We start from the raw sequence: 55,116 nt of genomic DNA, 5'->3' as shown, positions 1-55,116 counted from the left end.
CCGCTTTCATGAAAGCGCGAGGTTAACGTCAAGACCAGGGACGGGCAGCTCGCGAACCGGCCGGTCTACGTCGTGATGGCCGTGTCCACCGAAGGCACCCGGGACATCCTGGGGATCTGGGCCGGCGACGGCGGTGAGGGCGCGAAGTACTGGCTGCACGTGTTCACCGAGCTGAAGAACCGCGGCCTGGACGATGTGCTCATGCTCGTCTGCGATGGCCTCAAGGGCCTGCCCGAGGCGGTGGAGACCGTCTGGCCTCGCACGATTGTCCAGACCTGCGTGGTTCACCTCCTGCGCAACAGCTTCCGTTACGCGGCCCGCCAGGACTGGGACAAGGTTGCCAAAGCCCTCAAGCCCGTCTACACCGCACCCAGCGAAGATGCGGCGACTGAGCGGTTCGGGGAGTTCCAGGAAGCCTGGGGCCGGAAGTATCCGGCGATCATCAAACTGTGGGAGAACGCCTGGGCCGAGTTCGTGCCCTTCCTCTCCTTCGACGTCGAGATCCGGAAGGTCATCTGCTCGACGAACGCGATTGAGTCCGTGAACGCCCGCATACGCAACGCTGTCCGGGCCCGCGGACACTTCCCCAACGAGGCCGCCGCCCTCAAGTGCGTCTACATGGCACTGATAAGCCTCGACCCGACCGGCAAGGGTCGCAAGCGATGGACCATGCACTGGAAGGCACCCCTCAACGCATTCCAGATCGCCTTCGAGGGCCGGCTCACCCCGGCCAAGAACTGAACCTCAACAACCAAGATCAGCCGTTAAATTGACACTCCCCTGACGGCCGCCTTAGCCAGCGCTCGGAGAATCGGGATACGGTTTCTACGCCTCGAGGTCGAGCGAAGGAGAAGAACTGTTGTTCAGGACATGGATTTCTCGAGTTGGCACCGCATGTGCTGCAAGCGCCCTGGTACTCGGTGTCGCTGGCAGCGCTCACGCGGATGACTCCTACCTTAGGATCGGTAACGGATACTTTAAGCACAACGACGAAGAGCCGGACTCGTTCCAGGTCTGCGACACGAAAGCTGGCGGCCCCGGAGTCACGGGGAAGCTCTACGTAATGGTCAACACCCAACCTACGCAATGGGTCTTGTTGAAGACGTGGACAGACGGAGACGACGCGGGATGCGGTGGCGGCGGCTTTGACCTCGGGAACAGCCCGTACATGTGGACGATAAAGAGCGGTAGCCAGGAGAAAATGGGCAACCTCAGGGAGTAGTCCGCTCTGGCCTAACCTCGATCGTTCATGAGTCCCTGTCGCTTCCGCGGCGGGGACTCTGTTGTTGCCGGGTGCGGGATTTCCGGCTTTTGGGCAGGCTGGCGGCCCGGTTGTTGCGTCGGGTGGGCGCCGGGTTCCACTTTCCCGGGATGGTGGTGCGGGTTGTTGGGACGGTCGAGGTGGCTGGTCAGCCTGAGTTCGGCAGGGTGTGGAGCCGGTCGATTGCCCGGGTGATCACGCTGGTCCAGGGCCATCGGGCGGTGAAGCGGAGCCAGCGACGGCGGCCGGTGTTCACGAGTCGCGCGGCGGCGGAGAACAGTCGCAGGCGAAGCCGTTTGGGTTCCCAGCGGCGGGTTTCACCGGTCAGGGCGAGCATCGGCATCCAGGCGAGGAGGTCGAGCGCGATGGAGATGATCTCCAGCCAGATCTGGTTCTGCGCGGTGTCGTGCAGGGGCAGGTTGCGCAGGCCGGTGTCGCGGGCGTTTCGGATGCGGTCCTCGCAGCGGGCCCGCCTTCGGTGACGCAGTTCAAGGTCGGCGAGCTGGCCGCCTTGGGTGTTGGTGGCGAAGCAGGTCAGCCGCAGCCCGTTGAGGTCGGTGAAGCGCAACTGGGCGCCAGGGTGCGGGCGTTCCTTGCGGACGATCAACCGCATCCCCTTCGGCCAGGTGCTCAGATCGGGCATGTCGGTGATCTCCGCGACCCAGGCGCCGGGCCGCTCGTACCGGCCAACTCCCAGACCCGGGTGCGCACTTCGGCTCGCGCCGCGGATCGCCGTGAGGGCCTTCGGCCCGGCTACGGCAAGGGCATCGATGAGACGGGAGAGGGTCGGATCGGACGCCACCGGGCCGAACACCTCGGGCTCGGCCCGCAGCATGGCGACATCGGCCAGGCAGTCCCCGCCCAAAGCGGTCGCAAGCGCGACATCCAGCAAGACCTTGCCCGGATCATGCACAGCCCGCGGCTTGTGCCACGGCGCCAGCGCCGCCGATATCGCGGAGTCCAGACCGGCCTTGCGGACCGTCTCGACCAGGAGCACCAACCCGGCCTGCGAGACCGTTCCCCTGCCGCCGCCCTCGACGCGGACCCGCGGGTACAACCCCATACGCTTACTCACCTGGAGAGTGCTTCTTCCCATGCAGCCAACAGGACCCTAGACAAGTCCCATCGTTGCAGGTCAGAGGCACTCTCCGCTCATTTGCTCAAGGCATGGACGAGCGTGCTCATGAAAGCGCGAGGCTAGGTGGATGAACTAAGGCCGGGAAGTGACTGCCAACTCAGCTGGGAACGCTACTGAGTAACTCGTCACTCAAGAAGCGGAAGGGTGGTACGAGTCACCGGCTCGTACCACCCTTCCGTTACGTCTCCAGATTCGTAGGTTAAAGGACCTTGGAGAGGAACGCCTTCGTCCGGTCGTGCTGCGGGTTCGTCAGCACGTCCCGCGGGTGACCCGACTCGACCACCACACCGTCGTCCATGAACACCAGCGCGTCACCGACCTCGCGTGCGAAGCCCATCTCGTGCGTGACGACGATCATCGTCATGCCGTCCTCGGCGAGGCCGCGCATGACGTCCAGGACGTCACCCACCAGCTCGGGGTCGAGCGCGGAGGTCGGCTCGTCGAAGAGCATCAGCTTCGGCTCCATCGCCAGAGCACGGGCGATGGCGACACGCTGCTGCTGGCCGCCGGAGAGCTGCGAGGGGTAGTTCCCGGCCTTGTCGGCCAGGCCGACCCGGTCCAGAAGGCGTACGGCCCGCTCCCGGGCCATGGCCTTCGACTCGCCCTTGACCTGGATCGGCGCCTCCATGACGTTCGCGAGCGCCGTCATGTGCGGGAACAGGTTGAAGCGCTGGAAGACCATGCCGATGTCCCGGCGCTTGAGCGCGACCTCGCTGTCCCGGAGCTCGTAGAGCTTGTCGCCCTTCTGCCGGTAGCCGACCAGGTCCCCGTCGACGGACAGCCGACCGGCGTTGATCTGCTCCAGGTGATTGATGCACCGCAGGAACGTCGACTTGCCGGAACCGGATGGACCGACAAGGCAGAACACCTCGCGCGGCGCGACTTCGAGGTCGATGCCCTTGAGCACCTCGACGTGTCCGAACGACTTGTGGACTCCCTCGGCCTTCACCATGGGCTGTTCGGTCTTGGCACTCATACGGTCTGTCCTCCCACCTGGCTCGGAACCCGGAAAGAGGTGAGCTGGGCCTTGATGCGCTGCATGGGTGTCGGCGGCAGTGTGCGGTTGCTGCCGCGGGCGTAGTGACGCTCCAGGTAGTACTGGCCGATACTGAACACCGTGGTCAGCGCCAAATACCAGATGGAGATCACGATCAGGCTCTCCATGATCGCCAGTGTACGGGAGCCAAGCTGACGGCCTCGGAGGAAAAGCTCGCCGTAGCCGATGGCGAACGCCAGCGACGAGGTCTTCAGCATGTTGATGAACTCGTTGCCGGTCGGCGGGATGATTACTCGCATCGCCTGTGGCAGCACAATGCGCCGCATGGTCTGGGAGCCCTTCATGCCCAGGGCGTGGGCCGCCTCGGTCTGGCCGGTGTCGACCGACTGGATGCCGGCCCGGGTGATCTCCGCCATGTACGCAGCCTCGTTGAGGCCGAGCGCGAGCAGCGCGGCCACGAACGGGGTCATGACGTCGTTCATCTCGTCCTTGTAGATGAACCCGAGGTCCAGCGTCTTGAAGACGAGGGAGAGGTTGAACCACAGGAAGATCTGCACCAGTACGGGGGTGCCGCGGAAGAACCAAATGTAGCCCCAGGCAACTGCGGAGAGCACCGGGTTCGGTGACAGCCGCATCACGGCCAGGATCGCGCCGAGCACGACACCGATCGCCATGGCCAGCACAGTGATCTTGAGGGTCTCCCAGGCTCCCCGGGCGAAGGTGCCGTTGGTGATCTGCTCGCCGACCACGTTCCACTGGATCGCGGCGTCGGCGAAGGCCTTCACCAGCAGGGCCAGCAGTGCTACGACGATCACTGAGCCGATCCAGCGGCCATAGTGCCGGACGGGAATGGCTTTGATGGCCTCGGGAGGGATAGGCGCAGCCGTAGGTGCGGATCCGCCGTCCGGTGGGACAGTGCCGGGGGCCTTGTCGAGGGGGTCAGTCACAGGGTTGCTGCCTTACGTAATGGAGAAGTAGTGCGGTTGGCTCACTTGCCCGCGTTGACGGTGGCCGTCTCGATGGCGCCGGACTCGGCCTTCCACTTCTTCAGCACCTCACCGTACGTACCGCCGTCGATGATCTTCTGGACGGCGGCCTTGATCGCGTCGCGCAGCTCCGGGTTCTTCTTGCTGACCGCGATGCCGTATGGGGCCGCGTCGATCTGGTCGCCGACGACTTCGAAGAGTTTGCCGCCGCCACCCTCCAGCTCGTTGTAGAGGGCCACCGGGAAGTCGGTGATGACGGCGTCGGCGCGCTTGGTCTGCAGCTGCGTGATGGAGTCGCTGTCCTGGTCGGAGATGAACTCCTTGATCTTCTTGGCGCCGCACTTCTTCTGCTGGGTCTTCAGCAGGTCCTCATTGGCGGTGCCGCGCTGCGCCGCGACCGTCAGACCGCAGAGGTCGTCCAGGTTCTTGATGCCCTTGGGGTTGCCCTTCTGGGTCAGGATCGCGGACCCGGCTTTGAAGTAGTTCACGAAGTCGGCGCCGCCCGTGGCGTCCTTGCTCGCGCCCTGCTGGCGCTCCTTGGTGTCCGTCATCGACGACATGACGATGTCGTGGCGGCCACTGTTCATGCCGAGCACGAGCTGGTCGAAGGTGGCGTTCTCGAACTTGAACTCGACACCGAGGACCTTGCCGAGCTCCTTGCCGAGGTCGATGTCCACGCCGGCTGGCTGGTTGTTCGCGTCCATGAACTCCATCGGCGCGTACGCGATGTCCGAACCCACCTTGATGACGCCCTTGTCGCGGATCGCCTGCGGCAGCTTGTCGGCGAGCGGCGCGGCGGCGGCCTTCGTCTCCTTGGCTTCGCCGTCGTTCGTCTGGTCGCCGCAGCCGGTCAGCAGCATCGTGCCCGCGACCGCGATCGCGCCGACCGCGACAATCCGGGACTTCGTAGCGGCCGTACGACGGGTGGTGCTAGCGGTCATGGTTCGTTCCTCCAGCGGGATGGGGGAGTGGCCTGGGGGGTCGGGCACACTGCTTCGAGTATCGCGACCTCGTGTGATTACGGCATCTTGCCATTCGGACTAGCCCATTCAGGGCTCCAGTCATGTCAAAATCGGGTAACGGGTCACCCCCGAATCCCAGCAGGCCGGTACATCAGGGCCGGACCATCTGTTGGGCACTGCCTTTCCGGCCGGAAAATCTTCGGCCCGTCTCGTCATTTGAGCGCGTTTCATGCCGCCAAACGGACTTGTCCAGATATGCGCGCATGAGTCGTAGCACGTATGCGATATGGGCTCGTCGGCGGTGGCGTCGGTCAGGTAGAAAAGACGGTTACACCCCTCATCCGGGGCTCAGGGCGCGTGTGCGGCGCGCCCGCGCGTACGTACCTCCTCCCTGCCTGGGCGGGCCAACCGGCCGGCGCAGGGAACGGACGCGGTGCCCGCCCACCCCTCCTCAACCAGGAGTGGCCACCCTCAAACGATGAAGACTTAAGGGGTCAACAAATGGCAGCGGAGATCGTCAATCCTCGCAGCGACAGTGACAGCACCACAGAGGGCTCAGAGGAGCCCTTCGATCCGGCATTTGCCCTGCACCGCGGCGGCAAGATGGCCATCCAGGCAACCGTGCCGGTGCGCGACAAGGACGACCTGTCCCTCGCGTACACGCCGGGGGTCGCCAAGGTGTGCAGTGCGATCGCCGATGAGCCCGATCTGGTGAACGACTACACGTGGAAGTCGAACGTCGTGGCCGTCGTGACGGACGGTACGGCGGTTCTGGGACTCGGCGACATCGGTCCTGAGGCCTCGCTCCCCGTCATGGAGGGCAAGGCGATTCTGTTCAAGCAGTTCGGCGGCGTCGACGCGGTTCCGATCGCTCTCGCGACGACCGACGTCGAGGAGATCATCGAGACCGTCGTCCGCCTCGCGCCGTCCTTCGGCGGCGTGAACCTGGAAGACATCTCGGCGCCTCGCTGCTTCGAGATCGAGCGCCGGCTCCAGGAAGAGCTGGACATTCCGGTCTTCCACGACGACCAGCACGGCACAGCCGTGGTCACCCTGGCCGCGCTGCGCAATGCCGCCAGGCTCACCGGCCGTACGCTGGGCGACCTGCGCGCCGTCATCTCGGGCGCCGGCGCGGCCGGTGTCGCCATCGCCAAGTTCCTGCTTGCGGCGGGGATCGGCGATGTCGCCGTGGCCGACCGCAAGGGCATTGTCAGCCGGGACCGCGAGGACCTGACGGACGTCAAGCGCGAACTGGCCGACATCACCAACCGGGCCGGTCTGAGCGGTTCGCTGGAGACCGCGCTGGCCGGAGCCGACGTCTTCATCGGCGTCTCCGGCGGTACGGTGCCGGAGCCTGCGGTGGCTTCGATGGCGCCGAGGTCGTTCGTGTTCGCGATGGCCAACCCGAACCCCGAGGTGCACCCGGACGTGGCGCACAAGTACGCGGCGGTCGTCGCGACGGGGCGCAGCGACTACCCGAACCAGATCAACAACGTGCTGGCCTTCCCGGGGATCTTCGCGGGTGCGCTCCAGGTGCGGGCCTCCCGTATCACCGAGGGCATGAAGATCGCGGCGGCGAACGCGCTGGCGGACGTCGTGGGCGATGCGCTCGCCGCGGACTACGTCATCCCCTCGCCGTTCGACGAGCGGGTCGCCCCGGCGGTCACCGCGGCGGTTGCCGCGGCGGCTCGCGCGGAGGGTGTGGCGCGGCGGTAGGCATTCTGGGCTTTACCTGCACGGGCCGTGCCGCACCCCCTGGTGAGGGGGCGCGGCACGGCCCGTGCGCTGTGCGGTGGGGGTTACGGGTGCGTGAGGGACGTGTGTCACACCAATGCGCGGTTCCGTCGCGTACCGAGCCGTCCTATCGTCATGGTCATGTTCGCTGCCTACGCCGCCCGCATCGACCGTGACCAGCCGCTCAGCGGCCTTGAGCTGGGCGAGAGGCCGGCGCCCGACGTACGACCCGGCTGGACCACCGTCACCGTCAAGGCCGCCTCCCTCAACCACCACGACCTCTGGTCGCTGCGCGGCGTGGGGCTCGGGGAGGAGGCGCTGCCGATGATCCTCGGGTGCGACGCCGCCGGGATCGACGCCGACGGCAACGAGGTCGTCGTGCACTCCGTCATCGGCGAGACCGGGCACGGCGTCGGCCCGCGCGAGAAGCGGTCGATCCTCACCGAGAAGTATCAGGGCACCTTCGCCGAGCAGGTCACCGTGCCCGTGTGGAACGTGCTGCCCAAGCCCCGGGAGCTGTCGTTCGCGGAGGCCGCGTGCCTGCCGACCGCCTGGCTCACGGCGTACCGCATGCTCTTCACGAATGCGGGCGTACGGCCCGGGGACGCGGTCCTCGTCCAGGGCGCCGGCGGCGGTGTCGCCACCGCGGCGATCGTCCTCGGCAAGGCGGCGGGGCTCAGGATGTACGCCACCAGCCGCGACGAGGGCAAGCGCAAGCGGGCGGTCGAGCTGGGCGCGGTGGAGGCGTTCGAGCCGGGCGCGCGGCTGCCCCAGCGGGTGGACGCGGTGATCGAGACCGTCGGTGCCGCCACCTGGTCGCACTCGGTGAAGTCGCTCCGGCCCGGCGGCACGCTGGTCATCTCGGGCGCCACGAGCGGGCCGAACCCGCCGTCCGCCGAGCTGAACCGGATCTTCTTCCTGGAGCTCAAGGTCGTCGGCTCGACGATGGGGTCCAAGGACGAGCTGGAGGACCTGCTGTCGTTCTGCGCGGCGACGGGCGTACGTCCGGTCATCGACGAGGTACTGCCGCTGGACCGGGCGCGGGAGGGCTTCGAGCGGATGGCCGCGGGCGATCAGTTCGGAAAGATCGTGCTCACTCCCTCTTGATGGGTCGTCAGTTCTGCTGATGTGCTCTCCGGCACGCAACTGCGTGACTACGCGACTACGTGCCGGAGGCCTTCTGTGCGAACTGTGCGATGTGTTGCTGCTGTTGTTTGTGCTTTCGCACTGGCGGGTGGGGCGCTTGCCCCGGCCGCCGGTGCGCGTGAGATTCGTGAGACCAGCCGTGATGTGATCCCGCGGCTCACCGACGACCACGGTCGCGTCCTCACCCTCCGTGGCTGGAATGTCGAGGACAAGACCAACCGTGGCGACAGCGCCCTCAGCGCCATCACCGAGAAGCACTTCCGCGACATGAGCGCCAGAGGCTTCAACTTCGCCCGGCTGCTGGTCTTCTGGGACGACCTCGAGCCGCGGCGCGGTCAGTACAGCACGGCGTACCTCCGCAAGATCGAACGCATCCTGGACTGGGCCGAGAAGTACGACATACATGTACTGATCGACGCCCACCAGGACGTCTTCGGCCCCGCCTTCGGCCATCGCGGCATCCCCGAGTGGGCGACGCGCACCGACGGGCTGCCGTTCGAGCCCAACCCCGACGACTGGTTCTCGGAGTACTTCCAGCCCGCCGTGCAGCGCGCCTTCACCCACCTGTACGAGGACCCCGACCTTCAGCGGGCTCAGGCCGCGATGTGGCGGGTGATCGCCGATCGGTTCGAGGACCACCCGGCCGTTCTCGGGTACGACCTGATCAATGAGCCGATGGGGGAGCTGAGGGAGGGCGAGGATCTCGCGGCGGCCGCCCGTCGCATCGAGCGCGACCAGATCACGCCCATGCACAACCGCCTCGCGGACGCGGTCCGTTCGGCCGACCGCCACAGCTGGGTGTTCGTCGAGCCGACGCCGATCGTGGGCGAGGGCGTGCCGACCGGCCTCGGCAAGATCAAGGACCCCAAGGTCGTCTACGCCCCGCACTTCTACAACGCCGCGATGGAGGCGGGCGCGGACTACGACCCGTCGGCCCGCTGGATCGAGTCGTACGAGGCCGCCGTCACGGCGTATCCGAAGGAGCACCGCATCCCCGTGGTGGTCGGGGAGTGGGGGCCACTCAACAACTCTCTCCCGAACATGGGGCGTTTCTACCGCGAGGCGCTGGCGTCGCTGAACCGCTACAGCTCCGGCTGGGCGGGCTATGTCTGGTGTTACGGCGGTGGCTACTGCGCGGTCGACGGCGCGGGGGCCTTCCGTACGAACAAGGAGCAGACGGCGTCGCCGTACGCGCGCGCCGTGGCGGGGAGGGTGAGCTCGGAGTCGTACGACGCGGCTTCCCGGACGTATCGCCTGTCGTACGTCGCCTCCAAGCGGCACGGCGTGACCGAGCTTTCGCTGCCTTCGTGTGCGCGTGACTGGCGCGTGGTGGTCGAGGGGGCGGCGTGGGTTGTTGGCGGCCGGATCTTTGCGTGGCCGGGTGCGCGGGTCTCTGTGACTGTCGCGCCGACGGGCGGTCCCCTTGTCAACCGTGGTTGACGTGGCGGTGGCTGTCAATGTAGGTTGACAGGCATGACCGAAGCAACGGATCTCGCCGAGCGCGCGGGCGACGGTGACCCCCGGGTCGGGTTGCGTGCCGTCGTCGCGCTGCGGCGGCTGCTTGAGCAGCTCGAAGCCGTACAAGTGAGAAGCGCCCGCGCCAAGGGATGGTCGTGGCAGGAGATTGCTGCCGAGCTGGGCGTCAGCAGGCAGGCCGTGCACAAGAAGTACGGGAGGCATTGATGTTCGAGCGATTCACGGAGAGCGCCCGGGGTGTGGTGGAGGGTGCGGTCGCCCAGGCGGAACGGGCGAACTCCGACTCCGTCACCGAGGAGCATCTGCTGCTCGCCCTGCTGGACCAGGAAGGGACGCGGTCGTCGTTCGCCTTCGCCTCGCTCGGGATCACCGGGCGGCGGGCCGCGCTGGAGGCCGCGCTGGCGGATGCGCGGCGCCGGGGCGGGCTCTCGAAGGCCGACACGGATGCGCTCTCCGGCCTCGGTATCGACGTCGCGGAGATCGTGTCGAAGGTCGAAGCGGTGCACGGGCAGGGGGCGCTGGCGGGCGACAAGAAATCGAAGCGGTGGTGGTCGGGGCACCGGCCGTTCACGCGGCCGGCGAAGGACGCGCTGGTGAAGTCCCTGCGGATCGCGGTGGGGCGCGGTGACCGGCACATCGGCGACGAACACATGCTGCTGGCGCTCAGTGCGCAGCGGGGGGTGGTGGCGGAGGTGCTGGTGGATTACGGGGCGGATTACGGGGCGTTGGAGCGGGCGATGTTCGGGGGCGGCGGGTGCGGTGGCGGGCTGACCTGGGTGCGGGTGCGGGTGCGGGTGGCGGGCTGGCCCGGGTGCGGGTGCAGGGGCGGGCTGGCTCGGGCGCGGGTGCGGTGCCGGTGCGGTGCCGTGCGGGTTGCCTGCGGCGCTGTTCCCCCACCCTTCCGCAAGCTCTCAACTTCGTTCGAGCAGGGGAGACCCCATTCTTCCCGCTGTGACAGTTTGCGGCTGTCGCCGCGTGGGGGCTCCGCACCGGACCCCGCTCCTCAAACTCCCCCAAGGACTACGTCCAGGGGGGACCCCCAGGGGGCTGAAAATCAGCCCGTTCGGCGTTCGAGGACCTACGCCTTCGGATTCCGCAGTACCGCTCCGATGTGTGCCGCCGCCGTCGACAAGTGGCGGCGGGCCTCGCGCAGCTGGTCCTCCGACACGCCCCGGTCGCGCGCCGCGTCGCGGATGTCGTCGCGGAAGCGGTCCAGCAGGCGGTCGAGGTCACGGGCCGGGTCGCCGGACGAGTCCTCGCCCGCCCACTCCGGTTCGGCGGCCGAAGCGGCGTTCGCGGCGTCCGCGTCGTTGGCGTCCTCCGCCCGCGGCTGCGCCGCCGGTCGGCCGAAGAAGCCGAACTCCTTCGTGATCTCGGCCAGCCCCTCCCGTACCCCCTTCGGCCAGTCGCCCCGCGCGAACGTGTCCTGGACCTGCTCCTGTACCTGCTGGGCGATGCGCTGCACCTGCTCGCGCGCCTTCTCCTGCGCCTCCTTGGCCTGGCGGCGGGCCTGCTGGGCGTCCTCGCGGGCGCGGCGGCTCTCGTCCTTCGCCCGGCGTGCCTGCTCCTTCCACTCCTGCTTGGCCTTGCGCAGCTCCTCCTTCGCCGCCTGCCACGCCTCCTTGTCGCCGAACGCGCTCTCCCAGTCGCCGTTCCCGCCCCCGGCCTTGGCGTCCGTCCCGGTCGCTGCCGCCGCCGCCCGCATTTCGCGGCGCAGGTTGCCCGCCGCGCCCCGTACGTCGTCGCGGATCTCGGCGGCGAGCTCGGAGACCGACTCGCGGATCTCCAGCTCCAGGTCCGCCAGCTCTCCGCCGCGGCCCGCCAGTTCGGCACGCCCCGCATCGGTGATCGAGTAGACTTTGCGGCCGCCCTCGGTGGCGTGCGTGACCAGGCCCTCGGCCTCCAGCTTGGCGAGGCGGGGGTAGACGGTGCCGGCGGACGGGGCGTACAGGCCCTGGAAACGCTCCTCCAGGAGGCGGATCACTTCGTAACCGTGGCGCGGCGCCTCGTCGAGCAGCTTGAGCAGGTACAGGCGGAGGCGGCCGTGGGCGAAGACGGGGGGCATGTCAGAGCACCTTCTTGTCGGCCGGGGCGGTGTCATGGTCGGCGCGAGCGTCGTCCTCCGTCGGCGGGCGGCGGAGCAGGGCGATGGATCCGGAGACGGTCGTCGCCCGGAGCTTGCCGTTGCCCGCGCCCAGCGTGCCCGTGATCTTCTTGGCGCCGAACTGGCCCCCGACCCGCAGGTCGTCGAACGCGTTGGAGACGGAGCCGCTCGCGGTGTTTGCCTCGACCCGGGCGTCCGCCGGGTGCGGCAGGCGGATCGCGACCTCGCCGGAGACCGAGGTCAGGGCGATGTCGGTGGGGTTCCCCGCACGGTCGATGTCCACGGCCAGGTCGCCGCTGATCGATTCGGCCCGTACGGACGCACCGGCGCCGTCGATCACCGTCAGGTCGCCGGACACCGACTTGAAGCCGAGGCTCCCGGTAACGGCCTGGGCTTCCAGGCTGCCCGTGACGGTGTCGGCGCGGACGGCTCCGGAGAGACCGACGAGGGTGGTGTCGCCGTTGATGCCGCGTACGTCCGTACGCCCCCGGATTCCGGAAACGACGGCTCCCGCACCGATCACGCCGACCTCGACGGAGGAGTCGGCGGGCACGGCGAGGGAGACGACGGCGCTGCGGTTCCAGCCCTTGCGGTCGAGCCACTTGAGGAAGCCCTTCCAGGGCAGGTCCTCGTAGGCGACGGTCAGGGTGCCGCCGTCCTGAGTCACGGTCAGCGGGGGGCCCACGATGCCGGACACCTCCAGGCGGGCGGGGCCCTCCTCGATGCCTACGACGTTGACCGTCCCGTTGACGATGCGCACGTTGAGCGCCGTCACCGGTTCCTCGAACGTGAGCTTCTTCGGCTCAGCGACGGACCACTCGGGCATGCTGACCTCCTCGACGGGCATGGACGCAACATATCGCGTCTCTATGAAAACACGATATATCGCGGACAAGGGAAGTCAAGGGCGGGGGCGTGGACGGGCGGGCCTTACGCATCAAACATGGGCAAATTGCCCTAGCGTGAAGGCATGAACGCGACACCCGGCCCCGGCCACGGCCCCGGACCCGTAGGAGCGCTCCTGCTCTGCCGGGCCGACACCGACGCCGTCCGCCCCGCCGCACATCTGCTGCGCGAACGGCTGCTGCTGGCCCCGGCGGCCGGGACCAGTGAGCGGTGGAGCGTGCTGGTGCCCGAGGGCAAGCCGTGGCTGGACGACGGTGAAGCGGTCGACGGGGTGATCGCGGGCTGGGCCACGGCGCTTGCCGTCGGCGTCAACTGGCCCGTTCTCGCCCTGTGGTGGGACGCCGACCGGACCGGTTTCACGCTGGCGTCGGGCTTCCGGCGCCACGTGGGTTACGTATGGCTCGCGGACGGGACACCGGTGGGCGAGGACGAGGCGATGCGTACGTTCGCGGCGCGGCTCGGCCTCGATCCCGTACTCGACATGGAGGTCCTGGAACCGCTCACCCGCCCCGACCCCGACGCGGACGGCCGGGCCCGCCTGCTCGGACTGCTGGCGGTCCTGTCCCGCTCGGGCCTCACCCTGCCCGCCGGCCTCGCCCCCGGCGAACCCGCCGACCGGCTGCGCGAGGCGGCACGCGTGCTGCCCGGTGCGGAGACGGTCGAGTGGTCGGGCTGGCGCGACGCGCTCCGCTCGGAGCTCGACGTGGTCGACGCCGGCCCCTTCGGCCCCTGGGTCCGTGGCCCCAAGGCCCGCCTCCTGGGCAGGGCCCAGCTGGCGTTGGGCGTACCGCTGGCGCTGTGGGGCCTGTGGCGGCGCAGCGGCGGCTGGGCGTTCGCGGGCGGTGTGCTGATGGCGCAGGGTGCGCTGGGCCTGGCGTACGACCGGGTGCGGGCGCGGGCCTGAACGCCGGAACCGGCCTCTTGCCTGCCTACCGGCTGCCGGTCGTCACTCGTCGTCGTCCTCGTCGTCCAGGCGGGCCAGCCAGGTGGCGAGGCGCTCGACCGGGACCTCGAAGTCCGGGTTGAGGTCGACGAACGTACGCAGCTGCTCGGCGAGCCACTCGAAGGTGACCTCCTCCTCGCCGCGTCTCTTCTCCAGTTCCTCGATGCCACGGTCAGTGAAGTACATGAAAATCAGGATAGACGGCGAGCGCACACGTCCTGAAGCGTCCCTTTCGTGGGGCTCGCCCGCAACCGCGCAGGCCAGTAACCTCGTCAAAGCTCAAAAGTGCTTGCACGCAAGCCAGTTGCAACGAACACGGGGGGCGTCATGGCCGCGCAACTGCGTCAGATCGAACTGCCCGGGGGATCCGTCGTCATGGCTCGGATCACACCGGCCGGCTACGACGGCGAGGACCAGGACATCGGTGTCATGGACCGGGCCGCCGCCAAGGTGGAGCAGCTCAACGAGCTGATCGTCGGCGTCGGCTCGGCGGTCCTCGACGCGGCAGCCGCCGTACGGCCGGACGAGGCGAGCATCGCCTTCGGGGTCGAGCTGTCGGCCAAGACCGGTGGCGTACTCGCCGTACTCGCCGAGGGTGAGGCGAAGGCATCCGTACAGGTCACGCTCACCTGGCAGCTCAACGGAGCCGACCCGGCACCCAGTGCGGATGCCTGAGACGAGCACGCGCCTGGCCCAGCTCACCTGGGCCGCCACCGTCCACTTCACCGCCGATCTTCCCGGCGTGCCGCCCCTGTGGGGCAGCGGCTTCTTCGTCGCGCCCGGTTGGCTGCTGACCTGCGCCCACGTACTGCGCGGCAGAGTGCGAAGCGGCTCGGACAAGGCATTCCTCGTGCGCGGCGACGGCTTCAACGGCGGGGAGCCGGCCCGGGCCCGGCTTGTCGAGTCGCTGTACGACCTCGATGCCGAGGGGCGGATTCCGGAGGCCGGGGACCTCGCCCTGGTCCGGCTGCTCGACGACGACATCGGCCACGAGTGCGTCTGGCTCGCGGACTGGTCCGAGCAGCCCGCCGGCAACGCCCGCGTTGTCCACGGGTACATCCCCGAAGGTCCGGAGGGCACCGGGCGCGGCAAGTCCTGGTCGGGCACGGCCGACGTCGATGTGCACGAGGGCGACTACGGGCGCCGGTTCGAGGAGGACATCCGGTTCCTGCCCGGTCTCTCCGGCGGCCCGGTGCTCGACCCCGCGGGCGGCGCGGTCGTAGGCGTCATGAAGGCCCGCCGCGAGACCGGTCCCGGCGGTCTCGCCATCGCCATTCACGCGCTGCGGGGTTTCCAGGAGCGGTACCAGGAGGTCATGGAGGCCCACGACACCTGGCATCACGCGCAGGGCAAGCACGCGCACGGCACAGGGGACGACTGGATCGCCGAGCAGTCCGGGCTGCCGGGCGCCGGACACTCGTACGACGCCAATCTGTGGACCCCGGAGGACCGGCGCCAGGCCCTCGGACTGCTCGCCGCCCTGCCCGTCCCGGAGGCTCCGGTGGCCGTCACCACGCTCTCGAAGCTCGCACACCCCCGCCGCCGGGTGAAGGAACCGCCGCTGCCGCGCGCCTGGCGGGACGGGCACGGCGAGCTGTACGACGGGTCGCGGCCACTGCGGGCCGGGACGTTCCTGTCCTACCTGGGGCTCGTCCAGCGGATCGCCGAGTCCCACGGCGCCGACGCCCGTGAACTCGCCGACTGGGTCGAGCGGCGCGGCGACGGCGTGAGCGACGGAGAGCGGGGCGGGGAGAGGGGCGGGGCGCCCGTGTCCCTGCCGCCGGTGCTGCTGCCGAACGACGAGCCCGGCGACGGGCCGGTCCCCTATCCGGGGCCGGGGGAGGGCGCCGTCGTCATCCTCGAACTGGAGAGGCTGGAGGGCGAGCGCCTCTCGTACGACTGGACCATCCGCATCGACGACGGCGACGAGGACAGCGGATTTCCCGTCGACTACGAACGGGACCGTTCGGGCGTTTCGGCCGAGGACCTCATCCACCGGCTCAGCGGGCCGCTCGCCGACGCCTTCGCCCAGCTCGACCTCGACGGGCGGCCCGCACCGCTCGAAATCGCCCTGGACATCGGCGAGTTCGACACGGCCGTGCACCGCTGGCAGATCCATCAGCAGGCCAACCTGAACGAGCAGGAGCTCAAACAGCTGCTCGGCGTGCGCCGGCCCGTCGTACTGCGCCATCTGGAACGCCGAGGCGTGTCCGACGACGAGTGGACCAAGCGCTGGTCCGCCGCGCACGCAGCCCGCGCCGTCACACCGCGCCGAGTCCCGCCGCCCGGCGGGCGGTTCAGAAAACAGCAGGTCACCGGCATGGGGGCGGGGGAGATCCCGGTGCTCTGCCGCTCGGCGGGAGACGACATAGGCCGCGAGGTGCTGCGCGCGGCCCTGGACGCCGGGCACGGCATCGCGCTGTGGCACATAGAGGGGCACCCCGGCGCACGGTGCAGAAAGGGCTGCGACGCCCTGCACGAATTCGCGGTCAGTGAGTTCGCCGAAGCCGCCGGCGCCGCTGAACTTCCCGACCGGATCCGGCGTATCAGAGAACGCATCAGCGCGCGGGACGTGGCACACCCCGCGGAGGCCGTCGCCCTGCTCTACGACGATCCACGACGGCCGGTCCCCGGCGACACGGAGGTGTACGACTCCCCGTCATGAACACCAACAGCAGCTTGAGCAACTGTCCGAAAATCGACGTTCACAGGTCGCCGATTGGGTACGTTTTCAGGGGCCCGTTGCGGGCACCGACTGCCCCCGTCGGTCAGGCCGCGGTACACCACCGACCGTCGACGAGGAGCGAGCCATGCGTGAGTGGCTGATCTACCAGGGCAAGGGAGCCCCCGCTCCCGAACGTATCGACGAGCTCCCCGAACCGCCCCGCTGGCGCCGGTTCGACGGCACCCCGCTGTCCGGCGACAAGGGCGAGGCGCCACCCCTCGACGCCGCCTCCGTCCGGCGGCTCGGCGACCGCACGGCCCTGTCCGCGCAGGACGTCAAGGCGCTGCAGCTCATCAACGCCGCCCTGTACCTGAGGCGCCCCCTGCTGGTCACCGGAGACCCGGGCACGGGCAAGAGCACGCTCGCCCACGAAGTCGCGTACGAGCTGGGCCTCGGCCGTGTACTCCAGTGGCCCGTCGTCAGCCGGACCGAGCTGAAGGAGGGCCTGTACACGTACGACGCGATCGGGCGCCTCCAGGACGCACAGCTCGACGGCGGGCAGCAGCAGACCGACATCGGCCGCTATGTCCGTCTCGGGCCTCTCGGCACCGCACTGCTGCCGACGAAAAAGCCTCGGGTGCTGCTCATCGACGAGCTCGACAAGAGCGACATCGACCTGCCGAACGACCTGCTCAACGTGGTGGAAGAGGGCGAGTTCGGCATCCCGGAGCTGGAGCGGATCGCCGACAGGCCGGGGCAGAGCACGGTAAACGTCCTGAGTGACGACGGGCGGCGAATTCCGGTCACCGGCGGACGGGTGCGCTGTCACGCCTTCCCCTTCATCGTGATGACCAGCAACGGCGAACGGGAGTTCCCCGCACCGCTGTTGCGCCGGTGCATCCATGTCCACCTCGACCCGCCGCGCGACGAGCGCCTCGCCGCCATGGTCCAGGCGCACTTCGGCGAACGGGCCGACGACACCCACCGGGACCTCGTCGACCTGTTCACCACCGGCGGCGGAGGCGAACTCCGGCCCACCGACCAGCTCCTCAACGCCATCTACCTCACCCGTCACGCGGACCGGCAGGACATCGGCAAGCTGCTGCTGCGCCCCGCCGACCACGGGCAGCGTTAGACCGTCATGAAAACCCGCAGGCACACGCCGGTCGCCGACGCCGTGAGCGGACCGCTCACGGCGCTTGTCACGGGCCTGCGCGACCTCGGGATCGAGCCGCACGCCGACGAGCTCGCCGACGCCCTGTGGCTGGCGCGCTGGGTTCCCGCCGCACGGCCGGAGGGAGCGCCGGAGCCGGGTGGCCCGCCGTGCGGGACGGCGGACGGAGACAGCGGCCCGCCGGAGCCCGCACCGGCCGGGGCGGACGACACCGCCCCGCGCGGTACGCCGCTGCCGGCAGCCCCCGCGGCCGAACTGACCGTACCGGCGCCGGGCGAGGGCGCGGCCGGCCCCGGCGCCGGAACGGTGCGGGTGCCCACGGCCTCCGCACTGCCCGAACCGCTCGCCCTGCAGCGCGCGTTACGCCCCCTGCGGCGCTACCGGTCCCCGACCAGGCCCGTACGCACACAGCTCGACGAACGGCTCACGGCGGAACGCGCCGCAGACACCCGGATCGTCGTCCCCGTCCTGCGCGGCACCCGGCGCCGCGAGGCGCGGCTGCAGCTCGTCATGGACGCCTCGACCTCCACGGTGGTGTGGGGAGAGACGCTCCAGGAACTGCGCCAGATCTGCGAACGCGCCGGAGCCTTCCGGGAAGTGCGCGTCCACCATGTACGGGAGGGCGACGACGGCGAGGCCAGGATCGCGCTGTCGGACGCACCCGATGCCGTCCGGTGCCGGCCCGAGGAACTGCGCGACCCCACCGGGCATCAGCTGACCCTGGTCCTCAGCGACTGCGCGGGCCCGCTGTGGCGCAGCGGACAGATGCAGCGCCTCCTGCACTCCTGGGCCGCCACCGCCCCGGTCGCCGTGGTGCAGCCGCTGCCGCAGCGCATGTGGCGCCGTACGCATCTGCCCGCCGTCCCGGGGGAGCTGGTGCGCCGCGAAGGTCCCGCGGGGCGGCTCGCGTTCCTGCCCGAACGGGGCGGGGCGCCGGCGGACGGGGCGCTGCCGGTACCGGTCATCGCACCGCGCCCCGGGCCGCTGCGCGCCTGGGTCCGTCTCGTGTCCGGCGCGACCGGCCAGAGCCTGTACACCGTCGCCGGGTGGGTACGGCCCGACCACCCGGAATCGACCGCCGCCCGGCGCACGGACCGGGAGGTGTCGCCGCGCGACCGGGTGCGCGCGTTCCGGCGTACGGCCTCCCCGGACGCCGCGCGGCTCGCCGTGTATCTGTCGGCGACTCCGCTCGTACTGCCGGTGATGCAGCTCGTGCAGCGCGCCATGCTCGCCGACAGCGGGCCCGAGGTGCTCGCCGAGGTGGTGCTGGGCGGGCTGCTCAGGCAGAGCGGCGACTTCGACGGCCTGCCGGGCTACGAGTTCGTCGACGGGGTGCGGCAGGAACTGCTGGCGCAGATCGCGGTGAGCGACGTACAGCTGGTGCTCAAGCACTGTTCGCAGTACGTCGAGTCCCGTTACGGGCGTACGGCACGCAACTTCCCCGCGCTGGCCGCCGGATACCTCGCGGGCGAGGCCCAGGCGCAGCCGGGCACCGAGGGCGCCACCGAGGACCACGGGCTGCGGGCCTTCGCCCGCGTCTCGGCGGAGGTACTGCGCCGGTTCGGGCACGCGCCGGTACCGGGGCGGGGGCCGGGGAACCCGGCGGGGGACGCCGACCCCGGCGCGCTGGCGGCGCGGGCGCGGAACGTACTGCTCAGGTATCACCGGGATCACTCGGCGCGCGATCTCGACGAGGCGATCGTATTGCTGAAGGCCGCCATCGAAGGTCAACGTGCGACAGGTGAACGGCAGGCACTGCAAGGGGAGTTGGGCGGCGCACTGCTGTCCCGCTGGAACGCGCGACGGACGGTTCAGGATCTGCGCAGTGCGCACGAGGCCTTCCGGCAGGCAGACGTCGACTCTCCGCACCTGCTGCTGCTGTGGGCAACCGCACTGATGGCCATTGCCGCCGAGGTGGACAACAACGGTCTCGGTACAGAGGCCCTGCCGGACCACTTCGGCGAGCGCGCGGCAGGGGAACGCTCCGCGGAGGCGGCGCTCATGGACCTGTACACGGAGGCGGAGCGCTGCGTCGTCGTCGTACGGGACCGCGAACCCGAGGGACTCGGAGAAGCGGGATACCGCATCCTGAACCACCTGCTGGGCGCATCGGCCCAGTGGGCGTCCCGGCCGGCCTTCGCGCAACTGCTGACCGAGTACGGCGGGGCAGGTCCGTGGGCAGCCGAGAGACTTGAAGTCGCCCTGGAGGCAGTGGAGTCGTGGCAGACCCACGAAGACCACGAAGACGAGGCCGAGCGTCTGACCGACCGCGCGCAACTGCGGCTGGATCTGGCGAAGCACTATGCGGGCCGGGGCCCCGTCGACTGGGATCCCGACGAGGAGCAGCGCGCACAGGGGTACCGGCACGCGGCCGATGCCGTCACCGGCCTGCGCCAGGTCATCGACAGGCTGTCGCGTCTGAAGGGGGCACCGGCCGGCGCGCTCTGCGACGCCTGGACCGACCTGGCGACCGCCCTGCGCCTGACCCGTGAGGGCGCCACGGATTCGGTACTGGAAGAGAGGCTGTCCGCACTGCGACGGGCTCTGCACCTGGCGGGTGACGACGACCTCCGGCGCAACCGCTGCTACCAGGATCTGGGCCTGGTGCTGGACGAAAAGTTCGTGCGTACCGGCGACCCGGCCTTCCTCGACGAGGAAGTGGAAGTCTGGCGCGCGATGCTGAGCCGGCTGTCCCCCGACGACAGCTTCCGGGCCCAGGCTCTGAGGATGCTGGGGCACGCGCTGCTCCAGGCGGAGGAATGGGACGAGGCCGTCCGGGCCATACGGGACGCCGTGGACGAGACCGCCGAGTCGGACTCCGACATGCCCGAACTGCGGATGTCCCTCGGGCTCGCGCTGCACCGGCGGTATGCGGCCCGGGGCGGACTGTCCGACCTCCACGAGGCCGACTGGGTCCTGGGCGCGGCGGCTCGGGCGGCCGGGGATCCCGAAGTGGCCGTGGCCTGCTGGCAGTTGCGTGCCATGGTCGCCGAGGAGCAGGCCAAGAGGACCACGACGTCGGCCCGATGGCACGAGGCAACGGACTACTACCGGCGCGCTGCCGAGACCGCCGGGGAAGCGGGCCTCACCGGGCTGGAAGCCACCTCCCGGCGCCGGCGTGCCCCGCTCCTGGAGCGCACCGCGGGACCCGCCCGCGCCCTGGAGGAGTACCGAGCGGCCCTGCGCCTCTACGAGACGGCCGGCGAGGGCGACTCCGCCGATGCGGACGCCGTACGCGCGGCCGTCCACCGCATCGAGGCGGGCGACGCATGACCCCGTCCGCCGAGCTCTCCGGCTTACCCCTGCCCGCATTCGGCCGCCCCGCGCCCGAGGACGTCGCGCATCCCGCCCTTGCCGCCGTCCTGGCCGAACTGCGCGAGCGCGAGGCCAGTGGCGAGCCCGTCGTCGCGTACTACGAAGACGCTCCATGAGCGGCGACGGCCCGGTCGTCCCCTTCCACCAGTTCGTGCTCAAGGTGCACAGCCGGTGCAACCTCGCCTGCACGTACTGCTACATCTACCGCAGCCCCGACGCCAGCTGGCGTGAGCGGCCCGCCCGCGTCTCCGACGACACCGTGCGCCGCACCGCCCACCGCATCGCCGAGCACACCGCCGCCCACCGGCTGTCCCGGATCCGGATCGAACTGCACGGGGGCGAGCCGCTGCTCCGCGGCCCGGAGCCGGTGATCGCCTACGCGGAGGCCGTACGCCGCGCCGTCTCCGCCGTCACCACTGCGTCCACCGTCACTCCCGTGTCCCCGGCCACCGAGGTGACCGCCACCGTGCAGACCAACGGCACCCTGCTCACCCGCCCCGCCCTCGACCGCCTCGCCGCCGCCCGGATCCGCGTCGGCCTCAGCCTCGACGGCGGTACGCCCGCGCTCAACGCACGCCGCACAGACCATGCCGGACGTCTGTCCTGGCCCGCCGCCTCCCGGGCGGCCCGCCTGCTCGCCGAGGAGTACCCGGCCTCGTACGCCGGCGTGCTGTGCACCGTCGACGCCGCGACCGACCCGGACGAGGTGTACGGCTCCCTGGCCGCGCTCCGACCGCCCGCCGTCGACTTCCTCCTGCCGCACGCCCACTGGGGCGGCGCGCGACCGGGCCGGTTCCGGCCACGCCCCACGCCGTACGGCGACTGGCTGGCCCGCGCCTTTGACCTGTGGTGGCAGTCACCGGACGGCGTCCGCCCCCGCGTCCGGCTGTTCACCGAGATCGTCGCACTGCTGCTCGGCGCGGAAAGCGCCGCCGAGTCCGTCGGGCTCTCCCCCCTCGCCGCCGTGGTCGTCGACACCGACGGGAGCATCGAGCAGGTCGACTCGCTCAAGACCGCCTACGCGGGCGCCCCCGGCACCGGCCTGGACGTCACCCGCAACTCCTTCGACGAGGCACTGCGCCACCCCGGCATAGCCGCCCGCCACCTCGGAGCGCGCGCGCTCGCCGACGAGTGCCTGGCCTGCCCCGTCCTGCGCGTCTGCGGCGGCGGCAACTACGCCCACCGCTACGCGACGGACTCCGGGTTCCGGCACCCCAGCGTGTACTGCGCCGACCTGGAGCGGCTCATCAGACACGCCGCAGGACGGGTCGCCGAACAGCTACCGTCCGTATTGACGCGGACCCAGTCAACTCACGTTCTTTAATGAGAACTTGACGCACAATGAAATAGCTTTCCGGACGCTGAACACCGTACGTCTCCGGGACCGAGGAGAGCCGCAGAATGCCCAGCGCGCCACAGCAGTACGTCACAGTCGTCTACGCGGGACAGTCCCAGTCCTGGGTCGACTGGATGAAATTCCAGCTGGCCGGCACGGACGCGCGACCTGGCCTGGTCCGATGGGACCCCCTGCACCGGGCGGCCGAGGAGTCGGTCCTCACCGAGCTCCTGGAGCGCCCCGGACGCCTCCTCATCGTCATCGACGACTGGTTCCTGCGCCTCACCGACGAGCGCCGCCGCGCCTGGGAAGCCGTACTGCGCCAGGTCGTACGGGTGCACGGGGAGCGCATCGCCTCCGTCACCGTCACCGCCGCCACGCTGCCCGACGAGGCCGCCCCGCTCGCCCCGGTCCGCCTGCGCGGCCTGGGGCCCGCCGAAGCGTCCCGCCGGCTGCTCGCCACCGCCGGAGTGGCGGCCGAAGCGGGGCGGCCGGTCGATCTGGCCCGCGGCCCCCGCTTCCCCGACGACTTGCAGGACGTCCACAACGCCCCGCGCCACAACCGCCGTTTCACCGGCCGTGAGGAAATCCTCGAACAGCTCCACGACGCGTTCGCCGCAGGCGGCGAAGGGGCCCGCGTCGCCCTGCACGGTCCCCCCGGCGTCGGCAAGACGCAGGTCGCGATCGAGTATGTGCACCGGCACGCGGGCGAGTACGACATCGTGTGGTGGGTCAGCGCCTCCGTCCGCCTGCGCGCCCGCTCCGAGTTCGCCGCACTCGCCGACCAGCTGGGCGTCGAACACGGCGGCCGCGCCGAACTCACCGACCTCATCGAGGCAGCCAAGAACGCCCTGCGCGGCCGGCGCCGCTGGCTCGTCGTACTCGACGGCGCCGAGGACCCGGAGGCGCTGGATACCCTGCTGCCTGAGGGGCCCGGGCACCTCCTCATCACCACGCCCCGGACCACCTGGTCCCAGAAGGGCGCCGAACTCGTCGGGCTTCCGTCGTTCGCACGCGAGGAAAGCGTCGCCTTCGCCTGCCTGCGCACCCGACGCCTCACCCCCGAGCACGCCGACCGGCTCGCCTCGGCCGTCCAGGACCTGCCGCTCCTCATCGACCAGACGGCAGCCTGGCTGGACACCCACCCCACCGCGTCCGTCCCCGACTACGTCCGCCACCTCCAGTACGGCGACCCCCATGTCGCCGACGTGGAACCCTCGCGCGAGTATCCGGTCGGCTTCCAGGCCGCCTGGGGCAGGACCGTCAACGGACTGCGGGAGCAGCATCCGCCGGTGTACGAACTGCTCGTCCTGCTCTGCTTCTTCTCACCGGACGTGGTGCCCGCACGGCTGCTGCGCGTCGCCCGCGCCGGCGATCTGCCGGACCATCTGGCGGCGCTGGTCGGCGAGCCGAGCACCTGGAACTCCGCGCTGCGCACCCTCTCCGAGGCCACCTCGATGCGCGTGGAGTACGAGCCCGGGCCGCGCATGGACATCGTCACCGTCGGCACACTGCGGATGCACCGGCTCTTCCACCGTTTCGTACGCAACCACCTCGCGCCCGGCGAGCACGCCCGGGCATCGGCCATCGCCTGCCGCGTGCTGGTCGCGGGCGACCCGCGCGACCCGGGCTGCGGCCGCCACTGGCAGCGGTACGCCGAACTCGTGCCGCACCTCGCCCAGGCCGGGGCGCTGGAGTCCACCGACCGCGATGTGCGTGCCGTCGTACTCAACTGCGTCGAATATCTGCGGGTGCGCGGCGAATACACCGAGGGGCGGCGCCTCAGCCGGGCCGCCGTCGACTCCTGGCAGGCCCTCTCCGGGCCCACCGACCCGGACGTACTGGTCGCACTGCACCAACTGGCCAACATGGAACGGCGACTGGGCGACTACACGGCGGCCGAGAACATCGGCAGGGCCACCCTGGAACGCGTCAGCGCCGCCCCCGAGGCGGGTCCCATCGAGCTCGTACGCGCCAAGAACGGCCTCGGCGGCACCCTGATGGCCCTCGGCGCGTACGACGAGGCGCGCGCCCTCTTCCAGGACGCCGCGGACAGCGCCACCGACCTGCTCGGCGAGTTCCAGGTGCCCCGCATCCTGTCCATCCGCTCCAACCTGGCCATCGCGATCGGGCTCCTCGGCCGCTACCAGGAAGCCCACGACCTCCACAACGAGATCCTCGAATCGAGCATCGCGCTCTTCGGGGGCAAGAGCCGGCTCACCCTGCACGCGGGCCTGCACACGGCCTGGATGCTGCGGCTCCTCGGCCGCTACGGCGAGGCGCTCGCCGTGCAGGAACAGAACTGCCGGCTGCACGCCCAGGTGCTCGACAAGAACCACAGCCAGACCCTCCTGGCCGAACACAACCTCGCGCTCTGCATGCGCCGCGACGGCAATCTCGGCTACGCCGCCGCGCTGATGCGCTCCGTCCGCGACCGGATCACCCGGCGCCGCGGCGCGGCCCATCCGGAGGCGCTGCTGGTCAGCACCGACTACGCCATGCTGCTGCGGAACATGGGCGACCTGCCCGCGGCCCGGGAGATCGCCGAAACCACCGCCGAGCGGTACGCCGTACTCCTCGGGGACGCCCACCCGTACGCCGCGGGGGCGCTCGACAACTGCGCGCTCATCCAGCGCGACGCTGGCGAACACGAGGCCGCGCTGATACGGGCCGAGCAGGCCAGGAAGAACATGCAGGCAGCGCTCGGCGCCGCGCACGTCTGGTCCGTGGGCTGCGCCATGAACACCGCGTCCGCGCGGGCCGCCGCCGGTGACGTGGAGGGCGCCGCGGCGCTCGGCAGGGACGCCCTGGAGCGGGCACGGCGGGCCGTCGGCGACGCCCATGTCCTGACGCTCAACCTCGCCGCCGGTCTGGCGCAGGACCTGCGCACCCTGGGCGACGCCGACGCGGGCGAAGCGATCCAGAGGGGCGCCGTGGAGCGGCTCACGGAGAACTTCTTCCAGGAGCACCAGCAGGTGCGGCACATGCTCGAAGGGCAGCGGCCGTACTGGGACTTCGAGCCGCAGACGATCTGACCGTACGCCCGGACCGTACGCCGGAGGGCCCGGCACCGCGTGCTGCGGTGCCGGGCCCTCCGGGTCGTACGCGTCCGGAACTACGCCTCGAAGACCTCGTTGAGCAGCTGCTGCTGCTCGGCCTGGTGGCGCTTCGCCGAGCCGACCGCCGGGGACGAGCCGTGCGGGCGCGAGATGCGCCGCAGGCGCTCGCCGTGCGGGATGTCGGCGCCGACCGCCAGGTCGAGGTGGTCGATCAGGTTGAGCGCGATGAACGGCCACGCACCCTGGTTCGCCGGCTCCTCCTGCGCCCACAGGTACTTCTCGGCGTTCGGGTACTTGGCGATCTCTTCCTGGAGCTCCGTGCCCGGCAGCGGGTACAGGCGCTCGAGGCGGATGATCGCGGTGTCCGTGGTGCCGCGCTTCTGACGCTCGGCCTCCAGGTCGTAGTAGACCTTGCCGGTGCAGAAGACGACCTTGCGGACGGCGGCCGCCTCGACGGCCGAGTCGCCGATCACCGGGCGGAAGCCGCCGTTGGTGAACTCTTCCGCCTTCGACGCCGCGGCCTTCAGACGCAGCATCGACTTCGGGGTGAAGACGATGAGCGGCTTGTGGTGCGGGTTGTGGACCTGCCAGCGCAGCAGGTGGAAGTAGTTCGACGGCAGCGTCGGCATGGCGACCGTCATGTTGTTCTGCGCGCACATCTGGAGGAAGCGCTCGGGGCGGGCGGACGAGTGGTCCGGGCCCTGGCCCTCGTAACCGTGCGGGAGGAGCAGGGTCACACCCGAGGTCTGGCCCCACTTCTGCTCGGCCGAGGAGATGAACTCGTCGACGACGGTCTGCGCGCCGTTGACGAAGTCACCGAACTGGGCCTCCCACATGACCAGCGACTCCGGGCGGGCCAGCGAGTAGCCGTACTCGAAGCCCATCGCCGCGTACTCGCTGAGCAGCGAGTCGTAGACGTTGTAGCGGGCCTGGTCGTCGCCGAGGTACTGCAGCGGGGTGTAGTCCTCGCCGGTCATCTGGTCGACGAGCACCGCGTGGCGCTGGCCGAAGGTGCCGCGGCGGGTGTCCTGGCCGGACAGCCGGACCGGGACGCCCTCCATCAGCAGCGAGCCGATGGCGAGGGTCTCGCCCATGCCCCAGTCGATGGTGCCGTTCTCCACGGAGGCCGCGCGGCGCTGCATCTGCGGCAGCAGGCGCGGGTGGACGGTGATCCGCTCCGGGATGTTGACCTGCGACTCGGCGATCCGCTTCACGACCTCCTGGGAGACCGCGGTGGTGACCTGCACAGGGAACTCGGCCTGAGGGCCCGTGACCGGCGCTGCGGCCGGGTGCGAGGTGGCCTCGCGGACCTCGGTGAAGACCTTCTCCAGCTGGCCCTGGAAGTCCTGGAGCGCCTGCTCCGCCTCTTCCAGCGTGATGTCACCGCGACCGATGAGGGACTCGGTGTAGAGCTTGCGCACCGAGCGCTTCTTGTCGATCAGCGTGTACATCTGCGGGTTGGTGAACTCCGGGTTGTCGCCCTCGTTGTGACCGCGGCGGCGGTAGCAGATGAGGTCGATCACGACGTCCTTGTTGAACGCCTGGCGGAACTCGAAGGCGAGCCGCGCGACGCGGACCACGGCCTCCGGGTCGTCGCCGTTCACGTGGAAGATCGGCGCCTCGATCATGCGGGCCACGTCCGTGGCGTACATGGAGGAACGCGATGCCTCCGGGGCGGCGGTGAAGCCGACCTGGTTGTTGATGACGACGTGGACGGTGCCGCCGGTGCGGTAGCCGCGCAGCTGCGACATGTTCAGCGTCTCGGCGACGACACCCTGGCCGGCGAAGGCCGCGTCACCGTGCAGCGCGACGGGCAGGACCGTGAAGTCCGTACCGCCCTTGTTGATGACGTCCTGCTTGGCGCGGGTGACACCCTCGACGACCGGGTCGACCGCCTCCAGGTGGGAGGGGTTGGCGACCAGGGAGACCTTGATCTGCTCGCCGTCGAGACCGGTGAAGGTGCCCTCGGCGCCCAGGTGGTACTTGACGTCGCCGGAGCCGTGCATCGACCGGGGGTCGAGGTTGCCCTCGAACTCGCGGAAGATCTGGGCGTACGACTTGCCGACGATGTTCGCCAGGACGTTCAGGCGGCCGCGGTGGGCCATGCCGATGACGACCTCGTCGAGGCGCGACTCGGCGGCGGAGTCGATGACCGCGTCGAGCAGCGGGATGACGGACTCGCCGCCCTCCAGCGAGAAGCGCTTCTGGCCGACGTACTTCGTCTGCAGGAAGGTCTCGAAGGCCTCGGCCGAGTTCAGCCGGCGCAGGATGCGCAGCTGCTCCTCGCGCTCCGGCTTGGAGCTCTGGCGCTCGACACGGTCCTGGATCCACTTGCGCTGCTTGGGGTCCTGGATGTGCATGAACTCGATGCCGGTGGTGCGGCAGTACGAGTCGCGCAGTACGCCGAGGATGTCGCGCAGCTTCATCATCGACTTGCCGCCGAAGCCGCCGACCGCGAACTCGCGCTCCAGGTCCCACAGCGTGAGCCCGTGCTCGTTGATGTCGAGGTCGGGGTGCTTGCGCTGGCGGTACTCCAGCGGGTCGGTGTCGGCCATGACGTGGCCGCGGACCCGGTAGGAGTGGATCAGCTCGAAGACGCGCGCGGCCTTGGTGACGTCGTCGTCGTGCGAGACGTCGATGTCCTTGAGCCAGCGGACCGGCTCGTACGGGATGCGCAGGGCCTCGAAGACCTGGTCGTAGAAGTCGCTCTCGCCGAGCAGCATGTTGGCGAGGATCCGCAGGAACTCGCCGGAGGCGGCGCCCTGGATGACCCGGTGGTCGTACGTCGAGGTCAGCGTCATGACCTTGGAGATGCCCAGCTTGTTCAGGGTGTCCTGCGACGTGCCCTGGAACTCGGCCGGGTAGTCCATCGCGCCGACGCCCATGATGAGGCCCTGTCCGGGCATCAGGCGGGGCACGGAGTGGACGGTGCCGATGCCGCCGGGGTTGGTCAGCGACGCGGTGACTCCGGTGAAGTCGTCCATCGTCAGCTTGTTCGCGCGGGCGCGGCGGACGATGTCCTCGTACGCCTGCCAGAACTCGAAGAAGTTGAGCGTCTCGGCCTTCTTGATGGCCGCGACGACGAGCTGGCGGTCGCCGTTGGGCTTCACCAGGTCGATGGCCAGGCCCAGGTTCACGTGCGGGGGCTTGACCAGGGTCGGCTTGCCGTCCTTCTCCGAGAAGGAGTAGTTCATCGACGGCATGGCCTTGAGGGCCTGCACCATCGCGAACCCGATGAGGTGCGTGAAGGAGACCTTCCCGCCACGGGCGCGCTTGAGGTGGTTGTTGATGACGATGCGGTTGTCGAACAGCAGCTTCACCGGGACGGCGCGCACGGACGTGGCCGTGGGGAGTTCCAGGGAGGCGTTCATGTTCTTGGCAACCGCGGCGGACGGGCCGCGCAGCGTCACGAACTCGGGGCCGGCAGGGGCCTCGGCGGGCTCGGCCTTCGCCTGCACGCCGGCCTGCTGTGCGGCGGCCGGTGCGGGGGCGGTGGCGGGCTTGGCGGCCGGAGCGGCCGGGGGCGCGGCCGGTGCGGCCTTGGCGGGGGCCGGAGCCGGAGCCGGGGCCTGCGCTGCGGCCGGAGCCGGAGCCGGGGCGGGGGGCGCGGCAGGGGCCGGCGCGGCCTGGGGTGCGACGGTGGTGGCCCCGGTGGTGTCCGCGGCGGGCTTCTCCGCCGCGGGCGTGGTACCGGGCTTGTAGTCGGCGAAGAAGTCCCACCAGGCGCGGTCGACCGAATTCGGGTCCTGGAGGTACTGCTGGTAGATCTCGTCGACGAGCCACTCATTGGGACCGAAGGCAGCGGCAGGGTTCTTTCCCTGCCCGTCTTGGTCGGTCGAGATGCTCGAGCTACTGGGGGACTGAGACGACACGGCGTTAACCGCCCTCTTCCGCTTCGCAAGGTGATGGACAGCGGAAATAAAGGCTACGCCTCCCCGGCCGAGAGGTGCAGGCCGGGCGGGCCATCCGTCGCGTAAGTCACACCGGAGTGCTGGTTTCGGCGCAGGAAATGGCGGGAAACATGCGTGGTTCCGCTGTGGCCCGGACAGGCCGGACCGTGGACACGGCCCCGCCGGACCGTACCTCCCATGGAGTACACGCAGAACGTGTGGCTCCGGTTCGAACCCTACGTCAACTGGACGGTCGCACGATTCCCGGAAGGGTGACCTGGATCCTGCAACCACGAGAAGATTCGGCCACCCCGATGCGTCCGCCGTGCAGATCCACCGCCCAGCGCGCGATCGCGAGGCCCAGGCCCGTGCCGCCGTCGCTGCCGGGACCGTGCGGGGACGGCAGGGTGCCGCGGTTGAAACGCTCGAACACCCGGTGCCACTCGGACTCGGGGATGCCGGGCCCCTCGTCCAGTACTTCCAGGTCCAGGCTCTCCGGCTGCGGCCCGCGCCGGGCGCGCACGGTGACACGGCCGTGCGGGGGGCTGTGCTTGACCGCGTTGTCGAGGAGATTCGCCACAACCTGGTGCAGCCGCTCGATGTCCGCGTGCGCGGTCAGCTCGGGCGGCGAGACGTCCAGGTGCAGATGCACGTCCGTGCGCGTATGCCTGCCCGACCCGGAGGCGAGACCGCGCTGCGAGGCGAGGACGTTCGCCTCCTTCAGTACGCCCGAGAGGTACGGCCAGACCTCGAAGCGGTGCGCCTTCAGCGGCACGACGCCGTTGTCGAGCCGGGACAGGTCCAGCAGCGTCTCGACGAGCCGTCCGAGGCGCTCCGTCTGTTTCAGCGCCGTACGCATCGTCTCGGGGTCGGCGGCCGAGACCCCGTCCACGACGTTCTCCAGCACGGCTCTCAGCCCCGCGATCGGGGTTCTCAGCTCGTGCGAGACATTGGCGACCAGTTCCTTGCGGTGCCGGTCCACGGACTCCAGGTCGTCGGCCATGCGGTTGATCGTGGCCGCCAGGTCGCCCAGCTCGTCCCTGCGGCCCGCGCCGCGCACGCGCCGGGTGTAGTCGCCGTGCGCGATGGACTTGGCCACGGTCGTCATCTCGTCCAGCGGCGAGGTCAGGCTGTGCGCCACGAACTGGGTGATCAGCATCGAGGCGATCACCGAGAAGACGGTGATGAAGCGCAGCTCGGTCTTGGTGCGCAGGGCCACCAGGATCAGGCCGGTGGTGATGAAGACCGAGACGACGACGAGAGTGCCGAGCTTGGTCTTGATCGAGAAGGGACGCAGCCCGTTCCCCGGACGGCTCATGCCGGCGGGGTCTCCAGTGCGTAGCCCACGCCGTGCACCGTGCGGATACGTTCCGCTCCGATCTTCCGGCGCAGGGCCTTGATGTGGCTGTCGACTGTCCGGGTGCCCGACGCGTCCGCCCAGTCCCACACCTCGGCGAGCAGCTGCTCGCGCGAGAGCACGGCGCGCGGCGTGTTCGCCAGGCACACCAGCAGGTCGAACTCGGTGGGCGTCAGGTGCACGTCCTCGCCGCGTACCCGCACCCGTCGCTGTGCGTGGTCGATCTCCAGCTCGCCGAGGCGCAGGATGCCGCTGCGCGGCGTCGAGGCGGCGAGCGTCGCCCGCTCCACCCGGCGCAGCAGGACATGGACCCGGGCCGCGAGCTCGCGCATGGAGAACGGCTTGGTCATGTAGTCGTCGGCGCCGACGCCGAGACCGACGAGCATGTCGGTCTCGTCGTCGCGGGCCGTCAGCATCAGCACGGGAACGGGACGCTGCGCCTGCACACGGCGGCACACTTCGAGCCCGTCGAATCCCGGCAGCATGATGTCGAGAACCATGAGATCGGGCTGCCACGCCTCGGCCGCGTCCACCGCCGCCGGGCCGTCCACGGCCGTCTGCACCTGAAAGCCCTCGGCGCGCAGTCGCGCTGCAATGGCGTCGACGATGGTCGCGTCGTCCTCGACGACCAGCACCCGGCGCTGCGCGCCCGGAGTGGCCGCGAGGCCGTTGTGGCTGGTGTGTGTCTGCTCCATTGCCCCGCCCCTGGGAGTTCTCTGCTAGTTCCCACGTGTAGGGCAGCAGCGTAGAGGCAGTGAAGGTGTCCCGGCTACGCAGGGCGATTCGCGAGATGAACCACGTCAGGAACGCCCCGGGCAACTTGGATCTCTTCCGTCCTTACCAAGTTGAATCCGGCATTCCGCATCGCATCCTCGAAGTCGGCGGACGGCTGCGCCGACCAGACGGCGAGGATTCCGCCCGGTCTCAGCCGACTCATGCAGGCCGCGAGCCCTTGCGGGGAGTAGAGAGTGGCGTTGTCGTCGGTCACGGTCCAGTCGGGTCCGTTGTCGATGTCGAGGCAGAGCGCGTCGTACGTGTCCTGGTACGGACCAAGTCCCCCGATTCGGTTTTCCCGGACGTAATCCACGAGATCGGTGTGAATGATCTCGCATCGCGGATCGGCGAGCGCGTCGCCGGAGATCCGCGACAGAGGCCCCTCGCGATGCCAGTCGATGACGGCCCGCTCACGCTCGACGATCGCGATCCGCCCCCAGCGCGGCTGCGCGGCCGCGCGGGCCAGCGAGAAGCCGACGCCGAGGCCGCCGATGAGCAGGGCGGGGGAGTGGCAATCAGCGGGAAGCGCGTCCAGGGCGGCGTCGATGAGGAGGCGCTCGGAGCGGCCGTCGGAGGTGTCCATCAGGAAGCAGCCGTTGGCGATGATTTCGAAGTGCGCACCGCGCTCCCGCAGGACGACTTCGCCGTACGGGCCGTCGCGCCGGTCGACGGTGACTGCGGTGGGGGCGGTGTCGGCGATGTGGGCGGCGTGCGCGGCGGTGGATACGTACGGGGCCTGCATGGGGCGGGAACCTCCCGGGCGGTTCGTGACGCATCGTGACTGCGTCGGTCGTCCCCGGCATTTTTGCGGGGCAGGGCGGCCGTAACAAAGCCTTTACCGAAGCCGAAGCCGAAGCCGAAGCCGAAGCCGAAGCCGAAGCCGAAGCCGAAGCCGAAGCCGAAGCCGAAGCCGAAGCCGAAGCCGAAGCCGAAGCCGGGGGCGTGGGCGTGGGCGTGGGCGTCGCGCCGTGTGACGCGTGCCATAGCCGTGGGCGGAGATGATCGCAGAGGGTGGGCGTTGTCCGTAAGGAACACCGATGCGAAGTCGGCCGAAGGGGCCTCACGCAGTGCACCGCGCAACGACAACTGAAACCGGGCCGACGGAAACCGGGCCGGCAGAAACCGGGACCGTGAGCGCCGACGGTCTGCTGGCCGCGATCCCCAGGCAGCGAATACACCCCGCCGCGCCCGCGCCGGCCCCCGTGCCCGCGAGCGACGTACCGGCGGCACGCCGGTGGCGTCCCCGGCACCTCGTCCCCACCCCCACCGGCACCCCCTTCACCTTCTGCTACGCCCTCGTCCTGGTCGCGACCTCCCTCTTCGCCGAGTACGCCGACTCGGCCACTGTCTCGGCAGCCCTGCGCGGTTCCAGCACTGACGCCGCGCACCTCGCGGACACCCCGCTGCTCGTCCTCGTGGCCAGCGCGGTGTGGGTCGCGGGCGGACTGGCATCCCCGTACGCGATCGGCTTCGTCTTCGTCCTGACCGCGCTGGAACGCCGCGTCGGCGGCTGGCGCACGGCCGGGGTCTTCCTGCTCGGGCATGTGGTGGCGACGCTTGCGACGGAGGTCCCGGTCGGACTCTCCGTCATGGCGGGCCACTTGCCGGACAGTTCGCTGCACCGCCTCGACTACGGCATCAGCTTCGGCCTGATGGCGAGCGTCGGCGCCCTGTCGGGCCTGCTGAACCGGTGGCTCCGGGCGGCTGTCCTGTTCGGAGTCGGCCTGATGCTGCTCCAGGACCTGCTGGAGTTCGCGGACCCGCTCAGCAACTGGGGGCATCCGCTTGCGCTGTTGCTGGGCATGGCGTCGTGGCCGCTGGTACGCCGCTGGGCCCGCGTCCCGAGGTAGGGGCGTGTCCGGCGGATCATGCCTGGGCCGCGGGGTCTGGCACGCACATCTGCGGCGTTGTCGTCGGTCGCTGACTCCCCCAAGTTCTCGACTGCGCTCGAACAGGGGGGACCCCCATCGCGTCGCCTCCCTCCTCCGCCTTGCAGCTGCACGCACCAGGCCCCGCTCACCAGCACCGAGAACGAGCCGCACCCTGAAGCCGGCCTGATCCGCCGGACACGCCCCAGGCCACGGGCCCATCGGCTTTCGCAGCGCTACTTGCGATGGCGACGGCGGCGTTCCGCGCACCGTGTGCGGAGGGAGCCGAAGAACCTTTCCCCACGGGCGAAGGCGCCTTCCGCTTTCGCAAGCCACCAGTCGGCGTGCGACGGGGCCGCGTTGGCCACCATCGGGACGCCGAAGAAGATGACGACGAGCATCAGGATCGCGAGTGCGGCGGTCACGGCGAGGTGTTCGGGGTCGGACCAGTCGAGCATGTTCTGTTCCCTGAGGGTTCGTTGACGGCTCGGCCGCCCACTCCCGCAGGGTCAGGCGGCTGAAATGAACGGTCCTTGCGGACCGGCGGAGACCGAGAACGAACCCGGGGCACGCGGCACGAGCGGCGCGCGCAGGCGCACCACGCCGCACGGCGACGACTCGTGAGGCGGGACGGAGTCGACGTACTGGTAGTGGCGCAGGCCCGCGTCGACGGCCAGGGTGTCGCGCACCCACGACGTGAAGGCGTCCAGGCGGGTCAGGGCGCACTGGAGTTCGCGGATCCGATGCGCGTCGGCGCGGTGCGATTGCTGCTTGGGCTCGTCGAGCCGCGCGACGTCCGATGTGATTGCCGGAAGGCCGGTGAATTCCTCCGCTTCCGCGAGGAGCGTCGAACTCAGGGAGGGAGCCGCGGGATCGTCGGCGGCGGCCAGCTCAGTGCTGATCGCGGCCAGCAGTTTGGGCTGCAGCAGAAGGAAACGCAGACGGTTGCCGACGCGTGTGGTGGTGCTGTCGGAGTACGCGACCCACCAGTCGGGGAACGGATCGAGGTCGCGGTAATGCCCATGCCCGAGGCCGGCACACACCACGATGCTGTTCCACCACTCGGCGGCCAGGTCGTCCCTCTCGTGCGTCACGCGCTCAAGCTAGCGGGACGCCTGCACCGAGGGGGCCGGATCGGCAAACTTCCCTCTCTCGCCGGCCGTCGGCCATGGGCTGCCTCCTTCGAGCGGAAGGGGCAACCCATGACTTGTAGCAGACCCGTGACAGAACAACAGGCAATTCAGCGGGTGATGACGACGAAACGGGACTCCGGGCACTCCATCGGCCGGAAAACGTGACTCATCGCGCTTATTTCGGTATCCCCGTGAAAAGGCAGGCGCAGTGCGAAGCGTTGGCCGGACCGGTGTTCCACGACATCGTGATCCTCGGCCCAGATCCGTCGGCAGTCGGCATTCGCCGCGAGAATGTCGCGGGTCAGTGACCGCACCGGAGAATTACCCGGGTCGCGGTTATTGGCGAGCCGCAGCATCGCCAGGAATACCTGCGCGAATTCCCGTTCCCAATTCACCAGTTGCGTACGGGCCTCGGGCGCCAGGAGTGCCCAGCGCATGAGATTCGCGCGCGGGGCGACCGACCAGGGGAACCACTGCGCCATTGCGGAGTTCGCGGCCACGATGTTCCACGCGCCGTCGGAAATGTAGGCAGGGTTCGGAGCTTGGTGCTCCAGGAGAGCCAGCGCCTCCGGAGGGATGTCCGCCAGCTGCCCGGCGGGGTCCGCAGGCGGTCGGCGGCCTGCTGCGCCTAGGAAGAGGGTGAGCACTTCCGCCTCGCTGAGCTGCAGAGTCTCGGCGACGCGGAGCAGGAAGGAGTCGGAGAAGTCCCGTCGCGTACCGCGCTCCAGCGAGCGGTACCAGCCTTCGCTCACCCCGACCAGCCGTGCCACTTCGGCCTGCGAAAGGCCGTTCGTGGACCTGCGGACCACATGCAGGCCCACATTCCGCCGTACGACCCTGCCGCGCCAGGCGCGAAGCAGTCGGCCTACGGATTCTCCTTCGTCGACCTGTTGCTCATGACGTGCATTACGCGGCTCATCGCGTGGCGTATAAACATGACTTCGGATTGCACTGAAAATTGTAGCCCCCCGTTTCACTGCGCGCCCCGGGGGAAAGCACAAACCCCCCGGTTCATCCTCCGATCATAACAGAGTTGATCACTGGGGCTGAGGCTTCGGCCCGACGCCCGGAGTCGCCGCCACTTCCAGTACCGACACTGCAAGTAATGGACGGTTTCAGGCATGCTGTGGATGCGGCGACGCCAACAGGCCGATTGCTGCGACGTATTGGAATACGGGGGAACGGGGACTTTATGAGCGAGCAGGTGGCCGCATGCGGCCATTCCGAGGACAGAACGACGACCACCGGCGCTCCGGACACGGTGGCGCTGGTGGCTCATGACGCGAAGAAGGCGGATCTGCTGGCCTGGGCGGCCCGGCACAAGGAGGCGCTGCGCGGCTGCCGACTGGTCGCCACCCGCACCACCGGCGATCTGCTGGCACACCAACTCGGCATGGACGTCGAGCGGGTGGCGAGCGGACCGATGGGCGGCGACCAGCAGATCGGCGCGATGATCGTCGAAGAGCGCATCGCCCTGCTGGTGTTCTTCACGGACCCGCTGGGGACACAGCCCCACGAAAGCGACGTGCGGGCCCTGCACCGGCTGGCCGTCGTCCACGACGTGCCCCTCGCCTCGAACCCCGCGTCCGCCGACGTCCTGCTCGCCGACGCCTGCCATCGGATGGCCGCTCCGGTACTGGCCGAAGCCGGCGCCGGCGGCGCGTGACCCGGGCACGAACCACCCGGACGTACACGAAACACACTGGAGGGACGACGATGTCGTACTGGCTGATTGCGGGGGGCGCCGGATTCATCGGCGGCCATGTCGTCAAGGCGATGCGGGACGCGGGCGAGCGGATCGTCGTGGTGGACGACCTGTCGACGGGGTCGAGGAACGCCGTACCCGACGACGTGCCCCTCGTCGTGGGCAGCGTCCTCGACGGAGAGCTGCTCGCGCGGGTCTTCCGCGACTACCCCGTGGAGGGGGTGGTCAACCTCGTGGCCCGCACGCAGGTCGGCGAGTCGGTCGAGCTTCCGCTGCTGCACTACCGGCAGAACGTCGAGGGGTTCCGCAGCCTGCTCTCCGCCATGGAGAGCGCGAACGTACGGAAGCTGGTGTACTCCTCCAGCGCCTCCGTCTACGGCATGCCGGACGTGGAGCTGGTCACGGAGGACACCCCGTGCGAGCCGATGAGCCCGTACGGCCAGACCAAGCTGATCGGCGAGTGGCTGGCCCAGGCCGCCCACCGGGCCGGTCAGGTGGACTTCATCAATCTGCGGTACTTCAACGTCGCCGGGGCCGCCTCACCGGGCCTGGCCGACAAGCGGGTCCTCAATCTGGTGCCCATGGTCTTCGAGCGGCTGACCGAGGGGGAGGCCCCGCAGATCTTCGGCGACGACTACGCCACCCCGGACGGCACCTGCGTACGCGACTACATCCACGTCGCCGACATCGCCTCCGCACACCTGGCGGCCACCCGCTACCTGCGCAAGCACGCCGACGTCCCCGTCGCCCGCACCTTCAACGTGGGCCGTGGCGAGGGCCTGTCGGTGCGTGAGCTGATCTCCGTCATCCAGGGCGTGACCGGTTACGACAACGCCCCTGCCGTCGTCGAGCGGCGGCCGGGTGACCCGGCGAAGGTCGTCGCCGACGCCTCGCCGATTCAGCGGGAGCTCGGCTGGGCCGCCCGTCACAGCGTCGTCGACATGGTCGCCTCCGCCTGGGAGGGCTGGTGCCTGCGCCACCCCGGTGCCCGGCGGCCGCTCTAACAGCCGCTTCCCCTTCTTCTTCTTTACGACTTCTTCTTCACGAACTTCCGCACCGAAAGACAGGACTTTCATGAGCACGCTGTTCTCCCCGCTGAAGCTGCGAGAGCTGACCATCCCCAACCGGGCCTGGATGGCCCCGATGTGCCAGTACCAGGCCGAACCGACCGGCCCGCAGGCCGGTGTGGTCAACGACTGGCACCTGGGCCACCTGTTCTCCCGCGCGGCCGGCGGCCTCGGCCTGATCCTGCTCGAGGCCACCGCCGTGGCACCGGAGGGCCGTATCACTCCCGGCTGCCTCGGCCTGTGGAACGACACCCAGCAGCAGGCGCTGACCCGGGTGACCCGCTTCCTGGAGGACCACGACGTGGTCCCGGCCATTCAGCTCGCGCACTCCGGCCGCAAGGGCTCGGCCGCAGCGCCGTGGCTGGGCGGCGGACCTGTCGCCCCGGAGCAGGGCGGCTGGGGCACGGTGGCGCCCAGCGCGGTCGCGTACGGCGACTTCCCCACCCCGCACGAGCTGACCGTCGATGAGATACAGGGCCTGGTCGCCAAGTTCGCCGAGGCAGCCCGGCGAGCCCTGGACGCGGGGTTCAAGGTCGTCGAGGTGCACGGCGCCCACGGCTTCCTCATCAACTCCTTCCTCTCGCCGCACAGCAACCACCGCACCGACGCCTACGGCGGCAGCTTCGAGCGCCGGGCGCGCTTCGCCCTGGAGGTCGTCGACGCGGTGCGCGCGGTGTGGCCGGACGAGCTGCCCGTCTTCTTCCGTACGTCGGCAACCGACTGGCTGGCTGCGGAGAACCCCGCCGACAACCGTCAGGGCTGGACCGGCGACGACACCGTACGGCTGGCCAAGGAGCTGCTGGCGCACGGCGTCGACCTGCTCGACGTCTCGTCCGGCGGCGTCGCCCACGACGCCAGGATCACCACGGGCCCCGGCTACCAGGTCCCGTACGCGGCGGCCGTCCGCGCGCAGACCGACATGCCCGTCGCCGCCGTCGGCCTGATCACCGAGGCCGCCCAGGCCGAGGGGATCCTCACCTCCGGCCAGGCGGACGCCATCCTGCTGGGCCGCGAACTGCTGCGCGACCCGCACTGGGCGCACCGCGCCGCGCGCGAGCTCGGCGACGCGGCCCGCTGGCCCGACTCGTACGGCTACGCCGTCTGACAGTCGGCGACGCGCAGCCCGCTCGGCCCGGGGGCCGGCCGCCCTGGCCCGGCCCCCGGGCTCTGCCCCGTCAGACAGCCGCGTCGAACAGCCCTGTCAGACAGCCGCGTCGAACAGCCCCGTCCACAGCCCAGTCAACAACTGACAAGGACCCATCAGTGAGTCGTTCCGTCCTGATCACCGGCGGCAACCGGGGAATCGGCCTGGCCATCGCCCGCGCCTTCGCCGCCGAGGGCGACAAGGTGGCCGTCACCTACCGCAGCAGCCCGCCGCCCGACGCCGGTCTGCTCGCCCTGCCGTGCGATGTGACCAGTACCGAACAGGTCGACGCCGCCTTCACCGCCGCCGAGGCTGCCCACGGGCCGGTGGAGATCCTCGTCGCCAACGCGGGGATCACCCAGGACACCCTGCTGCCGCTGATGAGCGACGAGGCGTTCGACTCCGTCATCGACACGAACCTCGGCGGGGCCTTCCGGGTGGCCCGGCGCGCTTCGCGCAAGATGCTGCGCGCCCGTCGCGGACGCATCGTCTTCATCTCCTCCGTCGTCGGCGCCACCGGCGGCGCGGGGCAGGCCAATTACGCCGCGTCGAAGGCCGGTCTTGTGGGCCTCGCCCGGTCCATCGCCCGTGAACTGGGCCCGCGCGGCATCACCGCGAATGTCGTCGCCCCCGGTCTGGTCACCTCCGACATGACGGCGGTCCTGTCCGAGGAGCGGCACGCCGCGATCCTCGCCCGTATGCCGAGCGGCCGGGCGACGGAACCCGACGAGATCGCGCGGACGGTCGTCTATCTCGCGAGCGAGGCCGCGGCGACCGTCAACGGTTCGGTGCTGACGATCGACGGCGGGCTGAGCGCGGGCACCAGTTGATCCAGTCACAACGCAGCAGCGAAAGGCGAGCTCCCATGCCCGAACCGCTCACACCCTCCCCCCGTACCGCCTGTGTGGTCACCGTCGGCGACGAACTCCTCCGTGGCGAGATCACCGACACCAATGGCACCGAAGCCAGCCGCAGACTCACCGCGTACGGCATCTCCACCCGCTCCCGGCACACCGTCGCCGACGACGAACGGGCCATCAGCGACGCCGTCGCCCACGGGCTCGGTCAGTTATCGGAGGCCTGGGCCCCACCTCGGACGACGTCACGCGCTTCGCCGTCGCCCACGCGCTCGGCCTCGGTACGGAGGAGCGTCAGGAAGCCTGGGACGCGGTGTGCCGCCGACTGGAAAGTCTGCGGATCGAGATTCACCCCGACAACCGTCGGCAGGCCCAATTCCCCCTGGGCAGCGTGCTGCTGCCGAACGACCACGGCACGGCCTGGGGCGCCAGGATCACCGTGGGCGACCGCCATGTCGTGCTGCTCCCGGGCCCGCCCAAGGAGTGCCTGCCGATGCTCGAAGCGGCGCTGGACGGCGTCGGCGCGGTCCCCACCGCCGCCTCCCGCCTCCAGTGGCGCACCATGGGCCTGCCCGAGCCCGAGGTCGCCGCGCGCATCGACGCGGTCCTGAAGGCGGCGCCCGGTGCCGGAGCGACGGCGGGCCACTGCTGGCGCTATCCGTACGTCGACGTCACCCTGCACGCCGCCGAGCGGGATACGGACACACTCGCCGCACTGATCGACCGGTCCCTGGACGGTCAGGTGGTCAGCCGCGACGGCAGGAGCGCGCTGGAGCACCTGACCGAAACCGTCTCCCGGACCGGCCTGACGATCGACGACGGGCTGTCGCACGGCCGCTTCCAGCAGTGGCTCGACAGCCGCCACGCCACGCCGTCCGGCCGCCCCGCCGGGATCGCGGTCACGGCCACCGGCACCTGGCACACCGGCTCGCCGACCGACCACCGCGGCTCGGTCACCATGCGCAGCCGGGTGACCATGGGCGACGTCACGCACACGTACGAGCTCGACGAGCCGAACCTCGGCCCTGAGGTGCTCGACGGCGCCGCCGAGTTCATCGCCTGGTCGGCACTCCGCGCGCTTCACAGGTGACGCCGACCAGCGGGGCGTACACCTCCCAGCCCAGCGACGCGTAGAGCCCCCGCCCGTCGGTCGTCGCGCCCAGCACCCCCACGGTCGAGCCCTGTTCGTACGCCGCGTTCTGGAGCGTACGCATCACCAGGCGGCCGAGGCCCTTGCGCCGGTGCGCGGGGTCCGTCTCGACCTGGTCGATCACTGCCGTCCGGCCGGTCGGGGCGACCTGGCCGCGGGCGGCGAATCCGCCGTCGGGGGCGAGGACGAGGAGGCGGGTCACGCCCCCGCGCTTCCAGGACTTGAGGGTGTACCCGTCGGCGAGGCCGGTCTGTGCGGCGGCAGCGGTACGGGACGGACGCAGGGGCGTCGTCATCAGCCAGCCCGGGCCGTCCGATATCCACTCCGGGCCGAGCCACGGTGCGACGGTCTCCGGCTCCAGGAACATCTTGAGTACGACGCCGTGCGCGGCGTACACCTCCGCCAGCTTGCGGACCGTGGCCTCGTCGGCGTGGGTCATGACGTGCCGGGTGGCGTGGCGGGGGAGGCCGACGTCGAAGGTGAAGCCCCAGGGCTGGGGTACGGGGTCGGCCGCGCCACGGGACACGACCCATCCGTCCACCCAGGCGCGGATCGCATCGGCGGTGGAATCGAAGGGTGCCTGGGCCATTCCGTACTCCTCGATCGAGTAATAGGTCATTGTGTCTAGAGCCTATTACACTCAAGGGCTGCTCGGTGATCGCTCAGAGCGAACGTCTCCCCAGGAACATTCGGCGGCTCACAAGCATTGAGCCGGTATAGCTCAACTTGACTGCCGAAGGGGAGATCATGGCATCGACGTCCAATCAGCTCACCCTGCCCGTGCTGCCGCTCGACGACGAGGTCGTGCTGCCCGGCATGGTGGTGCCCCTCGACCTTTCCGATACGGACGTACGCGCCGCGGTGGAGGCCGCGCAGGCCGCCGCGCGTTCCAGTGGCAACAAGCCACAGGTGCTGCTCGTTCCCCGGGTGGACGGCACGTACGCGGCGACCGGCGTCCTCGGAACCGTCGAGCAGGTCGGCCGTCTCTCCGACGGCGACCCCGGCGCCCTGATCCGCGGCCGCAGCCGCGTCCAGATCGGCGCGGGCACGACAGGGCCCGGCGCCGCGCTCTGGGTCGAGGGCGCGAGCGTCGACGAAACGCTGCCCGACCCCCTTCCCGGCTCGGTCACCGAACTGGTCAAGGAGTACAAGGCGCTCGCCACCAGCTGGCTGAAGAAGCGCGGCGCCTGGCAGGTCGTGGACCGCGTACAGCAGATCGACGAGGTCTCCGCGCTCGCCGACAACTCCGGCTACTCGCCGTTCCTGACCACCGGCCAGAAGGTGGAGCTGCTGGAGACGGCCGACCCGGTGGTCCGGCTGAAGCTCGCCGTGAAGTGGCTGAGCGAGCACCTCGCGGAACAGGACGTCGCCGAGTCCATCGCCAAGGACGTGCAGGAGGGCGTGGACAAGCAGCAGCGCGAGTTCCTGCTGCGCCGCCAGCTCGACGCCGTACGCAAGGAACTGCGCGAGATCAACGGCGAGGACGCCGAGGACGAGTCCGACGACTACCGGACCCGCGTCGAGGCCGCCGACCTGCCCGAGAAGGTGCGCGAGGCCGCCCTCAAGGAGGTCGACAAGCTGGAGCGCTCCTCCGACCAGTCGCCCGAGGGCTCCTGGATCCGCACCTGGCTCGACACCGTGCTCGAACTCCCCTGGAACGAGCGTACGGAGGACCAGTACGACATCCGGGGAGCCAAGGAGATCCTGGACGCCGAGCACGCCGGCCTGGACGACGTGAAGGAGCGCATCACCGAATACCTGGCGGTGCGCAAGCGCCGGGCCGACCGCGGCCTGGGCGTCGTGGGCGGCCGTCGCGGCGGCGCGGTGCTGGCGCTGGTGGGCCCGCCCGGCGTCGGCAAGACATCGCTCGGCGAATCCGTCGCGCACGCGATGGGCCGCAAGTTCGTACGCGTCGCGCTCGGCGGCGTACGCGACGAGGCGGAGATCCGCGGACACCGGCGTACGTACGTGGGCGCCCTGCCCGGCCGGATCGTGCGAGCCATCAAGGAAGCCGGGTCGATGAACCCCGTCGTCCTCCTCGACGAGATCGACAAGGTCGGCTCCGACTTCCGCGGCGACCCGGCCGCGGCGCTCCTCGAAGTCCTCGACCCCGCCCAGAACCACACCTTCCGCGACCACTACCTGGAGGTCGAACTCGACCTCTCCGACGTCGTCTTCCTCGCCACCGCCAACGTCCTGGAAGCCATCCCCGAGGCGCTGCTCGACCGCATGGAACTGGTCACGCTCGACGGCTACACGGAGGACGAGAAGGTCGTCATCGCCCGCGACCACCTGCTCCCGCGCCAGCTGGAGCGCGCGGGCCTGGAGCCCGGCGAGGTCACCCTCGACGACGCCGCGCTGCGCAAGCTGGCGGGCGAGTACACCCGGGAGGCGGGCGTACGAAACCTGGAGCGCTCGGTGGCCCGCCTGCTGCGCAAGGTGGCGGCCAAGCACGAACTGGGCGACCAGAAGCTCCCGTTCACGATCACGGACGAGGACCTGCGCGCCCTGATCGGCCGCCCCCACCACGTCCCGGAGTCCGCCCAGGACCCGGCGGAGCGCCGCACGGCTGTCCCCGGCGTGGCCACAGGTCTCGCGGTCACGGGCGCCGGCGGCGACGTCCTCTTCGTCGAGGCGTCCCTCGCCGACGAGGAGACGGGCGGCGCGGGCCTGACCCTCACGGGCCAGCTCGGCGACGTCATGAAGGAGTCCGCCCAGATCGCCCTTTCCTTCCTGCGCTCGCACGGCGCGGAACTGGAACTCTCCGTCGCCGACCTCAAGGACCGGGGCGTACACATCCACTTCCCGGCGGGCGCGGTCCCGAAGGACGGCCCGAGCGCGGGCATCACGATGACGACGGCCCTGGCATCGCTCCTGTCCGGCCGACTGGTCCGCACGGACGTGGCGATGACCGGCGAGGTGTCCCTGACCGGACGCGTCCTGCCGATCGGCGGCCTGAAGCAGAAGCTGCTGGCGGCGCACCGGGCGGGTACGACGACGGTCGTGATCCCGAAGCGGAACGAGGCGGACCTGGACGACGTCCCGGCCGAGATCCTCGACAAGCTGGAGATCCACCCGGTGACGGACGTACGCCAGGTCCTGGAGATCGCACTGGCCCCGGCGGAGGTGGCGGTGCCGGTGGCGGCGTAACGCAGGCCGGTCCGGCGACCGGTGGCGGCCCCCTTCCTCTCTCGCACGACGGGGGAAGGGGGCTTCTGCGCGAAATGGGCCCGGTCGTCGGGTGACGAGCCCTGTGACACTTCTGTGACGGCAGCGAATTGGGAGCGTTGCCGGAAAGTAGGTAGCGTCGTTCCGGTAATGCTGTTGCGAAATGCGGACCGGGAGGGCACGTGGCCGAGGGCCCGGAGTCGACCAGGCGGGTCGACGAATCCGAATTCCTTGAGATGAGCGGGCAGGACCCCGCGCAGGCGAGAGTGCTGCGCAAGTCCCTGGAGGAGCTCGCCTCGGGACGGGGCGGGGACGCCCTCAAGGAAATGGCCCGGGAGGTCCTCTCGGGGCGTACGAGCCTCCGGGACGCGGTGAACATTTCGGCATACTCCGACCAACTCGTTGCACAGGCCGCCCCCATGGCCGAGAAGTGGGCGGCGCTCTCCGAGGCCGAGCGCGAGGCGCTCGCTGCCGAAGGCGAGCGGAGCATGGCCGAGGAGCAGGGCCGGATCGACGAGGAGCGCCGCGCGTCGCCGGACGACAGCGGCAAGAAGTCCCGCCACGACGGCCGGGGCTGGTCGCTGTACTGACCGGCCGCGGGGCGTGGGACAACGCCCCGGCCCCACTTACCTTTCATTGGCACTCACCTTTCAGGGGCAGGAGCAGACGGTGGGCTTTCGAGTCGAGCCGGGCGCGATCGACGGCTTTTCGAAGCTCGTGGGTCGTGCCGCCGACGGCAGCACGCAGGCTGTCTCGTACACGGGCAACGCGCAGATCGACACGGTGGCGGGCGGACAGCTCTGGGACCTCGTCGCGGGTGATCACGACAAGTACGTGAACGACGCCAAGGGCGCCCTGCAGAAGGTGCAGAAGGTCCTCGACTCCTCGCAGCAGGAACTGGCCAAGTCCGCCAAGTACTACCGCGAGACGGACAGCGGCGTAGCAGCGAAGATGGACGCCACCTATCCGGGGTCCAAGGGGGCCGGCGGGCAGCCGGACGGCGGCGACGCACAGGACTTCTCCGATGCGAGCAACGCCACTGACCTGCTGAAGAAGGCCGGCGAAAGCGACAACCCGCTGGTCAAGTACGGCCAGGGGCACGCCGACGAGTACATGATGAGCCCGGTCCAGAAGGCCCTCGGCTCCGTCCTCGACCTGGGCAGCCCGTCGGCCATGGCGGTGGAGGCGTCCAAGCTGCTCTTCGGCTTCGACCCCTTCGGCGAAGTGAACAACTGGATCTTCGGGGACTGGAACAAGTACAACGACTGCGCCGACGTCTGGGACGGTCTCGGGGGCTTCTGCGACGCGGTGGCCGCCAATCTGAAGAAGGGCAACGGGAACGTCGGCCTGAGCTGGGCCGGCAACGCCTCGGACGCCGCCAGGGTCTACTTCGAAGAGTTCGCCGGGAAGCTCGCCGAGATCAAGGAGACCTTCGAGTCCCTGCGGACCTGCTACAAGCAGGCCGCGCAGATGGCGTTCCAGTTCGGCGAGTTCCTGAAGTCCTTCATGGTCATGTTCTGCGACGCCCTGGTCATCTGGCTGGTGAATCTGGCCGCCGCCCAGGCCGCCAACCTGATTCCGGTCGGCGGTCAGGTGGCGTCGGTCGCCATGTTCGCCCTGGCGGCGGCGCAGGCCATCCGGATCATGGCGATGTGGGCCGAGGCGTCGAAGGCCTTCGACGCGATGGCGACCGCTCTGAGCGCGATCGCGCTCACCATGTCCACAGCGGTGAACGGCTTCTCCGCGGCGGACGGATTCCCCGAGGTGAGCTCCGGCGGCTACGACCACCGCGCGGTCTAGGGACGGAGAACTCACCCATGTCTTTCCTGTACGGCGACAGCCCCGACGGTCTTGACCTGTTCCTCACCCGCGTGCGCAACTGGGTCGTCGGGTGGGCACCCGCCTGCCTGGTGCTCGTGTGGTTCCTGACCAAGGAAGAGGGCTGGCACATGAGTTTCCTCGCCCTCTGCGTGCTGCCGCCCGTCGCGGCGTACCTCGGAATCCGCGCCAAGCGCGAGATCCTCGCAGGCCTGGCATGGACGGCGGGCGCCGTGGCCGTCGCGCCGCTCCCGCTGATCGCCGCGATCGAGCTCCTTTAGGCATGTGGGCCGTTACAGGGTGTGAGACTCCGGACCCCGGACCCCCGGTGCTCGAGCGCCGGGGGCCCTCTCGTCGGCTCGTCGCCTGTCAGCCGTAGGCGAGGGCCTGGACGCGGTCGAGGGCGCCGTTGAACTTGTTGTGGTCGCCGACGATCGGGCCGCTGGACGTGTACTGCCACATCGTCTGGTACGCCCAGCCCGCCGGGAGTTCGCCCGGCGTGGTGTTGTAGCGGGCGATCCACAGCGGGTTGCTCGCGCCGAAGCCGCCGTAATTGCCGGTGCAGGTCTTCCACCAGCTGGTCGCCGTGTAGATCACAGCGTCGCGGCCGGTGCGCGCCTTGTAGGTGTTGAGGAAGTCGCGGATCCAGCTGACCATGCCGCTCTGTGTCTTGCCGTAGCACTGCGCGCCGTACGGGTTCCACTCGATGTCGAGCGCGCCCGGCAGCGTTCTGCCGTCGCGCGACCAGCCGCCGCCGTTGTCCACGAAGTAGTTGGCCTGGTTGGCGCCGCTGGAGTCGTTGGGGGTCGCGAAGTGGTACGCGCCGCGGATCATGCCGACGTTGTACGAGCCGTTGTACTGCTGCGCGAAGTAGGGGTTCTTGTAGTAGTTCCCCTCGGTGGCCTTGACGTAGGCCCACTTGACGCCGCTGGTCCAGAGCGAGGACCAGTTGACGTTGCCCTGGTGGCTGCTGACGTCGACGCCCTCGGTCTGCGTGGCGCGGGTCTCGGGCGGCAGGCCGCCCTGGCCGTCGTGCTTGATGACGCCCATGCCCATACGGGCGGAGCCGCGCTCGGGCTTCTCGGCGGCGGTGGCCGCGCTCGGCAGGGTGAAGAGGAGGGTGAGGGCGGCGGAGAGGAGTAACAGGGTCCGTATTCCGGATCTGTGCACGGGCATTTACGTGCCTCCGAAAGGCTCAGGTGACCACTGGTGTGGACATGCCATAAATGAAGCTACGCACGTAGACCCGTGGCGCGGAAGGGGCCCTGGGTGCCGCCGTTGGTCTACGCCTGCGAAATACTGGCCGAGCTGCGGCAACGGCCGCCGCTGAAGGAAACTTTCGGGGTGAGGAAAGCTCGCAATGAGTGCTGACGTGCACGGAAGCGGGGGAGCGGGCGACGCCGGTTCCGCAGAGGGAAGTGGTGTGGACCACGAGTTCCTGGCCCTGGAGCGGGAGTTGGCGGTCTTCCTGCGGCGCGCCCGCGCGTCGTCCGGCGACATGGCCCGCGAGGTTCACCCGGAGCTGGAGCCCGCGGCGTACGGGCTGCTGGTACGGCTCGACGAGGTGGAACGCCAGCGGGCGACCGATCTGGCGGCCTGGTTCGGGGTCGGCAAGGCGACGATGAGCCGGCAGTTGCGCGCGCTGGAGGAGCTCGGCCTGGTCACGCGCGAGCCGGACCCGGCGGACGGCCGCGCCTCGCTGGTGGCGCTCACGGCGGAGGGGCGGGCGCGGTTCCGGCGGGTGCGGGATGCGCGGCGCGCGAGGTATGTGCGGAAGCTGGCGGGCTGGGACCGGGCGGAGGTCGCGGAGTTGGCGCGGCTGCTGCATCAGTTGAACGAGCGGGCGGAGGGCTGAGGCGGGAGCGGCGGGGGCCCAGTTCGAGCCCCGTTACAAGGTCGGGCCCAGCTATGAGGTGGGGCCAGCTGTGAGGTCGGCCCAGTTATGAGGTCGGGCTCAGTTATGAGGTGCGGGTCCAGCCACGAGGCCGGGTCCAGCCACGAGGGCGGGCTCACCCGGGAGGCCGGGCTCACCCACGAGGGGCTGGCTCACCCAGGAGGCCGGGCTCACCCACGAGGACGGGCTCAGCCAGCAGGCCGGGCTCACCCACGCGGACGCGCCTCACAGCTCCGCGTAAATCGCCGCCGCGTCGTCGTGGCGCTTCCAGCGGCGTACCAGGGGAGCCGTCGCCTCGTCCGTCTCCAGCGCCCGCACCCGGTCGATCAGCGCCTGCGCGCTCTCCTTGCGCAGTACGCCCACGCAGTCCTCCCAGTCGCCCCGGCCGAACATGTCGACCCACCGCGACGCGCCGTCGCTGAGCGCCGCCAGCGCCCGTACCTCTGCCCGCGGGGTCACCCCCGACACCGCCCGCGTCGCCACCGACGGATCGGCGGCTGCCGTGAAGAAGCCGCCCTCCTTGTTGCGCAGGGCGTCGGTCGCGGCCAGGGAGGAGAGGATCTCGCGGGGGAGCAGGTCGAGGCGGGTGTCCAGGATCGGGCGAACCGTGCCGCTCGGGGACTCCAGGAGCAGCGTCGAGTCCGAGAGCACCAGGTGTTCGACCGCCTCCGCGCCCCACCGCGCCACAACCACCGTCGCCTGAGGCGTACGTACGTGAGAAAGGTCACACGTCGTACGGTGGGCGTCGGCGGTGCGGCGAATGGACTCCGCGAGGATCTCTTCCAGAGTCAAATCCCGCCTCGAAGTGGACAATTCGATCAACGTGCCGCCGAGCCGCGCGGTGAACCACGGAACCGAATGCAGACACCCGTCGTCGCCCGCGGGCGGCGTCACGCCGTCCAGCAGGACCAGCGTCCCGCCCTGGCCGGCGGCAGGCAGGGCGACGGACACCCAGTCCTCGTTGGGGCGTTCGGGATCACCGGAGACCGTGGCCAGTTCGAAGCGCATGCGGCCAAGCATGCCTGAGGGCCGGGAATGGGCTCGCCGGCCGGCTCTGTGGGGGCGCTGCGCCGACCAGTTGGCCCATACCAGCAGGTGGCTGCAGGTTGTTTGGGCGGAATGAGACACTCCGCGAAGCTGCGGGGGCGCATCTTGCCAAAGGCCGGGCTGAACTTCCAACCGGCACTCCGCGCACGCGCAAGACGCGGCGGATCGGGAGTTGTTCGCCAACTCCCGAGTGATGTTCACTCGTTCGTGTGGCGGCCTGGGTGATGCGCGTCTTCTTCCCATAAGCACTGGAATGGTCTGAAGCCATTCCTGGGGTGGGGGCGCTCTCTCGTGTGACCAGTCGTCACCTCGGCCACATGGGCAGACGAGTCAAGCAAGAATGCGAGCACCGGTGCAGAAAAAGCGGCCTCGGGGCGGTAGCGGTAACAGCGGTAATGGCGAGAATGGCGAGCGGACCGAACGCACCGTACGGGTACGCAGCCGGCTGGTCGCCGGCGTGGCCGTCGTCGGCGTCGTTGTCCTCGCCGCCGGTGCCCCCGCCATCATCAGCGCCTCCTCGGAACTGTCCGAATCCCAGCGTCTGGTCACCCTCGCCGAGCTGAACCGGCAGGCCGTCACCCTCGCCCACTCCCTCGCCGACGAACGCGACGACGTCACCGCGTACATCGCGGCCGGACGCGGCAGCACGGACACGGGCACGGACACGGGCGGCGCCGAAGGCGGCAAGGGGCTCTCCGAGGCCCGCAGTGCCCGCGTCGACCGGCAGATGGACGAGATCGAGGCCGCCGCCCCGGCCGGCCTGCGCCGCGACCTGGCCAAGATCCCCGGCATCCGCAGGGCCGCCCTCACCGGCAAGGGCACCGCCCTGGAGGCCCACAAGGCGTACAGCCAGGCGATCGAGAAGCTCCAGGACCTCGCCGACGAGCTCGCCGACAAGACACCCCCGCGCGCCGCCGACGCCACCCTCCCCCAGACTTCGTCCGGGGGGACCCCCATCTCGCTGCGCTCCCCCGGCGCGCTCGGCAAGGCGACCGAGCAGGCCGCCGCCACCCGTGGCCTGCTGGTCGCCGCGCTGTCGGTGCCCCGTGAGAACACCGGCAGCCGCATCGACCCCGTAACCGGGCTCCTCGTCCCCGCCGAAGAGGACCCGGACTCCGAGAGCGCCCGTACCCGCAACGCCCTGACCGCCGCCGCCCAGCAGTCGCGGGTACGCGAACTCGCCGCCCTCGCGGACTTCGACCAAGTCGCGGGCTCGCGCGTACGCGAGAACTTCAAGACCACCGTCACCGGGCCCGACGTCAAGACCGCCGAGCAGTTCCTCACGCGCCTCACCGACCAGCCCACGCTTTCCGAGGCTGAGGGCAAGACCGACCCGGCGAAGGCCGAGGCCGCGTTCTCGGCCCGTATCGAACTGATGCGCGGCGCCGAGTCGGCGCTCGGCGCGGTGCAGGCCGAGCGGCTCGCGCAGCTGCGCGACGACGATGTCACCGCGCTGGAAATCCGGATCGCGCTGGCCGGCGCCTGCTTCCTGTTCGCCGTCGGCGTCAGCACGGGCGTCGCCCGTACGCTCACCCAGCCGCTGGCCGTGCTGCGGATCGGGGCCGCGCGCCTGGCCGCCGAGCCGGAGTCCGACGACGCGGAGGCGGCCGAGCCCGTCCGCTTCACCGGCCGCAACGACGAATTCGCCCAGGTCGTACGCTCCCTCAACACCCTGCACGGCAGGCTGGCCGAGGTCGGCGCACGCGCGGAGAAGTTCGCCGGAGACCGTACGCACCTGATCGGCCAGCGCGAGACCCTCGCCACCCAGCGCGCCGAACTCCAGGAGCAGGTCGCCGAGGCCGCCGCACAACTGGAACGCATGCGGCACACCATCCACTCCACCTTCGTCAACCTCTCGCTGCGCACGCTCGGCGTCGTCGACCGCCAGCTCGGCGTCATCGAGAGCCTGGAGGAGCGCGAGCAGGACCCCGAGCGCCTCGCGACGCTCTTCAAGCTCGACCACATGGCGACCGTCATGCGCCGCCACGGCGAGAACCTGCTGGTCCTGGCCGGTACGGATCACGGGCACGCGCACGCGCACGGTCACGGGCAGCAGGGTCCTGTGCCGCTCGTCGACGTACTGCGCGCCGCCGTCAGCGAGATCGAGCGGTACGAGCGGGTGGTCATCCAGTCCCTGCCGCCGCACACCCAGGTCGCGGGCTTCGCCGCCAACGACCTCAGCCACCTGCTCGCGGAACTCCTGGAGAACGCGACGTCGTTCTCGCCGCCGGACGCCAAGGTCGAACTCTCCGGCTGGCTCCTCGAAAGCGGCGAGGTCATGCTCTCCGTACAGGACGAGGGCATCGGCATGGCGGCCGAGCGGCTCACGGAGCTGAACGCGCGCCTCGCCGAGCCTGCTGCGTACGAACCGGGCGACGGCATCGACGGCGGCATCGGCCTCCACGTGGCCGCACTGCTGGCCGCGCGCCACGGCGTACGCGTGCAACTGCGCGAGCAGAAGGGCGGCGGGATCGCCGCGGTCGTCGTACTGCCCGACGCACTGCTCCCCTCGTCACCACCCGCGGCCGTCCCGCCCGCGGTGACGGTAGCCGGGGACGCCCCCACGCTGAACCTGCCGGGTTCGGTGGCCGAGGCGAACTCGAATGCGCTGCCGGGGCGTTCGGCGCTCGAAGTGCCGGAGAAGGACGCGCAGAAGGACCAGCAGCAGGACGCGGAGGCCGACCCGCAGAAGGACCAGCTGGAGGCCCCCGCCCCGCAGGCCGACCTGCAGAAGGACCAGCCGGACGGCCCGCTGGCCGCCGACCCACTGAAGGACCCGCTGGTGGCGGCGGCCGAGCGCACGATCCGCGAGAAGGCGGCGAAGGCGGAGCCCGAGCAGGAGCAGGACAAGGAGCCGACGCGAGAGCCGGAGCCGTTGGCCGAGGCCGACCCGGAGCTGTCCGCTGAGGCAGCGCTGGAGCCCGAAGCCGAGCGCGAGCCGCAGCCCGACCCCGAGCTGTTGGGCGCGTCCGAGCTCCCGGCCGAGGCCGAGCGGGAGCCCGAGTCGCAGCCTGACCCTGAATCGTTGGCCGCGTCCGAGCTCGCGGCCGAGCATGAGTCGTTGGCCGGGCCTGGGCAAGAGCTGTTCGCTGAGGTCGAGCCGCAGCCCGACACCGAGCTCTTGGCCGACTCCGAGTCTGCTGCTGCGTACGAGCCGTCGGCTGAGGCCGGGTCCACTCCCGAAGACGAGCGCGAGCCGGAGTCGCAGCCCGAGACGTTGGCTGACGCCGACCCGCAGCCGGAGTCGGGGTCGGAGCTGCCCCCGCAGCCGGAGCCCGGACCCGTGCTGCCGTCGCAGCGCGAGCCGCTCGCTGGGGGCAAGTCCGTGGGCCTGGGCGGCGGGCCGGTTGCCCGTCCGTACGCCATCGGGCCCGATACGCACGAGCGCACCGACGACGGCGATCCGGACACCGAGGCCCCGGTCGACGAGCCGACCCGCACAATGCGGCTGCCGCGGCAGGCCTCCGAGGCCGTGCCCTCGGAGCCGCAGCCGGAGCCGAGGGCGGAGCACGTGGCCGTCGGCGCAGCCGGGCTCACCGGTACCGACGATTCCGCGCCCGCGACCGCACCCGCACCCGCTCCCGTCGAGCCAATCACCGACAAGGGGCTGCCCAAGCGGACCCCCCACGTGGTCAAGTCCGGCCCCGAGAGGCCCGCGGAGCGCACCCGCAGCGTCGACGCCGATGCCTTGCGCCGCCGCCTCGGAGGCTTCCACCAGGGCGCGAAGGACGGGAGGCGTGACGTCGAAGCAGAGATCTCATCCAACGGGGACCGTACCGATACCGAGGGGGACACCGTTGAGGAGGAACGCAGTTGACTGCGTCGAGCACATTCGGGCTGAGTAGCGAAGCCCGTAATCTCCACTGGCTGTTGAGCAATCTGGTCGAGGAGGTGCCGGGGCTCCAGTCGGTCGCCGTCGTGTCCTCCGACGGGCTGCTCCTCCTGTCCTCCGACCCCGAGCGCAACGTCGGTCCCGCCCCGGCCCGCCGCCAGGACGGCCCAAAAGGTTCGAGCGCCGACCTGGCCACCATCGTCTCGGGCCTCGCCAGCCTCACGCAGGGTGCCGCGAAGCTGATGGACAGCGGGAGCGTCAAGCAGACGATGATCGCGATGGAGGAAGGCAGCGTCTTTGTCATGTCGATCAGCGACGGTTCGCTGCTCGGCGTGCACGGGGCCCCCGACTGCGACATGAGCGTCGTGGCGTACCACATGGCGCTCTTCGTGGGCCGCGCCGGCCACGTCCTCACCCCCGAACTCCGCAGCGAGCTGCGCAAATCGATGGAGAGCGCCCTGTGACGCCGTCCCCCAAACTTCCGGTAAGGGGTGACGGCCGCAGGCCCGCCCGCGTACGCCCGTACTCGCTCACCGGCGGCCGCACCCGCTTCACGCACGTCCTGCTCGTCGAGACCTTCGTGGCAGCGCTCGAAGCGCCCGGGGAGCGGCGTGAGCTGACGAACGGCGGGCTCCAGACGCGCGTCATGCCGGAGATGCGGGCGATCGTCGAGCTGTGCCGCCGGATGCGTACGGTCGCGGAGATCTCCGCCCTGCTGAAGATGCCGCTCGGTGTTGTCCGCGTGCTGCTCAGCGATTTGGCCGACCAGGGAAAGATCCGTGTGTACGGGACCGGGCACGCCCCCGGCCAGCCGAACCGCGCGCTGCTCGAAAGGGTGCTGAGTGGACTCCGTCGTCTCTGAGACCGGGACCCAGACCTTCCATGCCCACGCCGGGCACACACCGCTGATCCCGACGCAGCCCCTCCCGCCCCACGCCGACGAAGGCGCCCAGGCCTGGCAGACCGACCGCACCCGAGCCCCGATCGCCACCAAAATCGTGGTCGCGGGCGGCTTCGGCGTAGGCAAGACGACCTTCGTCGGGTCGGTCTCCGAGATCACGCCGCTCCAGACCGAGGCGCTGATGACCACCGCCAGCGAGGAGACGGACGATCTCACCGCGACGCCGGACAAGGTCACGACGACCGTCGCGATGGACTTCGGCCGCGTCACCCTCGACGACGACCTCGTGCTGTACGTGTTCGGGACACCGGGCCAGCAGCGCTTCTGGTTCATGTGGGACGACCTGGTGCGCGGCGCGATCGGCGCGATCGTCATGGCCGATACGCGCCGCCTGTCCGACTGCTTCCCGGCCCTCGACTATTTCGAGAGCTGCGGCCTGCCGTACATCGTCGCCGTGAACCACTTCGAGGGCACGCCGGCGTACGAGGCCGAGGACGTCAGGGAAGCCCTGACGGTGCCGTCGCACGTACCGGTCGTGATCATGGACGCGCGCAACCGGATCAAGGTGGTCGAGTCGCTGCTCGCCCTGGTCGGCCACGCGCTTGAAGTCACCCCCGAATAGCTACTCAACGGAGAACCCCGTCATGCGGAAGATACTCATAGTCGGAGCCGGCCAGTCCGGCCTCCAGCTCGCCCTCGGACTCCAGTCCCGCGGGTTCGAGGTCACCCTGATGTCCAACCGCACGGCGGACGAGATCCGGTCCGGCCGGGTCATGTCGACGCAGTGCATGTTCCACACCGCGCTCCAGCACGAGCGCGACCTCCAGATCAACTTCTGGGAGACGCAGGCCCCGAAGATCGAGGGCCTCGGCGTCTCGGTCGCCGCCCCGGACTCCTCCCGCGCCGTCGACTGGGTCGGCAAGCTGGACGGTTACGCCCAGTCCGTCGACCAGCGCGTGAAGATGGCCGGCTGGATGGAGACCTTCGCGCAGCGCGGCGGCCAGCTCGTCATCCACGGCGCGGCAGTCTCCGACCTGGACTACTTCTCCCGTACGTACGACCTGGTCATGGTGTCGGCGGGCAAGGGCGAACTGGTCTCCATGTTCGGCCGCGACGCGTCCCGCTCCCCGTACGACGCCCCGCAGCGCGCGCTCGCCGTGGCGTACGTCCACGGTCTCGGCCCGCGCCCCGAGCACCCGGAGTACGACGCGGTCCGCTGCAACCTGGTGCCGGGCGTCGGCGAGCTCTTCGTGATGCCCACCCTCACCACCTCCGGCCGCGCGGACATCCTCTTCTGGGAGGGTGTCCCGGGCGGCCCGGTCGACGCGTTCAAGGGCATCAAGGACCCGTCGGAGCACCTCGCGCTCACGCTGGAGCTGATGGAGAAGTTCCTGCCGTGGGAGTACGCCCGCGCGACGAAGGTCGAACTGACCGACGCGAACGCGACGCTGGCGGGCCGGTACGCCCCCACGGTCCGCAACCCGATCGGCCGCCTGCCCGGCGGCGGCCTGGTGCTGGGCGTGGCAGACGTGGTCGTGGCGAACGACCCGATCACGGGGCAGGGCTCCAACTCGGCGTCCAAGTGCGCGGCTTCGTACCTCTCCTCGATCACCTCGCACGGCGACAAGCCGTTCGACGAGGAGTGGATGCAGTCCACGTTCGACCGCTACTGGGACACGGCCCAGCACGTCACCAAGTGGACGAACGCGATGCTCGGCGTCCCCCCGGAGCACGTCCTGAACCTGATCGGCGCGGCGGGCGGCCTCCAGCCGGTGGCCGACCGCTTCGCCAACGGCTTCAACGACCCGGCGGACTTCGAGAACTTCTTCTACGACCCGGAGAAGACGAACGCGTACCTGGCCTCGGTCGCCGGCGCCTGACGGGCCTCTGACCTGCGGTCCGGCGGTCGTCATTGGTCGTTGTTGGCCGTTGTCGGCTGGCCTCGGACGGACCACAGACGGCCCGGCCCTGAATGACTGCTGCTGTTGATGTGAGTTGGGATACCCGAAGCCCCTCAGCCTTGATCGGCTGAGGGGCGACTTGCTTCGGGGCGCGGACGGTTTCGAACCGCCGACATCCGCCTTGTAAGGGCGGACGTGATCAGCACGGGGAACGCCCAGTTCGAACGGGCTTTCGCAACCTCTCAGTGCGGCAGGTCATCTCGACTGCGCCAAGCCGTCGTTGACCGTGAGTGATCGCGCAATCTGGCACGGCTGTGGCACGCGACAGTAACTCGACTAAGCGCTTGATCCTGGGACGGCACCTCCGGGCTTCTCTGCCCACTCAAGCTAAGGGCTGTCCCGTAACTG

Annotated in this window: 47 protein-coding genes and 3 pseudogenes; 33 read left to right on the top strand and 17 right to left on the bottom strand. The window is 70.1% G+C overall.

Annotated elements, in window-relative coordinates:
* Positions 1-27: 27 nt before the first annotated feature.
* Positions 28-741 (top strand): annotated as a pseudogene (locus tag J7I98_RS08695) (IS256 family transposase); the annotation flags it as partial.
* A gap of 118 nt (positions 742-859) precedes the next feature.
* Positions 860-1,222, top strand: coding sequence for a hypothetical protein (locus tag J7I98_RS08690; protein WP_214920023.1), 363 nt, complete (start codon positions 860-862; stop codon positions 1,220-1,222).
* Between the two features lie 187 nt (positions 1,223-1,409).
* On the opposite strand, the gene J7I98_RS08685 is transcribed toward J7I98_RS08690, so the two are convergent.
* From J7I98_RS08685 to J7I98_RS08670, 4 genes are all read right to left on the bottom strand, one after another.
* Positions 1,410-2,336 (bottom strand): transposase, encoded by a 927-nt coding sequence (locus tag J7I98_RS08685; protein WP_214920022.1) that lies wholly within the window; start codon positions 2,334-2,336, stop codon positions 1,410-1,412.
* Positions 2,337-2,598: 262 nt separating this feature from the next.
* The gene (locus J7I98_RS08680; RefSeq protein WP_285438007.1) at positions 2,599-3,375 is read right to left on the bottom strand and encodes an amino acid ABC transporter ATP-binding protein; all 777 of its coding nucleotides are present in this window, start codon (positions 3,373-3,375) and stop codon (positions 2,599-2,601) included.
* Positions 3,372-4,343: an amino acid ABC transporter permease gene (locus J7I98_RS08675; protein ID WP_214920021.1), complete on the bottom strand. Its 972-nt coding sequence runs from the start codon at positions 4,341-4,343 to the stop codon at positions 3,372-3,374. The genes J7I98_RS08680 and J7I98_RS08675 overlap by 4 nt, the downstream gene beginning before the upstream one ends.
* 41 nt (positions 4,344-4,384) lie before the next feature.
* Positions 4,385-5,323, bottom strand: coding sequence for an ABC transporter substrate-binding protein (locus J7I98_RS08670; protein ID WP_214920020.1), 939 nt, complete (start codon positions 5,321-5,323; stop codon positions 4,385-4,387).
* Positions 5,324-5,845: 522 nt separating this feature from the next.
* Between J7I98_RS08670 and J7I98_RS08665 the strand changes: the two genes are divergently transcribed.
* The 5 genes and pseudogenes from J7I98_RS08665 to J7I98_RS42200 all read left to right on the top strand — a co-directional run.
* Entirely contained in the window at positions 5,846-7,060 is a 1,215-nt protein-coding gene (locus tag J7I98_RS08665; protein ID WP_214920019.1) for an NADP-dependent malic enzyme, read from the top strand.
* A gap of 159 nt (positions 7,061-7,219) precedes the next feature.
* Positions 7,220-8,185: a zinc-binding dehydrogenase gene (locus J7I98_RS08660; protein WP_214920018.1), complete on the top strand. Its 966-nt coding sequence runs from the start codon at positions 7,220-7,222 to the stop codon at positions 8,183-8,185.
* Between the two features lie 75 nt (positions 8,186-8,260).
* Positions 8,261-9,664, top strand: a complete 1,404-nt coding sequence (locus J7I98_RS08655; protein WP_214920017.1) for a cellulase family glycosylhydrolase — start codon at positions 8,261-8,263, stop codon at positions 9,662-9,664.
* A gap of 33 nt (positions 9,665-9,697) precedes the next feature.
* Positions 9,698-9,907, top strand: coding sequence for a helix-turn-helix domain-containing protein (locus J7I98_RS08650; RefSeq protein ID WP_214920016.1), 210 nt, complete (start codon positions 9,698-9,700; stop codon positions 9,905-9,907).
* Positions 9,907-10,464, top strand: a pseudogene (locus J7I98_RS42200) (Clp protease N-terminal domain-containing protein); the annotation flags it as partial. The gene J7I98_RS08650 and the pseudogene J7I98_RS42200, both read left to right, overlap by 1 nt.
* A gap of 314 nt (positions 10,465-10,778) precedes the next feature.
* Here J7I98_RS42200 and J7I98_RS08640 read toward each other — a convergent pair.
* Together J7I98_RS08640 and J7I98_RS08635 are read right to left on the bottom strand one after the other, a co-directional pair.
* Entirely contained in the window at positions 10,779-11,765 is a 987-nt protein-coding gene (locus J7I98_RS08640) for a PadR family transcriptional regulator (RefSeq protein WP_214920015.1), read from the bottom strand.
* A gap of 1 nt (position 11,766) precedes the next feature.
* Complete coding sequence (locus J7I98_RS08635) at positions 11,767-12,630, bottom strand: DUF4097 family beta strand repeat-containing protein (protein WP_214920029.1); 864 nt, start codon at positions 12,628-12,630, stop codon at positions 11,767-11,769.
* A 144-nt stretch (positions 12,631-12,774) separates the two neighbouring features.
* Between J7I98_RS08635 and J7I98_RS08630 the strand changes: the two genes are divergently transcribed.
* Positions 12,775-13,614, top strand: coding sequence for a hypothetical protein (locus J7I98_RS08630; protein WP_214920014.1), 840 nt, complete (start codon positions 12,775-12,777; stop codon positions 13,612-13,614).
* Positions 13,615-13,656: 42 nt separating this feature from the next.
* Here J7I98_RS08630 and J7I98_RS08625 read toward each other — a convergent pair whose 3' ends face one another.
* Positions 13,657-13,839, bottom strand: a complete 183-nt coding sequence (locus tag J7I98_RS08625; protein ID WP_019075209.1) for a DUF6104 family protein — start codon at positions 13,837-13,839, stop codon at positions 13,657-13,659.
* Between the two features lie 141 nt (positions 13,840-13,980).
* Here J7I98_RS08625 and J7I98_RS08620 point away from each other — a divergent pair, with 141 nt between their 5' ends.
* From J7I98_RS08620 to fxsT, 7 genes are all read left to right on the top strand, one after another.
* Complete coding sequence (locus tag J7I98_RS08620; RefSeq protein ID WP_214920013.1) at positions 13,981-14,328, top strand: CU044_2847 family protein; 348 nt, start codon at positions 13,981-13,983, stop codon at positions 14,326-14,328.
* On the top strand, positions 14,321-16,318 hold the full coding sequence (locus tag J7I98_RS08615; protein ID WP_214920012.1) for a trypsin-like peptidase domain-containing protein: 1,998 nt from the start codon (positions 14,321-14,323) through the stop codon (positions 16,316-16,318). Before J7I98_RS08620 ends, J7I98_RS08615 begins: the two co-directional genes overlap by 8 nt.
* A gap of 145 nt (positions 16,319-16,463) precedes the next feature.
* Positions 16,464-17,453, top strand: a complete 990-nt coding sequence (locus tag J7I98_RS08610) for a MoxR family ATPase (protein WP_214920011.1) — start codon at positions 16,464-16,466, stop codon at positions 17,451-17,453.
* Positions 17,454-17,459: 6 nt separating this feature from the next.
* Positions 17,460-20,765, top strand: coding sequence for an SAV_2336 N-terminal domain-related protein (locus tag J7I98_RS08605; RefSeq protein ID WP_214920010.1), 3,306 nt, complete (start codon positions 17,460-17,462; stop codon positions 20,763-20,765).
* On the top strand, positions 20,762-20,923 hold the full coding sequence (locus J7I98_RS40880) for a hypothetical protein (protein WP_251020344.1): 162 nt from the start codon (positions 20,762-20,764) through the stop codon (positions 20,921-20,923). Before J7I98_RS08605 ends, J7I98_RS40880 begins: the two co-directional genes overlap by 4 nt.
* Positions 20,920-22,131 carry an FxsB family cyclophane-forming radical SAM/SPASM peptide maturase gene (locus J7I98_RS08600; RefSeq protein ID WP_251020343.1) on the top strand — a complete coding sequence of 404 codons (1,212 nt, stop codon included), beginning with the start codon at positions 20,920-20,922 and terminating at the stop codon, positions 22,129-22,131. The genes J7I98_RS40880 and J7I98_RS08600 overlap by 4 nt, the downstream gene beginning before the upstream one ends.
* A gap of 77 nt (positions 22,132-22,208) precedes the next feature.
* Positions 22,209-25,178 carry an FxSxx-COOH system tetratricopeptide repeat protein gene (fxsT, locus tag J7I98_RS08595; protein WP_214920008.1) on the top strand — a complete coding sequence of 990 codons (2,970 nt, stop codon included), beginning with the start codon at positions 22,209-22,211 and terminating at the stop codon, positions 25,176-25,178.
* Between the two features lie 80 nt (positions 25,179-25,258).
* Here fxsT and J7I98_RS08590 read toward each other — a convergent pair whose 3' ends face one another.
* The 4 genes from J7I98_RS08590 to J7I98_RS08575 form a co-directional block, all read right to left on the bottom strand.
* A complete protein-coding gene (locus tag J7I98_RS08590; protein WP_214920007.1) occupies positions 25,259-29,074 on the bottom strand; it encodes a multifunctional oxoglutarate decarboxylase/oxoglutarate dehydrogenase thiamine pyrophosphate-binding subunit/dihydrolipoyllysine-residue succinyltransferase subunit in 3,816 nt (1,271 codons plus the stop codon).
* 259 nt (positions 29,075-29,333) lie between these two features.
* Positions 29,334-30,410: a HAMP domain-containing sensor histidine kinase gene (locus J7I98_RS08585; protein ID WP_214920006.1), complete on the bottom strand. Its 1,077-nt coding sequence runs from the start codon at positions 30,408-30,410 to the stop codon at positions 29,334-29,336.
* Entirely contained in the window at positions 30,407-31,144 is a 738-nt protein-coding gene (locus tag J7I98_RS08580) for a response regulator transcription factor (protein ID WP_214920005.1), read from the bottom strand. The genes J7I98_RS08585 and J7I98_RS08580 overlap by 4 nt, the downstream gene beginning before the upstream one ends.
* A gap of 74 nt (positions 31,145-31,218) precedes the next feature.
* The gene (locus J7I98_RS08575; protein WP_251020342.1) at positions 31,219-31,965 is read right to left on the bottom strand and encodes a spermidine synthase; all 747 of its coding nucleotides are present in this window, start codon (positions 31,963-31,965) and stop codon (positions 31,219-31,221) included.
* A 35-nt stretch (positions 31,966-32,000) separates the two neighbouring features.
* Here J7I98_RS08575 and J7I98_RS08570 point away from each other — a divergent pair, with 35 nt between their 5' ends.
* Both J7I98_RS08570 and J7I98_RS08565 read left to right on the top strand, forming a co-directional pair.
* The gene (locus tag J7I98_RS08570; protein WP_214920004.1) at positions 32,001-32,225 is read left to right on the top strand and encodes a hypothetical protein; all 225 of its coding nucleotides are present in this window, start codon (positions 32,001-32,003) and stop codon (positions 32,223-32,225) included.
* 128 nt (positions 32,226-32,353) lie between these two features.
* On the top strand, positions 32,354-33,073 hold the full coding sequence (locus J7I98_RS08565) for a rhomboid-like protein (protein WP_308377708.1): 720 nt from the start codon (positions 32,354-32,356) through the stop codon (positions 33,071-33,073).
* Between the two features lie 254 nt (positions 33,074-33,327).
* Here J7I98_RS08565 and J7I98_RS08560 read toward each other — a convergent pair whose 3' ends face one another.
* The 3 genes from J7I98_RS08560 to J7I98_RS08550 all read right to left on the bottom strand — a co-directional run bounded on the left by J7I98_RS08560 (position 33,328) and on the right by J7I98_RS08550 (position 35,201).
* Positions 33,328-33,549 carry a hypothetical protein gene (locus tag J7I98_RS08560; RefSeq protein WP_214920003.1) on the bottom strand — a complete coding sequence of 74 codons (222 nt, stop codon included), beginning with the start codon at positions 33,547-33,549 and terminating at the stop codon, positions 33,328-33,330.
* Positions 33,550-33,600: 51 nt separating this feature from the next.
* A complete protein-coding gene (locus J7I98_RS08555) occupies positions 33,601-34,185 on the bottom strand; it encodes a hypothetical protein (protein ID WP_214920002.1) in 585 nt (194 codons plus the stop codon).
* 146 nt (positions 34,186-34,331) lie between these two features.
* A complete protein-coding gene (locus J7I98_RS08550) occupies positions 34,332-35,201 on the bottom strand; it encodes a helix-turn-helix domain-containing protein (RefSeq protein ID WP_214920001.1) in 870 nt (289 codons plus the stop codon).
* A gap of 215 nt (positions 35,202-35,416) precedes the next feature.
* Here J7I98_RS08550 and J7I98_RS08545 point away from each other — a divergent pair, with 215 nt between their 5' ends.
* From J7I98_RS08545 to J7I98_RS08525, 6 genes and pseudogenes are all read left to right on the top strand, one after another.
* Entirely contained in the window at positions 35,417-35,890 is a 474-nt protein-coding gene (locus J7I98_RS08545; protein WP_214920000.1) for a methylglyoxal synthase, read from the top strand.
* Positions 35,891-35,940: 50 nt separating this feature from the next.
* Positions 35,941-36,933, top strand: a complete 993-nt coding sequence (gene galE, locus J7I98_RS08540) for a UDP-glucose 4-epimerase GalE (protein WP_214919999.1) — start codon at positions 35,941-35,943, stop codon at positions 36,931-36,933.
* A gap of 70 nt (positions 36,934-37,003) precedes the next feature.
* The gene (locus J7I98_RS08535; RefSeq protein WP_214919998.1) at positions 37,004-38,101 is read left to right on the top strand and encodes an NADH:flavin oxidoreductase/NADH oxidase; all 1,098 of its coding nucleotides are present in this window, start codon (positions 37,004-37,006) and stop codon (positions 38,099-38,101) included.
* A gap of 158 nt (positions 38,102-38,259) precedes the next feature.
* Positions 38,260-38,970, top strand: a complete 711-nt coding sequence (fabG, locus tag J7I98_RS08530; RefSeq protein ID WP_214919997.1) for a 3-oxoacyl-ACP reductase FabG — start codon at positions 38,260-38,262, stop codon at positions 38,968-38,970.
* A 35-nt stretch (positions 38,971-39,005) separates the two neighbouring features.
* Positions 39,006-39,185: pseudogene (locus J7I98_RS42860) on the top strand (molybdopterin-binding protein); the annotation flags it as partial.
* A 26-nt stretch (positions 39,186-39,211) separates the two neighbouring features.
* Entirely contained in the window at positions 39,212-40,087 is an 876-nt protein-coding gene (locus J7I98_RS08525) for a molybdopterin-binding protein (RefSeq protein ID WP_214920026.1), read from the top strand.
* Here J7I98_RS08525 and J7I98_RS08520 read toward each other — a convergent pair.
* Positions 40,050-40,766 (bottom strand): GNAT family N-acetyltransferase, encoded by a 717-nt coding sequence (locus J7I98_RS08520; protein ID WP_251020339.1) that lies wholly within the window; start codon positions 40,764-40,766, stop codon positions 40,050-40,052. The two genes, J7I98_RS08525 and J7I98_RS08520, sit on opposite strands and share 38 nt — an antisense overlap.
* Positions 40,767-40,894: 128 nt before the next feature.
* Between J7I98_RS08520 and lon the strand changes: the two genes are divergently transcribed.
* The 4 genes from lon to J7I98_RS08500 all read left to right on the top strand — a co-directional run bounded on the left by lon (position 40,895) and on the right by J7I98_RS08500 (position 45,414).
* Positions 40,895-43,297 (top strand): endopeptidase La, encoded by a 2,403-nt coding sequence (lon, locus tag J7I98_RS08515; protein ID WP_214919996.1) that lies wholly within the window; start codon positions 40,895-40,897, stop codon positions 43,295-43,297.
* Positions 43,298-43,497: 200 nt separating this feature from the next.
* Positions 43,498-43,905, top strand: a complete 408-nt coding sequence (locus J7I98_RS08510) for a hypothetical protein (protein WP_214919995.1) — start codon at positions 43,498-43,500, stop codon at positions 43,903-43,905.
* Positions 43,906-43,984: 79 nt separating this feature from the next.
* On the top strand, positions 43,985-45,115 hold the full coding sequence (locus tag J7I98_RS08505) for a WXG100 family type VII secretion target (protein ID WP_214919994.1): 1,131 nt from the start codon (positions 43,985-43,987) through the stop codon (positions 45,113-45,115).
* Positions 45,116-45,132: 17 nt separating this feature from the next.
* Positions 45,133-45,414 (top strand): hypothetical protein, encoded by a 282-nt coding sequence (locus tag J7I98_RS08500; RefSeq protein ID WP_214919993.1) that lies wholly within the window; start codon positions 45,133-45,135, stop codon positions 45,412-45,414.
* An 88-nt stretch (positions 45,415-45,502) separates the two neighbouring features.
* On the opposite strand, the gene J7I98_RS08495 is transcribed toward J7I98_RS08500, so the two are convergent.
* Positions 45,503-46,309: a lysozyme gene (locus tag J7I98_RS08495; protein ID WP_214919992.1), complete on the bottom strand. Its 807-nt coding sequence runs from the start codon at positions 46,307-46,309 to the stop codon at positions 45,503-45,505.
* Between the two features lie 184 nt (positions 46,310-46,493).
* On the opposite strand from J7I98_RS08495, the gene J7I98_RS08490 reads away from it, so the two are divergent.
* Positions 46,494-46,988: a MarR family winged helix-turn-helix transcriptional regulator gene (locus J7I98_RS08490; protein ID WP_214919991.1), complete on the top strand. Its 495-nt coding sequence runs from the start codon at positions 46,494-46,496 to the stop codon at positions 46,986-46,988.
* Positions 46,989-47,252: 264 nt separating this feature from the next.
* Here J7I98_RS08490 and J7I98_RS08485 read toward each other — a convergent pair whose 3' ends face one another.
* A complete protein-coding gene (locus J7I98_RS08485; protein ID WP_214919990.1) occupies positions 47,253-48,035 on the bottom strand; it encodes a hypothetical protein in 783 nt (260 codons plus the stop codon).
* Between the two features lie 391 nt (positions 48,036-48,426).
* On the opposite strand from J7I98_RS08485, the gene J7I98_RS08480 reads away from it, so the two are divergent.
* Genes J7I98_RS08480 through J7I98_RS08460 form a run of 5 tightly spaced genes read left to right on the top strand, consistent with a single transcriptional unit; the run spans position 48,427 to position 54,687 of the window.
* Positions 48,427-51,891 (top strand): nitrate- and nitrite sensing domain-containing protein, encoded by a 3,465-nt coding sequence (locus tag J7I98_RS08480; RefSeq protein ID WP_214919989.1) that lies wholly within the window; start codon positions 48,427-48,429, stop codon positions 51,889-51,891.
* On the top strand, positions 51,888-52,370 hold the full coding sequence (locus J7I98_RS08475) for a roadblock/LC7 domain-containing protein (RefSeq protein WP_214919988.1): 483 nt from the start codon (positions 51,888-51,890) through the stop codon (positions 52,368-52,370). Before J7I98_RS08480 ends, J7I98_RS08475 begins: the two co-directional genes overlap by 4 nt.
* Entirely contained in the window at positions 52,367-52,768 is a 402-nt protein-coding gene (locus tag J7I98_RS08470) for a DUF742 domain-containing protein (RefSeq protein ID WP_214919987.1), read from the top strand. The genes J7I98_RS08475 and J7I98_RS08470 overlap by 4 nt, the downstream gene beginning before the upstream one ends.
* A complete protein-coding gene (locus J7I98_RS08465; protein ID WP_374225092.1) occupies positions 52,749-53,429 on the top strand; it encodes an ATP/GTP-binding protein in 681 nt (226 codons plus the stop codon). Before J7I98_RS08470 ends, J7I98_RS08465 begins: the two co-directional genes overlap by 20 nt.
* Positions 53,430-53,451: 22 nt before the next feature.
* Positions 53,452-54,687 carry a styrene monooxygenase/indole monooxygenase family protein gene (locus J7I98_RS08460; RefSeq protein ID WP_214919986.1) on the top strand — a complete coding sequence of 412 codons (1,236 nt, stop codon included), beginning with the start codon at positions 53,452-53,454 and terminating at the stop codon, positions 54,685-54,687.
* The last annotated feature ends 429 nt before the right edge of the window (positions 54,688-55,116 follow it).

The sequence above is a fragment of the Streptomyces sp. ISL-98 genome, from assembly GCF_018614055.1.
GTDB classification, from domain to species: domain Bacteria; phylum Actinomycetota; class Actinomycetes; order Streptomycetales; family Streptomycetaceae; genus Streptomyces; species Streptomyces spiramyceticus.
Note: the sequence above shows the minus strand (reverse complement) of the source record. Positions and strands in the feature narration are given on the sequence as shown.

Bases quoted from the DNA above. Each gene is read 5' to 3' on its own strand.
- J7I98_RS08680 (WP_285438007.1), bottom strand. From the start codon at position 3,375: ATGAGTGCCAAGACCGAACAGCCCATGGTGAAGGCCGAGGGAGTCCAC.
- J7I98_RS08670 (WP_214920020.1), bottom strand. From the start codon at position 5,323: ATGACCGCTAGCACCACCCGTCGTACGGCCGCTACGAAGTCCCGGATT.
- J7I98_RS08665 (WP_214920019.1), top strand. From the start codon at position 5,846: ATGGCAGCGGAGATCGTCAATCCTCGCAGCGACAGTGACAGCACCACA.
- J7I98_RS08660 (WP_214920018.1), top strand. From the start codon at position 7,220: ATGTTCGCTGCCTACGCCGCCCGCATCGACCGTGACCAGCCGCTCAGC.
- J7I98_RS08650 (WP_214920016.1), top strand. From the start codon at position 9,698: ATGACCGAAGCAACGGATCTCGCCGAGCGCGCGGGCGACGGTGACCCC.
- J7I98_RS08640 (WP_214920015.1), bottom strand. From the start codon at position 11,765: ATGCCCCCCGTCTTCGCCCACGGCCGCCTCCGCCTGTACCTGCTCAAG.
- J7I98_RS08635 (WP_214920029.1), bottom strand. From the start codon at position 12,630: ATGCCCGAGTGGTCCGTCGCTGAGCCGAAGAAGCTCACGTTCGAGGAA.
- J7I98_RS08630 (WP_214920014.1), top strand. From the start codon at position 12,775: ATGAACGCGACACCCGGCCCCGGCCACGGCCCCGGACCCGTAGGAGCG.
- J7I98_RS08625 (WP_019075209.1), bottom strand. From the start codon at position 13,839: ATGTACTTCACTGACCGTGGCATCGAGGAACTGGAGAAGAGACGCGGC.
- J7I98_RS08620 (WP_214920013.1), top strand. From the start codon at position 13,981: ATGGCCGCGCAACTGCGTCAGATCGAACTGCCCGGGGGATCCGTCGTC.
- J7I98_RS08615 (WP_214920012.1), top strand. From the start codon at position 14,321: ATGCCTGAGACGAGCACGCGCCTGGCCCAGCTCACCTGGGCCGCCACC.
- J7I98_RS08610 (WP_214920011.1), top strand. From the start codon at position 16,464: ATGCGTGAGTGGCTGATCTACCAGGGCAAGGGAGCCCCCGCTCCCGAA.
- J7I98_RS08605 (WP_214920010.1), top strand. From the start codon at position 17,460: ATGAAAACCCGCAGGCACACGCCGGTCGCCGACGCCGTGAGCGGACCG.
- J7I98_RS40880 (WP_251020344.1), top strand. From the start codon at position 20,762: ATGACCCCGTCCGCCGAGCTCTCCGGCTTACCCCTGCCCGCATTCGGC.
- J7I98_RS08600 (WP_251020343.1), top strand. From the start codon at position 20,920: ATGAGCGGCGACGGCCCGGTCGTCCCCTTCCACCAGTTCGTGCTCAAG.
- fxsT (WP_214920008.1), top strand. From the start codon at position 22,209: ATGCCCAGCGCGCCACAGCAGTACGTCACAGTCGTCTACGCGGGACAG.
- J7I98_RS08585 (WP_214920006.1), bottom strand. From the start codon at position 30,410: ATGAGCCGTCCGGGGAACGGGCTGCGTCCCTTCTCGATCAAGACCAAG.
- J7I98_RS08580 (WP_214920005.1), bottom strand. From the start codon at position 31,144: ATGGAGCAGACACACACCAGCCACAACGGCCTCGCGGCCACTCCGGGC.
- J7I98_RS08575 (WP_251020342.1), bottom strand. From the start codon at position 31,965: ATGCAGGCCCCGTACGTATCCACCGCCGCGCACGCCGCCCACATCGCC.
- J7I98_RS08560 (WP_214920003.1), bottom strand. From the start codon at position 33,549: ATGCTCGACTGGTCCGACCCCGAACACCTCGCCGTGACCGCCGCACTC.
- J7I98_RS08545 (WP_214920000.1), top strand. From the start codon at position 35,417: ATGAGCGAGCAGGTGGCCGCATGCGGCCATTCCGAGGACAGAACGACG.
- galE (WP_214919999.1), top strand. From the start codon at position 35,941: ATGTCGTACTGGCTGATTGCGGGGGGCGCCGGATTCATCGGCGGCCAT.
- J7I98_RS08535 (WP_214919998.1), top strand. From the start codon at position 37,004: ATGAGCACGCTGTTCTCCCCGCTGAAGCTGCGAGAGCTGACCATCCCC.
- J7I98_RS08520 (WP_251020339.1), bottom strand. From the start codon at position 40,766: ATGACCTATTACTCGATCGAGGAGTACGGAATGGCCCAGGCACCCTTC.
- lon (WP_214919996.1), top strand. From the start codon at position 40,895: ATGGCATCGACGTCCAATCAGCTCACCCTGCCCGTGCTGCCGCTCGAC.
- J7I98_RS08500 (WP_214919993.1), top strand. From the start codon at position 45,133: ATGTCTTTCCTGTACGGCGACAGCCCCGACGGTCTTGACCTGTTCCTC.
- J7I98_RS08495 (WP_214919992.1), bottom strand. From the start codon at position 46,309: ATGCCCGTGCACAGATCCGGAATACGGACCCTGTTACTCCTCTCCGCC.
- J7I98_RS08490 (WP_214919991.1), top strand. From the start codon at position 46,494: ATGAGTGCTGACGTGCACGGAAGCGGGGGAGCGGGCGACGCCGGTTCC.
- J7I98_RS08485 (WP_214919990.1), bottom strand. From the start codon at position 48,035: ATGCGCTTCGAACTGGCCACGGTCTCCGGTGATCCCGAACGCCCCAAC.
- J7I98_RS08460 (WP_214919986.1), top strand. From the start codon at position 53,452: ATGCGGAAGATACTCATAGTCGGAGCCGGCCAGTCCGGCCTCCAGCTC.